Source organism: Thioalkalivibrio sp. ALE22 (genome assembly GCF_000381445.1).
GTDB lineage: Bacteria > Pseudomonadota > Gammaproteobacteria > Ectothiorhodospirales > Ectothiorhodospiraceae > Thioalkalivibrio.
In genome coordinates this window covers 1-54,714 of sequence record NZ_KB906502.1, presented here as the reverse complement: position 1 = coordinate 54,714, position 54,714 = coordinate 1, and the positions used below count along the sequence as shown (strand labels likewise).

Genomic DNA, 54,714 nt, shown 5'->3' with positions numbered 1-54,714 from the left:
CCGCACCCGGCCTCGCTCGAGTGGCTGGCCTGGCATGCGGCGCGCCATGGCGATGCCGAGGCCGACCGCATGCTGGGGCGCACCCTGGACGCGATGGCCGCGGGTGGCATCTTTGATCAGGCGGGGGGTGGCTTTTGTCGCTACTCGGTGGATGCCCGCTGGATGATTCCGCACTTCGAGAAGATGCTCTACGACAACGGCCCGCTGCTGGGGCTCTATGCCGAGCGCGCGGCCGGCGGCGATCTTCGCGCGCTGCGGGTGGTGGAACAGACGGTCGCCTGGCTGAAACGCGAGATGCGGGACGGCTCCGGGGCCTTCTACTCGAGCCTGGACGCGGACTCCGAGGGCGAGGAGGGACGCTTCTACGTCTGGGATCCGGACACCGTGGAGGCGTTGTTGCCGGAGGACGAATGGGCCGTTGCCAGCCGGGTCTGGGGGCTCAATGGCCCGGCCAATTTCGAGGGGCGCTGGCATCTGCACGAGGTCGTGCCGCCGGCGACCGGCGCGGAGGCGCTGGGGATCGACGAGGCGGAGGTGAACCGGCGGCTGGATCAGGCCCGGGAACGTCTGCTGACGGCCCGCGCGGATCGGGTGCGACCGCACCGGGACGAGAAGATCCTCGGCGCCTGGAATGCCCTGATGATTTCCGGACTGGCGCGGGCCGCGCGCGCCCTGGGGCGTCCGGAATGGCTGCACCTGGCACGTGACGCGATGACCGCCGTGCGCGAGCGCCTGTGGCGCGACGGCCGGCTGTACGCCAGCGTGCGCGAGGGGGCCACCGGTGCGATGCCGCGCGCCTATCTCGACGATCACGCCCTGTTGCTGGAGGCCACGCTGGCGTTGCTGGAGACTGAATGGGACAGCGAGCTGCTGGGCTGGGCCGTGACTCTGGCCGATACCCTGCTGGCGGAATTCGAGGACCGCGAGCACGGCGGTTTCTTCTTTACCGCCGGCGATCACGAGGCGCTGATCCAGCGCCCGAAAGTGTATTCCGACGATGCCATGGCCAATGGCAACGGTGTCGCGGCGCAGGCCTTGCAGAAGCTCGGGTTCATGCTGGCCGAGCCACGGTATATCGAGGCGGCCGAGCGCACCCTCGCCAACGCCGGACCGATGATCGAGCAGGCCCCGGTGGGACACATGAGCCTGCTGATGGCGCTGGACATCCACTACCAGCCGCCGGCCCTGGTCGTGCTGCGCGGGACGGCCGCTGACCTGCCCGACTGGCAGCAGCGCCTGCGGGCGCAGGATGCCCCGGTCTGGGCCTTCGCGATCCCGTCACAGGCCGGAAACCTGCCGGACGCGCTGGCGGAGAAGGCGGCCCCGGAGACGGGCGTGCGCGCCTATCTCTGTCGCGGCCTGCAGTGCGAAGCGCCCGTGACCGATCCCGCTGCGCTGGAAGGCGCGCTCGACGAGGGTTGAATCACCCGGTCTCGCACCCAAGGTAGAATTAGTTCGGTGGTAGGAGCCTGCTTGCAGGCGAATGCCCCTGCCCGCATCCGACTCTGGCAGGGGCATTCGCCTGCAAGCAGGCTCCTACAAAAATATCCAGATCATTGCAAAAGGGAATGTTCGAATGAGCGAGAAGAAACTGATGGATTTCGTCGCCGAGGCGCGGCAAAACGTGAAGGAGATTGCCCCGGCGGATCTCGCCGAGAAGATGGAGAACGGTGAGGACTGGCTGGTGGTCGATGTGCGCGAACCCTACGAGTTCGAAAAGATGCACGCGCCGAATTCCATCCTCGTCCCGCGCGGCCTGCTGGAGGGCGCGGCCGACCCCAACACCCCGCACCGCATCGACGCCCTGGTGGAGGCCCGCGAGAAACCGGTGGCCGTGATGTGCGCGACCGGCGGCCGCGCCGCGATGTCCGTGCAGCGGCTGCAGGAGATGGGCTTCACCAACGTGGTGAATATCGCCGGTGGCATCAAGGGCTGGGAAGGCGAGGACCTGCCGGTCGAATCCGGCGCCTACACCGGCAAGCTGCCGTAGCACGGCCTCGCGGGGCGGGGGCTGGTGCCTCCGCCCCCAATGCCACCCTCTGCGGGTGGGCATCCGACGGCGGATTCACCCGACCGTCATCGTTTCTACACGGGATGGTCAAGCGCGCGGCGTAGTCTCCGGGGCAGTTCAACCGGAGGTCGCCACCATGACCGCACCGCCTCGCTCCCTGTCCGTGTCCTCCACGGATGCCGAAACTGCCTATCGCGTCCATCTGGCTTCCAGCCCCGCGGATCTGGAAGCCGCCCAGCGCCTGCGCCACGAGGTCTTCGCCGGCGAGATGGGGGCAGCGCTGCCGGACACCGCCTCGGGGCTGGATCGTGACCCGCTGGACGCCTTCTGTCATCACCTGCTGGTGCGTGACCGACGTTCGGGCGGTGTGGTGGCCTGCACGCGCATCCTGACCGAAGAGAGTGCGAGCACGGCCGGCGGTTTCTATTCGCTGTCCGAATTCGAACTGGGCCCGCTGATGAATCTGCCCGGGCGCACTCTGGAGGTCGGTCGTACCTGCGTGCGCGCGGACCATCGCCAGGGCGGCGCCATCAACGCACTGTGGACCGGGCTGGCGCGTTTCATGAATGCCCATCGCTACGACTACCTGATGGGCTGCGCCAGCCTGCCCCTGACCGAGCAGACACCGGCCCAGCTGGCCTGGCTGCGCATGTTCCATCGGGCCCCGTCGCGCCTGCGGGTCACCCCGCGCCGACCGCTTCCCAACGCCCTGACCATCTGCCACGGCACGCCCAGCCGCAGCGGTATGCCGCCGCTATTGAAGGCCTACCTGCGCCTGGGCGCGCGGGTCTGCGGCGAGGCCTGTTTCGATCCCGATTTCAATGTGGCCGACGTGCTCGTCTTGCTGGATGTGCGCGCCATGCCGGACCGTTACCATCGGCACTTCCTGGGCGCCGCGGCGCCTGCAAGCCGAGGAACGGAACATGACCGGAACACTGCGGGCACTGGCTAGGCTGATGCGTATCGTGCTGCACATGCTGGCGGGGGTCTGGCTGACCTGGCGGATGGCCCGCCGCGAGGCCGACTTCGAGGAGCGCAGTCGCATCCGCCGGGCCTGGTACGACCGTGCCCTGTGGATCGCGGGGGTGCGTTTCCGGATCCATGGCGAGCCGCCCCGGCGGCCGTCGCTGGTGGTCTCCAACCATGTCTCCTGGCTGGATATCCCGTTGATCGGGGCAGCGCTGGACCCGTGCTTCCTGTCCAAGGCGGAGATCGCGCGCTGGCCGGTCATCGGCTGGCTGGCCCGGCAGCATGACACCCGCTTCATCGAGCGCGGTGCGCACCAGGCCTCCGCCCATGTCGAGGCCATGCGGGCTGGCCTGGACGAGGGCCGCCACTTCGTGGTGTTTCCGGAGGGGACGACCAGCCGGGGCGAGTTCGTGCGCCGTTTCCACCCGCGCCTGTTCGCGGCCGTCACCGGCACTCGGCATCCGGTGCAGCCGGTGGCGCTGGCCTACGAGCGGACGCCCGATGGCGCGGTTCCGGTGTCGTATTCCGGCGGGGATCGCCTGATCCCCAACGTATGGCGCTTGCTGTGCCGCCGCGAGACGCGTGTGGACCTGCATTTTCTGGCGCCGCTGGAAGTCGCGGATCAGGACCGGCGCAGCCTGGCGGACGGTGCCCGTGAGGCCATCGTCCGCGTGCTGGACCTGCCACTGGAACCGCCAGCTGGTCGCGAAAGCGATCGCTCGCCTGCATAGCGCCGGCCGCGGCACGGGGATTCATCATGTGGTCGCAACCGCACATCGAGTCCCCGGGCCCCTGCCGCACACGCCTGCATCTGGCGCTGGTCACCGAGACCTGGCCGCCGGAGGTTAACGGCGTGGCGCATACCCTCGCGCGGCTGGTCGAGGGGATGCGCGAGCGTGGCCACCGGGTGCAGGTCGCCCGCCCGCGCCAGCCGGGCGAGGTGGCGCGCCCCTGCGGGGCGGGCGACGAATCAGTGGCGTGTGACCACCCGCTCGCGGGCCTGCCGCTGCCTGGCTACAGCGGCCTGCGCATGGGTCTCCCGGCGCGCCGCCGGCTGCAGGCCCTGTGGTCGGAGGACCGCCCGGATGCCGTGTATATCGCCACCGAGGGTCCGCTGGGGCATGCGGCCCTGCGCGCGGCGCGGCGCCTCGGGATTCCGGTCGCCTCGGGTTTCCATACCCATTTCGACGGCTATGCCCGCTACTACGGTGTCGGCTGGCTGACCCCGCTGGTGCGCGCTGTCCTGCGCCGTTTCCACAACCGCTGTGACGTGACCCTGGCCCCGACCGGGACACTGGCGCACACGCTGGCGGCGCAGGGATTCCAGCGCGTGCGGGTGATGGCGCGGGGCGTGGATACCCGGCGTTTCACCCCGGCGCGGCGGTCATCGCGCCTGCGCCAGCAATGGGGTGCGGCGACCGCCACACCGGTCGTGCTGTACGTCGGGCGGCTGGCACCGGAGAAGAATCTGGCCCTGGTGGTGGATGCCTTTCGCGCCATCCAGGCGGCGCGCCCCGACGCGCGCCTGGTGGTGGTCGGCGATGGCCCCTCGCGAACGGAGCTGGAGCGGGCCAATCCGGACGCGATCTTCACCGGCCAGCAGGTGGGCCAGGCCCTGGCACAGCACTACGCCAGCGCCGATCTGTTCCTGTTTCCGTCGACTTCCGAGACCTTCGGCAATGTGGTGATCGAGGCCATGGCGAGCGGGCTCCCGGTGCTGGCCTTCGATTCGGCCGCGGCTCACGAGCATGTGACCAGCGGCGTGAGTGGCGCCCGGGTGCCGCTGACGGGAACGGCGTCCGAGGATGCCGCCGCCTTCGTCGGCGCGGCGGGCGCTCTCGCGCAGGATCCGGAGGCCTGGCGCGAGATGGGCCGTCAGGCGCGAGCGCATGCCCGCGGGCTCGACTGGGTCGAGGTGGTGGCCGAGTTCGAGTCCCAGTGTCTGGGAATCCTCAAGGAGGGTCGCGATGCGCGTCCTGCAATGGATGGATGAGCTGGAGCTGGCGGTCTGCCGGCAGTTCAACCACTACAATCGGCGCCGCGTCGTCAGCGGGTTCTTTGGCGGGGTGAGCCGGCTGGGCGACGGGGTGGCCTGGTATGCGCTGATGCTGGTGCTGCCGTTGCTGCACGGGCCGCAGGCGGCTTGGGTCAGCCTGCAGATGGCGGTGGTGGGGCTGGCGTCGCTGCCGGTGTACAAGTGGCTGAAGCGACGCACCAGCCGGCGGCGGCCCTGCCACCGTGATCGCCCGTTCACGCGGACGGTGGACCCGCTGGACGAATTCAGCTTCCCCTCCGGCCATACCATGCACGCGGTGGGATTCACCGTGGTCCTGGTGGCGTGGTTCCCGGTCTGGGCCTGGCTGGTGGTGCCGTTCGCGGCGCTGGTGGCCGCCTCGCGGCTGGTACTGGCGCTGCACTATCCCAGCGACGTCGCCATGGGCGCGCTGATCGGGGCGTCCATGGCCGGCGCGGTGCTGTGGCTCGCCGGGTTGTTCTAGGTGTGGAGTCTCACAAGGTTGTCCTCAGGTAGACCGAGGACGCTGATGGGTGGCTGCTTGTTCAGGCTACCGTGTGGGCGGTGCCAGTTGTAGTCGTGGATCCATCGGGGCAGATGGCGTTTGCGCTCCTCTGACGTGGCGTAGGTGAAGGCGTAGGCCCACTCGCGCAGGGCGGTCTGGATAAAGCGCTCGGCCTTGCCATTGGTTCGCGGCGTGTAGGGCCGGGTGCGGCGATGGCGGATGCCCAGTCGGCGGCAGGCCTGGCTGAACGCCCGGGCGTGGTAGCAGGGTCCGTTGTCGGTCAGGACCCGTCGGATGGTGATCCCCAGGGTGGCGTAGTAGCGCACGGCCGCCTCCAGGTGCGCGATCGCATCCTGGGCCCGCTCGGCGGGATGGATCTCGCTGTAGGCGATGCGCGAGCGGTCGTCGATGGCCACATGCACGTACTCGTAGCCCGCTCCGATGGAGTCCTTGGCGCGGACGCCGGTCACGCGGTGGCCCGGGTGACGGAAGCGCGCCAGCTTCTTGATGTCGAGGTGGAGCAGATCGCCGGGGTGTTCGTGTTCGTAGCGCCGGGGTGGCTCGGCCGGCTCCAGTGCGCTCAGGCGGTTCAGGCCCTCGCGCCGCAGGATGCGGCTGACGCTGGCCCTCGAGATCCTTGTGAAGGTCGCGATGCGATCCATGGTCCAGCGCTGGCGCCGCAAGGCGACCACCTGCCGTTGGATCCGTCGGGGGGTTCGCCGCGGCTGGCTCCGCGGCCGGGACGAACGGTCCACAAGTCCGGAACGGCCGGCCTCCTGGAACCGCTGGACCCAGCGCTGCACGGTCTTCGGATCCACGTCAAAGGCGCGGGCCGCTGCACGAAGGCTCAGGCCGTGATCCACGACCAGGCGAGCCATCCGCTCTCGACCGCGGGGACCCATTAAGGCATTTTGATGAAGGTTCACGGGGCGTCCTCCTTGGGAATGGCTCAGTCCGCAAACTCAGCATCCTTCGGAGTCGTCCCGTGGACAACCTATTGAGAGATCACATCTAGGGAAACACCTCGCGTCATCCCGGCCGTAGCGCAGCGAAGAGCCGGGATCCCCGCTTCGCGGAAGCCCCATCGCCCTGATCTGCCCCGGCGTTGGAGATCCCGGACAACCGCTGCGCGGTTTCCGGGATGACGCCTTAGCGGGCGGGATCAGCCGCGGGAGGCGAGCGCCTCTTCGTTGTAGGCGGCGTCGATGGTGACGATGGTTTTCTCCACCAGGCGGAAGCCCTCCACGGGTGCGTCATCGCCCATGTACTTCAGGCGGGTCGGGCCAATGGCCTTGACCGCCTCGGCGCGTTCCAGGGTGGTGTCCGGGCTGTCGGCGCCGGCCCCGTCCATCAGCGCGACCAGGACCTCGGCCGCGATGGGGTTGCGGTGTTCGCCGCTGCGCGCCTTTTCCAGCGACGCGGCAGGGTCGCCGTCCAGGAACACGCCGTCCATGTGTTCATCCAGGTACTGCAGCAGTTCGCTTAGCGTCATGATGCGCCTCCCGTTGGGTCTCGAGTGGCCGCCAGCGCGCATGGGCGCGGCGGCGACCGGTGATCGGTGGGTTCAGCCCTGCTGCGCGTAGGCGGCCCGGGCGGCGGGCATCGCGCGGCCGGGGGTGACGGCCCCCATGTCGGCCAGCACGGCCTCCAGCGCGGACAGGCACAGCAGGACGTTCTTCTCGTTCGCGCCGTAGCCCATCAGGCCGATACGCCAGACCTTGCCGGCATACGGTCCCAGCCCGGCGCCGATCTCCAGGCCGTAGCGGTTCAGCAGTTCGCCGCGCACCGCGGCCTCGTCCACGCCCTCGGGCACGTGCACCGCATTGAGCTGCGGCAGGCGATGCTTGGCATCCACCAGGAAGCTCAGGCCCATGGCCTCAAGGCCGGCGCGCAGGGCGTCGTGGTGGCGGCAGTGACGCGACCAGCTGTTCTCCAGGCCTTCCTCGGCAAGGATTACCAGCGATTCGTGCAGGGCGTACAGGGCGTTGATCGGGGCGGTGTGGTGGTAGGCGCGCTTGCCGCCGCCGCCCCAGTACCCCATGACCAGGTTCAGGTCGAGGAACCAGCTCTGGACCTTGTGGCTGCGCGCCTGGATGCGCTCTACCGCGCGTTCGCTGAAACTGACCGGCGACAGGCCCGGGGTGCAGGACAGGCATTTCTGCGAGCCGGAGTAGATTGCATCCACGCCCCAGTCATCCACGTACAGCGGGCTGCCGGCGAGGCCGGTGACCGAGTCGACGATGCTCAGACAGTCGTGTTCGCGCGCCAGCCGGCAGAGGGTCTCGACGTCCGAGCGCGCGCCGGTGGAGGTCTCGGCGTGCACGAAGGCCAGGATCTTCGCATCCGGGTTGCCCTTCAGCGCGTCCTCGACCTTCTGCGGGGAGACCGGGGCGCCCCAGTCGTCCTCGACCACCACGGCAGTGGCGCCACAGCGCTCGACGTTTTCCTTCATGCGCGTGCCGAACACGCCGTTGATGCAGACGATCACCTTGTCGCCCGGCTCGACCAGGTTCACGAAGCAGGTCTCCATGCCGGCGGAGCCGGGGGCGGAGACCGGCAGGGTCAGCGCGTTACTGGTCTGAAAGGCGTACTGCAGCAGGCCTTTCATCTCCTCCATCATGCCGACGAAAACCGGGTCCAGGTGGCCGATGATCGGGCGGCTCATCGCGCTCAGAACACGCGGGTTCACATCGGAGGGGCCGGGGCCCATCAGGGTGCGCTGCGGGGGGAGAAAGGATTTTGCCTGCATGGATGCGTCTACCGGATTGGAAAAGGGGGAATCTAGATCGCCGCCGGGGCGCGGGCAAGCGCCCCTACGCACCGGCGGGAGTTGCCGGACAGTGACGCTCGAGCAGCGTGAGCCAGTGCTCGACCGGGGTGTCCGTGCCACTTTGCAGATGGGTCTGGCAGCCGATGTTGGCGGTGACGATGCGCGCGGGGCCCGCGGCCTCGAGGTTGTCCAGCTTGCGCTGGCGAAGCCGACCTGCCATCTCCGGCTGCAGGATCGAGTAGGTGCCGGCAGAGCCGCAGCACAGGTGCGGCTCGATGACCGGAACCAGATTGAAACCGGCGGCCTGCAGGAGCGGTTCCACGCGCCCGGGCAGGGCCTGGCCGTGTTGCAGGGTACAGGGGGCGTGCCAGGCCACTGGTGGGTGATCGGCCGGTGCGCGGATCCCGAGCTCGCGGATGCTTTCGGCGTCGAACAGTTCCACCGGGTCGCGAACCCGTGCCGCCAGCCGGGCCGCGCGCTCGGCGTACGTCGGGTCGTCGGCCAGGATGTGCCCGTAGTCGCGTAGCAGCACGCCGCAGCCACTGGCGGTGCTGACGACCGCGTCGACGCCGCGCTCCAGGACCGGTTCCCAGGCGTCGAGGTTGGCGCGGACCCGGGCGCGGGTCCGTTCCTCGAAGGCCAGGTGGTGTTCCACCGCTCCACAGCAGCGGGCCGCCCCGGTCTCCACTACCTCGACGCCGCGGCGGGCCAGCAGGTGGCGCAGGGCCGCGTTGATGCGGGCGTCGATGGCGTCATGCACGCAGCCGCCCAGCAGCAGCACGCGCCCATGCTGGAAGCCGGGTCCCGCAGCACCGTTGGCGGGCCGGGGTACGGTCCCGGTGGCCTGGCGCGGCGGCACGCGCCGCTTCAGTCGCGCGGGCAGGGCCGGGCGGGCGAGACGCCCCAGCCCGAGGGCCAGACGGAACGGCCAGCGCGCCGGCAGGGCGCGCGCCAGCAGGCCGCGCAGCAGCCGCTCGCGCCAGGGGCGGTCGAGGTCGCGCTCGACGACCTCGCGGCCCACCGCCACCAGGTGGTTGTAGTCCACGCCGGAGGGGCAGGTGGTCATGCAGTTGAGGCAGGTCAGGCAGCGGTCCAGATGGGTGCGCGTCGTGGCATTGGCCTCGCCGCTCTCCAGGACCTCCTTGATCTGGTAGATCCGGCCGCGCGGGCCGTCCAGCTCGTCGCCCTGTTCCTGATAGGTCGGGCAGGTCGCGTTGCAGAAGCCGCAGTGCACGCAGGCGCGCAGCGCGTCCTCGGCGATGCGCGCCGCCGGGTCGTTCTCGAAGCGGGGGTGCAGGCGGGTTTCCATGGTCTCAGCTCGCCCGGGCGGGGCGTGGATGGGGGGCAATCAGTGGGGCGAAAAATACCCCGTCCGGGTCCATCGCCGCGCGGACTTCCCCTTCCAGGCGCGCGTGCGGCGCGGGGCGCGGATGCAGCCAGGAGCCGCCGGCGGGATTGCCCAGCCACAGCCGGGCATGCCCGCCCGCGTCTGCGACCGTCGTGCGGACCGTTTCCGGGGCCGCGCTGGAGCGCAGCCAGCGCTCGCCGCCGCCCCAGTTCATCAGCCACTCACCCGGCAGGTCGAGGGGCTGGGTCGCCGGCGGCAGGCTCAGACGCCACAGGCGTTCGTCGCCGGTCACCGAACCGGTCAGGAACGGCAGGTGACGATCGCGCAGCCGGGTCCAGAAGGGCGGACCCTCCAGATCGGCATCCGCGCCCAGGCGCTCGGCGGCCTCCTGCACGGCCTCCTGCCCACCGCCCAGGCGGATCCGGGTGATCCCGTCGGCCCAGGCCAGGCCGGAGAAGGGCAGGGCGGTGCGTCCCCAGTCCCGAGCCTGCTGGATGAATTCGGCCGCGGAGGCCTCGCGGCGCAGCCAGGCCTGGTAGGCGGGGGCGGGGAGCAGCTTGAAACTGGCTTCCAGCAGCAGGCCCAGACTGCCCATGCTGCCCGCCATCAGGCGCGAGACGTCGAAGCCGGCGACGTTCTTCATGACCTCGCCACCGAAGCGCAGGATCTCGCCGCGGCCGTTCACGATGCGCGTACCCAGCAGCGCGTCACGCAGACTGGCGGTCCAGGGGCGGCGCGCGCCGGACAGCCCCAGGGCGACCATGCCGCCCACGGTGCTGGACGGGGTGGGCATGGCCGGCTCGAAGGGCAGCATCATGCCGACCTCTTCCAGCGCGGCCTGCAATTCCATCACCGGTGTGCCGGCACGCACCGTCACCACCAGCTCGCTGGGGGCCAGATTGACGATGCCGTGGTGGCGGCCTGCCTCCAGCAGCTGCACACCCGCCGGATATCCTTCGGGGAACGCGAGGGCACGCTGACTGCCACTGCCGGTGATGGCCAGGCGGTGGCCGGCTGCACTGGCCGAACGGATGCGCTCGGCCAGTAGCAAGGACTGGTCGGTTCCGGGTTCCATCAGATGCGGGCGCGGCCCACTAGCCCGTCTCCAGTGTCAGGCGTACCCGTTCCAGGCGATGCCGCACATCTTGAGCAAGGTCCTCGACACCGGGCTTGTTGACCAGACCCATCACCGCGACCGGGTCCATGAAGCCGACCGTGCAGGTCCCGTTCTCGTTGTCCTGTACCAGGACGTTGCAGGGCAGCAGCAGCCCGATGTTCGGATCCGCCTCGATCGCCTGGCGGGCCAGGTTCGGGTTGCAGGCGCCGAGGATGCGGTAGGCCCGATGATCCAGGTCCAGTTTCTTCTTGAAGGCCGCGGCCACGTCGATCTCGCTGAGAATGCCGAAGCCTTCCTCGCCCAGGGCGGCCGTGGTGCGCTCGATCACCTGATCGATCGCGCCCGGCACGATCACGTTGAAGCCGTATTGAGGTTGTTCCATCGCGGGTCCTCCGTTCGTGGTGAGGTCGGGTTACGCCGACAGCGCCGGGGCGTCGGCGGATGGCCCGCCTCCCGGTGGGGGCGTGCGCCGGCGCTGATTCCAGGCGACCAGGAGTCCGAGGGCCAGCGCGGGGAGGTAGAACCAGTACGGACTCGGACGGTCGGTCGGCACCAGCACGCCGGTGATGGCCCAGCCACCCTCCAAGCCTACCCGGCCGGCCGGGCTGCCGAAAGCAACCGTTTGAATCTGCGCCTTCTGCGCGTCGGGATCGAAGCGCACGTCCAGGCCGGCATCGGCCAGGCGTTCGCGCGGGGCCAGATCCGGGCTGCCCAGTGGGAACATCACCGTGCGGGTGATCTCGCGGCCCTCCAGGTCGATGCCGGTGGCCTCCACGCGCAGCGAGTCACGATCGGGGATTGTCTCGACGACCTCCAGCAGGGTCTCCGGCGGCTGGTGCTCAAAGGGCGGTGCGATGCGGTCCATCAGTACCGTGGGCACCAGCAGCACAAAGGCCACCACCAGCAGGGCGCCGGATTCCCAGTAGCGGCTGCGGGTCAGGAACCAGCCCTGGGTGGCTGCGGTAAAGGCCAGGATCCCGGCCAGCGAGCCAAGGAATACCAGCGTCAGCTGGAACACGTTGTCCACACCGATCAGCAGCAACTGGCTGTTGAAGATGAAGAAGAACGGCAGTGCGATGGTGCGCAGGCTGTAGATAAAGGCCTGGATCCCGGTACGGATCGGGTCGGCCTTCGCGATCGCCGCGCCGGCGAACGAGGCCAGGCCCACCGGCGGCGTCACGTCGGCCATGATGCCGAAATAGAACACGAACAGGTGGGCCGCGATCAGCGGGATCAGGATGTCGTGCTGGGCCCCCAGATCGACGATGATCGGGGCCATCAGGGTCGCCACGATGATGTAGTTCGCGGTGGTCGGCAGGCCCAGGCCGAGCACCAGGCTGATCATTGCGGTCAGCACCAGTACCAGCAGCAGGTTGCCGCCGGACAGGGTGTCGACCAGGTCGGTCAGCACCAGCCCGACGCCGGTCATCGCCACGGTGCCCACGATAATCCCGGCCGCGGCGGTGGCCAGGCCGATGCCGATCATGTTGCGCGCGCCGGTCTCGAAGCCCTGGAACAGCTCCCATACCCCGACCCAGGTTGCCTGCAGCAGCCGGCCCTGACGCCGGAACAGCGCGACCAGCGGGCGCTGGGTCAGGACGATGAAGATCATGAAGGCCACCGCCCAGAACGCCGCCAGCCCCGGCGACAGGCGCTCCACTACCAGGGCCCAGACCAGCACCACCAGCGGCAGCACATAGTGCAGACCGCCCAGTACCGTGGGTAGCACGCGCGGCAGGGGTTGCTCGGTGTCCAGGGGTTCCGGCTCGGGTTCGCGGGCGACGATCCACAGCAGGATCAGGTAGGCGGCGAACAGCAGGCCGGCGATGATCCAGGCGGCGGCGTCGCCGGCCACCTCCTTGATCCAGCCAAGCCCCCAGTACACCGCGGCGGCCAGGATGATCAGGCTGGAGACGGTGATTCCGAAGCTGATCAGGCGCCCGCGCCAGGTGGTCACGGTGGCGCGCTGGAGCCCCTCCATGCCGTTCTTGCAGGCCTCCAGATGCACGATATAGATCAGCGCGATATAGGCGATCAGCGCCGGCAGAATCGCGTGTTTGAGCACCTCCACGTAGGGGATGCCGACGTACTCGACCATCAGGAAGGCGGCGGCCCCCATCACCGGCGGCATCAACTGGCCGTTGACCGAGCTGGCCACCTCCACCGCGCCGGCCTTGTGCGGCGCGAAACCGACCCGGCGCATCAGCGGCACGGTGAAGGTGCCGGTGGTGACCACATTGGCGATGGACGAACCGGAGACCACCCCGGTCATCCCCGAGGCCATCACCGCGGCCTTGGCCGGCCCCCCGCGCAGGTGTCCGAGCAGGGAGAAGGCCACGCGGATGAAGTAGTCGCCGGCGCCGGCGCGTTCCAGCAGCGCGCCGAACAGCACGAACAGGAACACGAAGCTGGTGGAGACCCCCAGCGCGATCCCGAACACCCCCTCGTTGGACAGCCACTGCTGCGCCATCGCGCGCGGGTAGCTGGCGCCGCGATGGGCGATCAGGTCGGGCATCAGCGGCCCGGCGAAGGTGTAGAACAGGAAGATCGCCGCGATGATGGTCAGCGCCGGGCCGAGCACGCGGCGGGTCGCCTCCAGCAGCAGGATCAGACCGATCCCGGCCATGACCAGGTCCAGCTCGGTGGGGGCGCCAGGGCGCGCCGCCAGCGCCTCGTGGAACAGGTAGAGGTAGAGCGCACTGAAGGCCGCGACCGCGGCGAATACCCAGTCGCCCAGGGGCACACGATGCACGGGGTCGTTCCCGCGCAGCAGGGGCCAGGCCACTACTACCAAAGCAATGCCCAGGGCCAGATAGACCTCGCCGAGGCGTTCAAGGCCCAGCAGCTGCCATAGCCCTAGTGCGATCAGGGCCAGGCCGCCGAGGGCATAGAGGATGCCGATCGCGTGCTGCCAGCCCTTGCCGCGGGCGGTGGGACGTACCGCGGGGAAGAGCAGGTAGCCGAGGAAGATCGCGAAGGCCAGATGGATGGAGCGGGCCTCGGTCTCGGAGACCACGAAGACATCCACCCAGTCGGCCATCGGCGCGGCGATCCAGATCTGGAACAGCGACCACGCGACGGCCGTGATCCAGATGAGACTGCGGGTCGCGCGGCCGGGGTGGCGGCCGCCGGTCTCCAGCTCGGCGACCTGACGGTCTTCCGGGCTGGCGGCATCCTGGGCTCGGGTATCAGTCATCGATCAGTCCTGCCTCGCGAAAGTAGCGTCGGGCGCCGGGGTGCATGGGCGCGGACAGGCCCTCGTCCACCATGCCCTCGCGTTCGAGCCCGCTGAAGGCTGGGTGCAGGCCGCGGAAGGTCTCGAAGTTCTCGAACACGGCGCGGGTCAGTTCAAAGGCGGCGGTATTCGACGTGCGGTCCGAGGTGACCAGGGTGGCACCCACGCCGTAGGTGCGGATGTCCTGGTCCTGCCCTGGGTAGGTATCGGCGGGGATCACGGCGGTGAGGTAGTAGGGGGTCGAGCGGATCAGCTCCTCGATGGCCGGGCCCTCGATGGAGACCAGGCGCGCATCGCAGGTGGCGATGGGCTCCTGGATCGCCGCCGAGGGGTGGCCGACGGAGAACACGAAGGCGTCGATGCGATTGTCGCACAGGGCCTGGGCCTGCTCGCGCGAGGGCAGCTCGCTGACCCGGCGGAAGGTATCGTGATCCCAGCCGAGCTTCTCCATCAGCTCTTCCATCAGGGTGCGCTGGCCGGATCCGGGGTTGCCGATGTTCACGCGCTTGTCCGGCAGATCATCCAGTCCGGCAATCTCCGCGTCGGGACGCACCACCAGGGTCAGGGGCTCCGGGTGCAGGCTGAACATGGCCCGCAGGTGCGTGGCCGGCCCGAAGGCCTCGAAGCGGCCGCTGCCGTGGTAGGCGTGGTATTGCAGATCCGACTGGGCCACGCCGAAATCCATGTCGCCGGAGCGCACCATGTTCAGATTGAACACCGAGCCCCCGGTGCTTTCCGCGGTGCAGCGCATCCCGTGTTCGTCGCGGCGGGTGTTGAACAGGCGGCACAGGTGCTGGCCGGCCGGGTAGTAGACCCCGGTGACACCGCCGGTACCGATGTTGATGAAGCGCTGCTCGGCCGCCGCCAGGGGCGCGAGCAGCAACAAAGCCAGGCTCAGGCCCAGGCTCAGGCCCAGGGCCGGCAGCCCGCGGGTCAGGCGACGTGTCGGGATGCGGTGCACGGCGGATCCTCGCATGTGTTCTCCCGGGAACAGGCGGTATCGCGAGTGTAGGGAATCGGGCCGTAATGTACACGCCCGCCGGTCCGGGTAACGCGGCAAGGTTTTTCTGGCTCTGCGGTCAAGCGGCGCGTAGGGTGAGGCCTCCATCCGACGCAGGCATTGCCCCATGTGGCTTGAAACCCGCTGTGACTTCGAATTCGAGATCCCCGTCCCGACACCGTTCGTGCTGATGCTGCGCCCGCGCAGCGGCCCGCTGCAGTGGATCGCGCGCGAGGAGTATCGCCTGGTGCCGAACGCCCCGGTGACCGAGTTCGTGGATGTCTACGGCAATCTCTGCCAGCGTCTGGTCGCGCCGCCGGGGCCGTTCTCGATCCACACAGCGGCCGAGGTGCAGACGGCCGATGCCCTGGATCGCGCCCCCGGCGCCCCGTTTGTCGAGGTACAGGCCCTGCCGGACGCGACCCTTGGCTACCTGCTGCCCAGCCGCTTCTGCGAATCGGACCGTTTCAATCGCATGGCGACCGAGATCACCGCCGGGCAGTGGCTGGGCTACGACCAGGTGGCCGCCATTGAGCAATGGCTGCGTGACCGCATCGAGTATCTTCCCGGCACCAGCGACATCCCGATCTCGGCGGTGGAGGTGAACCAGCGCGGGAGTGGGGTGTGCCGCGACCTGGCGCATCTGGGCATCGCCCTTTGCCGCAGTCTCAGTATCCCGGCGCGCATGGTGGTCGGGTATCTGCACGGCCTGCAGCCGATGGACATGCACGCCTGGTTCGAGGCCTTCGTCGGCGGTCGCTGGTACAGCTTCGATGCGACCCAGCCCGAGTTGCGGGGCGGCTATGTGGTGGTGGGCTATGGCCGCGACGCGGCGGATGTGGCGATCTACAACCAGTTCGGGCTCCCGGTCTACCCGGTCCGCCACGACGTGGATGTCCATCGCATCGAAGCACCCGCCTGACGCGCGCCGGGCGCGGTATTCCACGGTCACGGGAAGGGGCTTGAGCCGGCCCCGTCCGCGCCGAAGGGACCGGCATCAAAGTACTTGATCGGGCTCGCGAAACCCGCAATTTCGGAGCGTTCGCGAGGCGTCGTGGTGGGCGCCCCGGGAGCCGCCCGGTCTGAAAAGAGGGGCCGGATGACGTATGATAAGCGGCCTTTTTGACGGCAGTGCCGCCTTCCGGCGGGCGCGCCGCAATCCGCCGAATCCGAAGCCTTGAACGGGAGAACCGAATGTTTTCGATCGACATGAGTATCCACGGTTACGACGACGAACTCTGGGGCGCCATCAGCAAGGAAGCGCAGCGCCAGGAAGAGCACATCGAGCTGATCGCCTCCGAGAACTACACCAGCCCGCGCGTGATGGAGGCCCAGGGCTCCGTGCTGACCAACAAGTACGCCGAGGGCTACCCGGGCAAGCGCTACTACGGTGGCTGCGAGTACGTGGATATCGTCGAACAGCTCGCGATCGACCGTCTCAAGGAGCTCTACGGCGCCGACTACGCAAACGTGCAGCCGCATTCCGGCTCGCAGGCCAACGCGGCCGTGTACATGGCCCTGCTGCAGCCGCATGACACCGTGCTGGGCATGAGCCTGGACGCCGGTGGCCACCTGACCCACGGCGCCAAGCCGAACTTCTCCGGCAAGATCTACAACGCGGTGCAGTACGGCATCACCGACGAGGGCCTGATCGACTACGACGAGGTCCAGCGTCTGGCCACCGAGCACCAGCCGAAGATGATCGTCGCCGGCTTCTCCGCCTACTCGCGCGTGGTCGACTGGAAGCGTTTCCGCGAGATCGCCGATTCCGTGGGCGCCTACCTGATGGTGGACATGGCCCACGTCTCCGGCCTGATCGCCGCGGGCGAATACCCGAACCCGATCGACCACGCCCACGTGGTCACCTCCACCACGCACAAGTCCCTGCGCGGGCCGCGTGGCGGCTTCATCATCACCAAGGGTCAGCCGGAGCTGAACAAGAAGTTCCAGTCGCTGATCTTCCCGGGTACCCAGGGTGGCCCGCTGATGCACGTGATCGCCGGCAAGGCGGTGGCGTTCAAGGAGGCCCTGGAACCGGAATTCAAGACCTACCAGAAGCAGGTGATCGCCAACGCCCGCGCGATGGCCGAGGTCCTGGTCGAACGCGGCTACGACATCGTCTCCGGAGGCACCGACAACCACCTGTTCCTGCTGAGCCTGGTGTCCAAGGGCATGACCGGAAAGGCCGCGGATGCCGCGCTGGGTCGCGCCAACATCACGGTCAACAAGAACGCGGTGCCGAATGACCCGCAGTCGCCGTTCGTGACCTCCGGCATCCGCATCGGCACCGCCGCGCTGACCACGCGTGGCTTTACCGAGGCCGAGTCGCGCGAGCTGGCCGGCTGGATCGCCGACGTGCTGGACGACCACGAGAACGAGCAGGTGATCGACGCGACCCGCGACAAGGTCGTCGAGATCTGCCGCCGCTTCCCGGTCTACGGCGCGCCCGAATAATCTCGGCGAGTCACGGGTCGCGGGCGCGGGATGCGCTGTCCGTCCTGTCATGATCAGGATACCCGCGTGGTCGATTCGCGGGTGGCCGGCCCGGAGCAGGAACAGATCCGGCGCCGGCGCCAGTGCCGCGCCTGCGGGGCGCGCTTTACCACCTTCGAACGGGCGGAGTTCAGCCTGCCGCGGGTGGTCAAGCGCTCCGGCGAACGCGTCGCCTTCGACGAGGAGAAGCTGCGCAGCGGTCTGCGTCGGGCCCTGCACAAGCGCCCGGTGAAGACCGACGATGTCGAGCGGGTCATCGACGACATCAAGCGCCAGCTGTCCGCGCTCACCGCCCCCGAAGTGAAATCCGACCGGATCGGCGAAATGGTCCTGGCCGCCTTGCACGGCCTCGACCATGTGGCCTATATCCGGTTTGCCTCCATTTATCTCAGCTTCGCCAGCGTGCAGTCCTTCCGCGAGGCCATCGAACGGCTGGAGGAAGACCTCAGCCCGGAGATGCGCCGCTCGCAGCTGCGCCTGATCGACGAGGAGGCGCCCGGTCCTGCCCCGGAATCGGCGGCGGGCGGCCCGCAGGTGCCACCGGGGAGTGGTGACTCGTCCAGGGGGGAGTGATGGAAGCACCCACGACCGAGCAGGCGATCACGGACCGCCGTTACATGGCGCGGGCCCTGGAGCTGGCCGACTACGGCCGCTTCACCGCGGACCCGAACCCGCGGGTCGGGTGCGTGATCGTGCGCGACGGACGCGAAGTCGGCGCGGGACTGCACTGGAAGGCCGGCGAGGCCCATGCCGAGGTGAACGCACTGCGGGCGGCCGGCGAGGCCGCGCGTGGCGCAACCGCCTACGTCACCCTGGAACCCTGCAGCCATCACGGCCGGACTCCGCCCTGCACCGATGCCCTGATCGGCGCCGGGGTAGCCCGGGTCGTGATCGCCATGCAGGACCCCAACCCGCAGGTCTGTGGCGGCGGGATCGAGGCCCTGCGGGCAGCAGGTATCCCGGTCGACAGCGGCGTGCTGGAGGCCGAGGCGCGTGCCCTGAATCCCGGATTCGTGCGGCGCATGGAGCAGGGACGCCCCTGGGTGCGCGTCAAGCTTGCCGCGAGCCTCGACGGGCGTACCGCCATGGCCTCCGGCGAGTCGCAATGGATCACCGGCGAGGCGGCGCGCCGCGACGTCCAGCAGTGGCGGGCCCGCGCGGGCGCGATCCTGACCGGCAGCGGCACCGTGGTCGCCGACGACCCGCGCCTGAACGTGCGCATGAAGCCGTTCGACCTGGCCGCCCATGCCGGATTTCCGGACGACCCCCGCTATTACGACCTGCCGGGACGTCAGCCCCTGCGGGTGATCCTGGACGCCCGCCTGCGGACGCCGCCGGGCGCGCAGATCCTGCGCGAGGGACCGGTCTGGATCCTCACGGGGCCCGATGCCGCGGACTCGCCGGCCGCGGACACCCTGCGCGGCCGAGGGGCGGAGGTCCGGCCCGTGCCGTTGGCGGAGGAATCCGCCGAGGGCGGGCTGGATCTGGGCGCGGTGCTGGCGGAGCTGGGCCGCGCCGAGGTCAACGAGCTCCACGTGGAATCCGGACCGGGTCTGGCCGGCGCGCTTGCGCGCGGTGGCTGGGTCGACGAATGGCTGATCTACCAGGCCCCCCTGCTAATGGGCTCCAATGCTCGCCCTCTGGTCGAGTGGCCGCTGGCCCGCATGTCCGAGCGCGCCGAACTCGAGATCGTCGATTCCCGCTGGGTCGGCGAAACCCTGCGCCTGCGCGCCCACCCGCGTTCGTGAAGGCCGATTTCACCACGAAGCACACGAAGGCACGAAGAAGGTCAAAGGCGATTCACAGGAAGATGGGAAGATCGGAAGGGTTTTTCGGTAAAGAAGAATAGGGGGTGGTCATGGCCTGCCCATGCGAGGCCGATGTGTACCCCGTTTCAAACCCAATCATCCTTCCAGTCTTCTTATCTTCCTGTAGATCGTCCTTGACCTGTCCCTTCTTCGTGCCTTCGTGTGCTTCGTGGTGAACAAGGGTTTTCCGTCTAGGAACCGGGCAAACGTCCGGGGCGTGGTGCGAACTCATTAGGGTTTCCCTATGATGGGCGGCGAGCAGCCCGGCGCGGTTCGTGCGGGCACCCCGGAACGAGCGGACGTCCATGTTTACCGGAATCATCGAGACCCTAGGCAGCCTGGAGCGCCAGACCCCCAGCGGTGGCGACGTGCGGCTGCACGTGAACGCGACCGGGATGGACCTGTCGGACACCCGGCTGGGGGACTCGATCGCGGTGAACGGGGTCTGCCTGACGGTGACCGACCTGGCGGGCAGCGGCTTTGCCGCCGATGTCTCGCGCGAGTCGCTGGAGGTGACCACGCTGGGCCATCTCGAACCGGGGGACCGGGTGAATCTCGAACGGGCGCTGGCCCTGGGCGACCGCCTGGGCGGGCACATGGTGTCCGGGCACGTCGACGGCGTCGGCGAGGTGGTGGCGATGGAGCCCGATGCGCGCTCGACCCGCGTGCGCTTTCGCGCGCCACCGGCACTGGCCCGCTACATCGCGGCCAAGGGCTCGATCACCATTGATGGCACCAGCCTGACCGTGAACCGCGTGGACGGCGCCGAGTTCGAGGTCAACATCATCCCGCATACCTGGTCCCTGACCCGCTTCGCCGTCTATACGGTGGGCACCCCGGTCAACCTCGAGGTCGACCTGATCGCCCGCTATCTGGAGCGTCTGATGCTGGGCGAGCGGGCGGCCGAGCCCGGCGCGCAGGCGGGCGACCTGTCGGAGGCCTGGCTGGCTGAACAGGGCTTTCCCAATCAATCCGGGCCGCGCGACTGAACGCACGGCCCCCGACCGAAGGCACGCATGGAATTTTCCAGTACCGAAACCATCCTCGAGGAACTGCAGGCCGGACGCATGGTGGTCATCGTCGACGACGAGGACCGCGAGAACGAGGGCGACCTCTTGATGCTGGCCTCGCACGCGCGGCCCGAGGACATCAACTTTATGGCCAAGTACGGCCGCGGCCTGATCTGCCTGACGCTGACCCGCGAGCGCTGCAAGCAGCTGGCGCTGCCGCTAATGGTGACCGACACTAATGACGTGCACGGCACCAACTTCACGCTGTCGATCGAGGCCGCCGAGGGCGTGACCACCGGCATCTCGGCCTATGATCGCGCACACACCATCCGGACCGCGGTCGCGCCCAACGCGAAGCCCGAGGATATCGTCCAGCCGGGGCACGTGTTCCCGCTGATGGCACAGCCCGGCGGGGTCATCGTGCGCGCCGGCCATACCGAGGCCGGGTGCGATCTGGCGCGCCTGGCCGGGGCCGAACCGGCGGCGGTGATTGTCGAGATCCTGAACGAGGACGGCAGCATGGCGCGGCGTTCGGATCTCGAACGCTTCTGCGCCGAGCACGATCTCAAAATGGGCACCATCGAGGACCTGATCCGCTATCGCATCGAGAACGAGAAGACCGTGCGTCGGGTTTCGGAGCGTCCGTTCCCGACCGAGCATGGCGAATTCCGCCTGCTGGCGTTCGAGGACGAGGTGGATCACGAGCTGCATTTCGCGCTGGTGCGCGGGGAGCCGAAGCCGGACCAGGAGACCCTGGTGCGTGTCCACCTGGAAAGCACGCTGTACGACACGCTGGGTTACGCCGGTCCGGATCGTGGCTGGCCGCTGGACGATGCCCTGCGCCGGATCGACGCGGCCGGCGAGGGTGTGGTGGTGGTGCTGCGCAAGCACGAGAGCCCGGAGGCCCTGGCCCAGCGTCTGGAGCATATCGGCCAGCCGGCGCCGGAAGAGCGCAGTGGGCGGGAGAACTCCGCCGAGTGGCGCATGTATGGCATCGGGGCCCAGATCCTGGCCGACTGTGGCGTTGGCCGCATGAAGCTGATGTCCGCACCCAAGCGTTTCCACGGCCTCGGCGGCTTCGGCCTTGAGGTGGTGGACTACGTCCACGAGTAGCCCCCGGCCGCCTGCCTCGTGGTGGCTGGCCATGGTTCGTCGCTCGGTGTTTACGGTGCCTTCGGTCCGCAACCTGCCAGGCGCTGATTCGCCAGCGCGCCGCGAGGTCCTTTCTTGCTTGCCCAAGAAAGGACCCAAAGAAGGGCACCCGGATTTCGCCCGGGAACCTCGCTCCGGACGTGCTGGGCCGGCGGCGCTGAACTCGCTGCGCCTGCGGCTCCGCTCAGACATCCAGCGCCCCGAATTTATGGAAAACGGGCCGGCCCATCACGCCCTCCGCGAGGGGCTCCATACGGGAGGCGAAGGTCAAAACCAGCGGTCTTCACACACTGCGGCTTAGCACGGGCATTGCCACCCGAAAGCCCCCGGCGCCCCGGCGCCCGCTGGCGGGCGCGGCACGCAACGGCCAAAGGCCGAGCGAGCCCAGGATGTCCGAAGGCCCAGCCAACATCCACTAGCTATATCGCTGGACTAGCCGTTGTTTGGACCTGCCTCCCCGTTGTCGTCGCGCCGAGCGGAGAGGGTTTTCGCGGGAGACAAGGCGCTGGATGTCTGAGCGGAGCCGCAGGCGCAGCGAGTTCAGCGCCGCCCGCGAAAACCCTCGAAGCGAGGGAAGCCCCGGCCCGCGCAGCGGGCCGGGGTCGCGGCAGTCGGGCGTGTTTCTTGGGTACTTCTTTGCACGAGCAAAGAAGTACCTCGGGGCGCGCTGGCGAGTCAGCGCCTGGCAGGTTGCGGACCGAAGGCACCGTAAACACCGGATGCCGAACCAGGACCTGCCACCACGAGGCAGGTGGCCAGACGAAAGCACGGTAAACACCGAACGATGAACGAAGGGTAGACATGACCGGGCAGGACCCCGGGCCGAGGCCACTGAAAATACTGGCGCCAAATGCAGGGCCAGTCAGCGGTATGGCAGGCGGCCCGTCGCCCGATTCGTGCGGGCGCGCTCTACCGCGCGGGTTCGCGGTGCTACACTAGGCGGCCTTTGCAACTCGGCCCCGCGGGTCGGCCCCGAACGGCCGCCTCGTCTCCGTCTCAATCGGAATGAAACCATGCACGACATCAAGACCCTGGAAGGCGTATTCACCGACGCCGCCGACCATCGCTATGGCCTGCTGCTGGCGCGTTTCAACAGCCTGATCGTCGAGCGCCTGCTGGAAGGCGCAGTGGATACCCTGAAGCGCCATGGCGTGCAGGAAAAGAATCTGACCATCGCCCGTGTGCCGGGGGCCTACGAGCTGCCGCTGGCGGCGCAGGCGATGGCGCGTTCCGGGCAGTATGATGGGGTCATTGCCCTGGGCTGCGTGATCCGTGGCTCCACCCCGCATTTCGACTACGTCGCCGGCGAGGCGGCCAAGGGCCTGGCCCAGGTGCAGATGGCCGAGGACCTGCCGATCAGCTTCGGTGTTCTGACGACGGACTCCATCGAGCAGGCGATTGAACGCGCCGGCACCAAGGCCGGCAACAAGGGCGCGGATGCCGCGATGGGCGCGATCGAGATGGTCAGCCTGATGCGGCAGCTGCGCGGCGGCGCCTGAGCGAGCACGAAACCGACGTGACCGAACCTGGCAATCCCTCCCAACCCGACCGTCCGGCCGCCAAGGGCGCGGGCGGCGCCCGCGCCAAGCGCCCGCGCAGCACGCCCGAGCAGCGGGCGCGCCATGCGCGCTCGTTCGCGCGGCGCCGCGCCATGCAGGCGCTCTACTCCTGGCAGATGACCGGCGCCCACCCCAAGGACATCCTGGCCGAGTTCCGTGACGACGAGGAACACGCCAAGGCGGATGCCGAGTATTTCCGCGAACTGCTGATCGGCGTGACCCGCGACCGCGAGGCCCTGGATGCCCGCATGGAGCCGTACCTTGGCCGCCCGCTGGACCAGCTCGACCCGGTGGAGCATGCCTTGCTGTGGCTGGGTCAGTGGGAGCTGGCCGAGCGTATCGAGGTGCCCTACCGCGTGGTGATCAACGAGGCCGTGGACCTGGCCAAGCGCTACGGTGCGGAGCAGTCGCATCGTTACATCAACGGTGTGCTGGACCGGCTCTCCGCCGAGCTGCGCGGTCCCGAGCGCGCCACGCCGCGCTGATCTCGCGAGGCTCCGCAGCACGGCCATGGCCGGCACCGACTCCGAGTTCGACCTGATCCAGCGCTATTTCGGTGCGCCGTCGGCGGACGTGAACGCCGAGGGCGTTCGGCTTGGCATCGGGGACGATGCCGCCCTGTTGGCTGTGGCGAGCGGCCACGAGCTGGCCGTCACTGTCGACACCCTGGTTGAGGGTACCCATTTTTTCCCCGATCACCCGCCGGCGAGCGTCGGGCACAAGGCCCTGGCTTCCAACCTCAGTGACCTGGCCGCGATGGGGGCCGAGCCGCTGGGCGCGCTGCTGTCGCTGACCCTGCCACGGGTCGATCATGACTGGCTGGCGGGTTTCAGCGAGGGCTTCCTGGCGCTGGCCGAAGAGGTTGGTATCCCGCTGGTAGGCGGGGATACCAACCGGGGCCCTCTGGCAATCAGCGTGACCGTGCTGGGTACCGCGCCCGCGGGCCAGGCCCTGCGCCGGGCCGGGGCCCGGCCCGGCGACCGACTGGTGGTATCCGGTGCGTTGGGCGGGGCGGCCTTCGGGCTTGCCCACGAGACCGCCCGGCGGGCGCGGGGCGCCGCGGGCGCGGCTCTGCCCGCCGATGCCCGGGAGCCGGCCTGCGACCGGCTGTTCTGGCCCCGGGCGCGGCTGGCCCTGGGGCGCGGCCTGCGGAACCGTGCCCGGGCGGCTATCGATATTTCCGACGGCCTGCTGGCGGATCTCGGGCACCTGTGTGCCGCGTCGGGCTGTGGCGCGCGGGTCGACTGGCCCGCCGTCCCCCGCGATCCGTTGCTGGCACAGATCCCGGACGATCAGGCCCGCGAGTATGCGCTCGGCGGAGGCGAGGACTACGAACTGCTGTTCGCACTGCCGGCCGGGGAATCGCTGGATCTGCTGGCCTTCAGCGTGGATGTGCCGCTGACCGTGATCGGGGAATGCACGGAGGGTGACGCGGTGGTCGTCGAGGACGCGGACGGGCGGCGACTGGACGTGACGCGGGCGGGGCACGATCATTTCGCGGACACCGAAGAACACTAGGGACAGGGTAGCCATGACGGAGCAGAAGAACCGCAAACCGCAGATGCCATCGGCGAAGACCGTATTCGGCGATCCGATCCACCTGCTGGCCTTCGGCTTCGGCAGCGGCCTGTCGCGCTGGGCCCCGGGCACCACCGGCTCGCTGGGCGCGCTGGTGCTGTACTTCGCGATCATGAATTTCCCGGAATGGGCCTACATCGCCGTGACCGTGATCGTGGTCATGGCCGGCTTCCACATCTGTGGCGAGAGTGCCCGCAAGCTCGGTGTGCACGATCACCCGGGCATCGTCTGGGACGAATGGGCGGGCATGCTGATTACCCTGGCCTTTGCCCCCGCGGGGCTGATGTGGGTGGTGGTCGGCTTTCTGCTGTTCCGGATTTTCGACATCCTCAAGCCCTGGCCGGCGAACTATTTCGACCACAAGTGGCAGGACGGCCACGGGATCATGATGGACGATGTGGTCGCCGGCCTGTACGCAGGCTTCGCCCTGGTGATCCTGGGCGGGTTGTTCCAGCAACTGGTGGTCGAGGCGTAGGACAGCGCTGGGGTGGGCCCGGGTGTGAACGGGTCGGCAGAGTCGCGCGATGACGGGAACTCGTGCGGATACGGCAACGCCTCAGGGTCAGATATCCACCAAAGGAGTGTGTGGCATGAAGATCTCCATGCGTCATTGGCTTCAAGTCTTGTTCGTGAGTGCCCTCCTGGCGTCTGGCGGCGCCCAGGCGCAGCCGGCGGGCGGGCCGCCTTCGGGCGCCCCGGGCGCCAGTGGCGACACGCCGGCCGCTGGCGACCTGCCACCCGGACACGGCGGTACTCCGCCCGGGCAGCGCCGCGGCGACCCGCGCCCCGATCGGGGGCCCGACCTTCCGCGGGCGCCGGATCCGTCCTCGCCGCCGTCCCCGGACGACGCGCCGCTGCCGGACCCGTCCGATCTCCCCGAGCCGCCCACCCCGCCGAGCCCGGATCTCCCGGGGCTCTGACCGAGCGCGGCGGATCCGCCCTGCGCACGTGTTCCCGGGGTGGGGCGGTCTCCGTTTGACCGTGTAGTGGTCAATTCATTTCGGACGTCCCGATCGGTGCTCCCGTCCTTCGCTCAGTGGGAGGTCGTTGGGGTACACACAGGCCGGCTGGATGGGAATGGCCCCCAAGTGCACCGACTGGTCGGTTACTTCGCCTGGCGGCCGAGCGTGCGCAGCTGCTGCAGCCAGCGCTCGCGCGCAGCCGCGTTGCCGCCGTTCTGGCCGATCAGGGTGTGGCGGACGGGGCCGAAGCCACAGAAGCGCAGGATGTTCCGCTCCAGGCTCTTCAGGCTGTGGGCGCCGAACCACCAGCGGTAGGCGAGGGCCGGCATGCCCATGGTGACCACGATGCGTACGGAACGGCCCTTCAGCCGCGTGTGGCGCAGACGGTTCATGTCGCCATCGGCGACAAAGGCTGGCCTGAGGGTCTGTTCCAGGAAGGCCTTCACCCCGGCCGGCATGTCGCCCAGCCACAGCGGGTAGATCAGCACGATGTGGTGGGCGGCCTCGATCAGGGCCTGGGCCTCGAGGATCGCGGGCGGGACGCTTGCGTCGAGGAACTCGGCCTGGCTCCTGAGCAGCGGGACATCACGATGGGTGATGGTGTAGGTGTCCACCGCGAAGCCGCCCTGTTCGGCCCCCTCGCGGTAGGCGTCGGCGAGCGCGTGGTCGAGATGGCCGCCGGCCGGGTCCGGGTGCCCCTGGAGGATCAGGATTCGCGTCATGCGTTGGCCCTCGTGATGGCTGAGCCCGTTTCCCAAGCGTAGCCCAGCCGGCGGACGCGGTGGTTCCGGTACGGGCCGTGGTGTGAGGGGGCGGTTGGTTGGCCGCCAAAAACGCCTCCGGAAACCGGTTCCCTGGCACGAGGGTCTTGCCTACCATAACGGGGTGCGCTGCGGTGGCTTGTAGCGTCGGGACGCGGAGGCGAAATGGCATTCGATCCGGTTGTGCTGTTCTTCCTGCTGGGGGCGATCGCGGGTCTGGCGAAGTCGGACCTCAAGATCCCGATGGCGATCTACGAGGCGCTGTCGATCTACCTGCTGCTGGCCATCGGCCTGATGGGCGGGGTCAAGCTGGCGGAAAGCGAGTTGCTTCCGTTGCTGCTGCCGGGCCTGGCGGTGCTCGCCGTGGGTTCGCTGATCCCGCTGATCGCGTTTTCGGTGCTGTACCTTCTCGGGCGGATGCCGCGGGCGGATTCGGCTTCCATTGCGGCCCACTACGGTTCGGTGTCGGTCGTGACCTTCTCGGTCGCGGTCGCGTTTCTGGCGTCCCGGGGTCTGGACTACGAGGGGCACATGGTGGTGTTCCTCGTACTCCTGGAGATGCCGGCGCTGGTCATCGGGATCCTGCTGGCGCGCATGGGCAGCCGGGGCCCCACTCGCTGGGGCAAGACCCTGCACGAGGTCATCTTTGGCAAGAGCATCTTCCTGCTGGCCGGTGGACTGGTGATCGGGTTCGTTGCCGGCCCGGATCACATCGAGCCGCTGGAGCCGATGTTCTTTGATCTGTTCAAGGGGGTGCTGGCGTTGTTCCTGCTGGAGATGGGGCTGGTGGCCTCCAGCCGCATCGCGGATGTCCGCCAGTACGGGCTGTTCCTCATCGTCTTTGCGATCGTCATGCCGATCGTCTCCGCGATCCTCGGGATCCTGCTCGGATGGGGCCTGGGCATGAGCCTGGGGGGCACGCTGCTGCTGGCCACCTTGTATGCCAGTGCGTCGTACATCGCGGCGCCGGCCGCGATGCGCATTGCCGTGCCCAAGGCCAACCCCGCGTTGTCGATCGGGGCCTCGCTGGGTGTGACGTTCCCGTTCAATATCTTCCTGGGTGTTCCGCTGTATTTCTGGATGGCCCAGACCCTTTATTCGCTCGGAGGCTAGCTCGATGCAAGGCGATGACATGTACCTGCTGACGGTGGTGGCCGAGGCGATCCTGGAGGAGATGCTGATCGACGAGGTACGCGCCATGGGGGCGGCCGGCTACACGGTGACCGACGCACGCGGCTGGGGCCGGCACGGCAAGCGCCGGGGCAACTGGCGGGCCGGCGGCAACATCAAGCTGGAGGTCGTGGCCTCGTCGGAGCTGTGCGAGCGGATCGCGGCCCGGTTCAAGGAACAGTACGAGTCGGACTATGGGTTGCTGATGTTTACCGTGCCCGTCGACTTGAAGAATTGATCCGGCCGGACAGTCAGGCAGCCTCCACGAAGTGAAGTGCTTCACGAAATTCCGGGGAACTCGCCCGTGCGCCTTGGGGGCCGCGGGGCCCGGCTGCTATCACCGGGGGCCTGAACCAATGGCTTCACGGCCGCAAGGAGTTTCCCATGACCCGGTTTCGCAGTACCGCATTGATCATTGCCCTTGGCTCGCTCTTCGCCGTGGGAACGGCCCATGCCCAGGCGCAGCAAGGCGGCCAGCAGGGGGGCATGGGCCAGGGTACACCCCCCGCCGAGCGGGGTGCCCCTCCGGCGGGCGGGCAGGACACCCCGGGGCACGGCGGCATGCCGCGCGGCCAGGGCCAGGAGCACGGTCAGGGTATGCCGCGCGGCCAGGGCCAGGAGCGTGGTCAGGGCATGCCCCCAGGGCAGCCACAGCAGGCACCCGGCCAGCCGCCGGGCCAGGGACAGCAGGCCCCGGGCCAGATGGAGCGCGGTGGTCAGCCGGCCCCCGGTCAGGGCGGCGCGCCGACCGCGCCTCAGGGGCAGGGCCAGCCGCCCGGTGGCCAGGGGCAGCCGCAAGGACAGGGGCAGCCCCAGGACGCGCCGCCGCTGGGCCAGCAGCGTCAGCCCCGCGGCGCGGATGCGCCTCCGCTGGGGGACCAGACCCCGACGCGGCCGGACACCGGTAACCGCCCGGCCGAACCCGCCGATCCGGCAGAGCCGGCGGACCCGGCGGACCCGGCAGAAATGGGCAATCTCCCGCCGGTGGACTGATCGCGGTGGCCCGGGACATCGCGCTTCGTCCGGGAGGGCCCGAAGCGGGCCCTCCTTACGTCCGGGCGAGGATGCGGTAGGGCCCGGGATGCCCGTCGCGGCCGGACTCGACCAGGGCAATCGTGTCCGTCGCCCAGTGCAGCGGCGTTTCGATCCGCTCCCGGGCGGGCGGCGCCGCGTGGCGGCGCAGCGAAACGTGCGGCCGGAACGGGCGGGGCGGGCCGGTGTCGATGCCGCACTCCCGGCAGAGGGCATGGGCCCGATCCGCGAGGTCCAGGAGGGCCGCCGGCGGATCGTCGGGGCCGACCCAGGTGATGCGCGGCCGCGCGAAGTGCCCCAGTCGGTCCAGGGTCAGTTCCAGTGGGTCGCTGGCGAGGCTCCCGAGGTGACCGGCCAGGCAATCGGCCTGCCCGGCGGGAACTGTGCCGGCGAAGGCCAGCGTCAGATGCAGATGTTCGGGCGGGATCGGACGGCCGGGACCATCCAGGGTGCGTCCCAGCCGATCCAGTCGTTCGCGTGTGGCCGTGTCGGGCCACAGGGCGAGGAAGACTCGTCGGAACTCGGGGGCCTCGGCCACAGCGGCGGGTTCAGGTGCGTGGTCGCGGCAGATTTTCGCGCTGACGGCGTTCCCACAGGGTCTTGCGGCTGATGCCCAGCGCCCGCGCGAGTTCCGTTTCGGTCATGCGGTCCTGGTTCTCCTGCACGAACTGGCGGAAGTACTCGTTCAGGCTCGAGCCCCGGGGTTTGCGGCGCGTCGGGAAGGCCGGGTTGGGGTGTTCCCCGGCCGCGCCGGTGTCCGGGGCCTCCAGGCCCATGTGCTCCGGCGCGATGTGTCCATCGGGGCAGAGGACCCATCCGCGCTCCAGGGCATTGGCCAGTTCGCGCACGTTGCCCGGCCAGTCCTGGGCCTCCAGGGCATCCCGCGCCGCTTGCGTCAGGCGGGGGACCGTTCCCGATCCGGCCAGCCCCTCGAGGAAATGCTGCGCCAGCGGCAGGATGTCCTCGCGCCGCTCGCGCAGGGGCGGGATCGCCAGCTCCAGTACCCGCAGGCGGTAGTAGAGATCGGCCCGAAAGGCCTGATCCTCGATCATGCCCTCCAGATCGCGATGGGTCGCGGCCAGCAGGCGCACGTCGACCTTCTGATTCTCGTTGGCGCCCACCGGACGGATCTCGCCGTCCTGCAGTACGCGCAGCAGGCGCGCCTGGGCCGCCGGCGCGAGTTCGCCGATCTCGTCCAGGAACAGGGTGCCGCCATGGGCGCTCTGGATCAGGCCGGTGCGGGCCTTGACCGCCCCGGTGTAGGCGCCCTGGGCGTGCCCGAACAGCTCGGCCTCCACCAGGCCCTCCGGGATGGTGGCGCAGTTGACGGCCACGAAGGGCCCCCCGGCGCGCGGGCTCAGTTCATGCAGGGCGCGTGCGGCGAGCTCCTTGCCGGTGCCGGATTCCCCCCGCAGCAGCACGGTGGAGTGCGTGGCCGCCACGCGCCGGATCTGGTCGCGCAGCCGCTGCATCGCGGGGCTGTCGCCGATCAGGCCCAGGCCCGGGTGACTGAGGGTTTCGGTCCCGGCGTCGGGCGGCTCGGGCGGGAGGCGGTCGCGCGCCTCGCGTTCGCGCAGGGCGGCGCGCAGGGTCAGCAACAGTGCGTCGTGGTCGAAGGGCTTGGCGATGTAGTCGGCCGCGCCCTCTTTCATCGCGTTCACCGCCGAGGGGACCGATGCGTAGCTGGTCATGATGACCGTGGGCGAGCGGGTGAACTCGGGCAGCAGCTCGATGCCCTCGCCGTCCGGCAGGCGCAGATCCACCAGCTGGAGGTCGTAGGGGTCGGCCGCGGCCAGGGCGCGCGCCTCGGCCAGGTTCTCGGCCACGCCGACCTCGAAGCCGTGATGCTCCAGGAACCGGCGCACGGCGCGGCGGATCGGGGCTTCGTCGTCTACGAGCAGGATGCGGGTCATCGGTCTTGGTGCGGCAGCATGAGCAGGAATCGGGCCCCACCCTCGGGGCGGTTGGCGGCCATCAGGGTACCACCGTGGTCGCGCACGATGCTGTAGGCCACCGGCAGGCCCAGGCCGGTGCCCTGACCGGCCGGCTTGGTGGTGAAGAAGGGCTCGAACAGGCGTTCCAGGCTGGATTCGTCGATCCCGGGGCCGGCATCGTCGATGGTGATCTGGATGTGGCGGCCATGGACGCGCGCGGCGATCACGACCGTGGAGCCCTCGGGCGAGGCCTGCTCGGCGTTGGTCAGCAGGTTGATGAAGACCTGCAGCAGCGTGGCATGCGACCCGCGGACATGCAGCCCCTCCAGGCCGGTGGTGGAGAACTGCAGGTCCTTGCGCCCGGCCAGGCGCGTCAGGCGAATGGCCTCGGCCAGGAGTTCGTCCAGCGCGATGGTCTCGAAGTGCCCCGCGGACGGCCCCTCGTCGGCGTGGGCGAAGGTGATCAGGGACTGCACGATCGCATTGATGCGCCGGGTCTGCGCGAGGATGTCGTCGGCGATGCCGCGGATCTCGTCGGGATCATCCTCCAGCGGCAGGGTCTGGGCCAGCGAGGCGATCCCGGTCAGCGGATTGCCGATCTCGTGGGCGACCCCGGCGGCAAAGCGGCCGATGGAGGCCAGGCGGTCGCCGTGGGCGATCTCGGACTCGAGCTGGGCGCGCTCGGTCACGTCCTCGATCAGGACCACGCGCCCCTCCACCTGGCCATGGGCATCCTGCAGCTCGGAACGGTGCAGGTTCAGGCGGCGATTGCCGGCGGGCAGATCCACGTTCAGCTTGTACCACTGCCGGTCCGGGCTCTCGAGGAAGGCCGTCAACAGGCCGCTCCAGGGGCTGTCGAGCCGGCCGATGTTCTGGCCCACGGCGTCCTCGGTGGCCACACCGGTGAGTTGCGCCAGCGCCTGGTTCCAGCCGGTAATCTCGCCGCTATTGGTCAGGCTGGCCACCCCCAGCGGCAGCTCGTGCAGGATCTGGCGATGAAAGCGGCGCAGGGCATCCAGTTCGGCGGCCAGACCGGACAGTGGCAGGGAACGGGTCTCCAGCTGCTCCTCGATGCGCCGCAGGCTTTCGCTGAGTGTCTGGCGGCCGGCGGCATCCAGGCGCAGGTGCTGGTCGACGATCATGCGCGCGAGGACCGGCCCGAGCAGACCGGACAGGTTGCGCTCGATACGTTCGCGCAGGTGGCGCAGGTCGCTGCGCGAGCGCGTGTGCCGCGGCAGGCCGAGGTCGTCAAGCGCGCGCTGGACCTCGTGATGCGCGGCACCCGGCCCCAGGGTGGCCGCCAGGGCGGTTTCCATCTCGGTCACGTCGCCAGCCAGGGGCAGGCCGGCCCCGGCCCCGGTGGACTCGTTGGGGCAGCAGGCTCGGCCGGCCTCGATCTCCTCGCGGTTGGGGCGGGTCAGCAGCGACCCGATCACGAACAGCAGGGCGTTGATGCCCAGGCTCAGCATCAGGGCGAAGGTCCACGGGTCCAGCATCCCGGCCAGCAGCCACTGTTGCGGGTCCGGCAGTCCGGTGGCGATGCCGGCATCCGACAATAGCGGCATCACCAGGGTGAAGGCCCAGCCGGCGATGCCCGCGGCCAGTCCGAGCAGGAAGCCGACCCGGGTCGCCTGCTTCCACAGCATCAGACCGATCAGGCCCGGCAGCAGCTGGGCCACCGCGGCGAACGAGATCAGCCCCAGCTGCGCCAGCCCCTCGACCACCTGCAACAGGCCGTAAAAGGCATAGCCCAGTCCGATGATGAACACGATCCAGATGCGCCGCCCCCAGAGCAGGCGGGTATAGATGTTGGCGCTGCGTTCCTCTTCGTGCAGCCGGGTCAGCGGCGAGAGGTAGTTGGTCCCCATGTGGGCCAGCGCAAGGGTGGTCACGATCATCATGGCGCTGGCGGCGGACAGCCCGCCGATAAAGACCAGCAGCGCCAGGCTGGGCGACTCCAGCAGTCCGGCGATCCCGATGGCGTAGTAGTTCGGCGAGATGCCGAGGCCGGCCGCCTCGCCGGCCCAGTAGAGGATCGGCATCGGCAGGTTCAGCAGCAGCAGGAACGCCGGGAAGGCCCAGGCGGCGGTGGTCAGGGCCTGGGGGTTGATGTTCTCGGTAAACAGCATGTGGAACTGGCGCGGCAGCAGGAAGGCCGCGGCAAAGGCGAGAATCATCATCGCGAACCAGCCACCCTCGCGCACCGGGGCGTACAGCGCATCGACCGCCTCGGGATGCGCGGCCAGCCAGTCGTCGAGGCCGGCGAAACCGCCGAACACCGCGTACAGGGCCACCGCCGCGATGCCGAGGATGGCGATCAGCTTGACGATGGATTCGAAGGCGATGGCCAGCACCAGGCCGGCGTGCTTCTCGCGCGGGGCGATGTGGCGGGCCCCGAACAGGATCGCGAACAGTGCGATGGTGGCGCTGAAGGTCAGGGCGAGCAGGTGGGGCGGGGTTTCCGCGGTCAGGACCGCGGCGGACTCGGCCACCGCCTTGATCTGCAGGGCGATGTACGGAAGCACGCCGGCCAGCATGAACAGGGCCACCACCGGTCCGGTCAGGCGACTGCGGTAGCGAAAGGCGAACAGGTCGGCCAGTGAGGTCAGTTGCTGTTCGCGGGTCACGCGCAGGATCGGGCGCAGCAGCCAGGGCGTGGCGGCGAAGGCCAGGGTCACGCCCAGGTAGATTGTCAGGTACAGATAGCCCTGGTCGGCCAGGAAGCCGAGGTTGCCGTAGAACGTCCAGGAGGTCGCGTAGACCCCCAGCGACAGGCTGAAGACCCAGCTGTTCGCCGCCAGCCGGCCGACCCGGGGGACGCGGTCGGCCAGGAAGGCGATGCCGAACAGCAGGGCCAGGTAGGCCACGCCCACCGCATAGAGCAGGCCGAGGCTAAGGGTCACGACGACCGCCCCGGCTCAGGGCCGCGATGGCCAGGATGAAGACTGCCCAGGCGGCGAACGGCCACCACCAGGCGGGGCTCAGGTGGGCGACCCAGATCACCAGCGGGCTCAGGAACAGCAGGGCCCCGAGGAGGGCGATCAGGATGGCGCGCGGGGCGTCCATGGTCAGATGTTCCCCCGTGCCGGGCCGCTGCGGGGCACGGGTTCCTGCGGGGCCTTCCGGATTGGCGCGCGGCGGGATAGCATGCGGCGAGTCTACACCGCGGCGGTGGCTCCGGGCAGCGCGGCGTGCAGCGGCAGATATGCCGCGAGCGGCCGGCGCCGTAGCGGTTCCAGGGCCTCCGCCAGCTGGGCACCGGGCGCGTCCGGGGCCTGTCGGTCGGAAGGCGCGAGTCCGATCTGCCCCAGGGTGTCGGCGAGGTGGCGCCGCGCCGCATCCGCTCGAATCCCTGTGGCACCCGTGGCCTTGGCGAGTTTGTCGCCGCCGGGCGCGACCAGCACCGGATGGTGGGCATAGGCTGGCGGGGGGTGTCCCAGTGCCCGGTAAAGCTGCATCTGGCGCGGTGTAGAGCCCAGAAGGTCGATCCCGCGGACCACATGCGTGACGCCCAGGTCGAGGTCATCGACCACGGTGGCGAGCTGGTAGGCCACGATGCCGTCCGCGCGGCGGATGATGAAGTCACTGCCCAGGGCCTCCAGGTCGAAGGCGACCGCACCGAGAAAACGGTCCTCGATGGTCCAGTGGCGCCGGCTGGCGCGGGCGCGAAGGGCGCGGGGCTCGCGACCGGGCGGCAGGCCGTGGCGGCAGGTGCCCGGATAGACGGGGCCTTCCCAGCCAGGGTGGCCGTGGGTAGCCAGGTCCTTGCGGGTGCACCCGCAGGGGAAGGCCCGGTCGGTGTCCATCAGGGTATCCAGGGCCCGCTGGTAGGTGGGGCCGCGCTGGCCTTGCCAGACAATCGGTCCGTCCCAGCCGAGGTCGAAGGCCTCGAGGGTGCGCAGAATGGCATCGGCCGCCCCCGGGCGAACCCGGGGGGCGTCGATGTCGTCGATACGCAGGTGCCACTCGCCATTGGCACTCCGGGCGTCCAGCCAGGAGATGACGGCGGCCAGCAGGGAGCCCGCGTGCAGCGGGCCGGAAGGGGTCGGGGCAAACCGGCCGACGTAGCCGTCGACCGGGGACTGCGGTTCGGGCGTGGGGGTCACGGCCCGGCCGGGATCAGGCGCGCTGCTTTTCCTTGATCTCGTCGAGCTGCTTGCAGTCGATGCACATGGTGGCCGTCGGGCGGGCCTCCAGGCGACGAATGCCGATCTCCACGCCGCAGGTCTCGCAGTAGCCGTAGTCGTGGGTCTCGATCTTGCGCAGGGCCTCGTCGATCTTCTTCGACAGCTTGCGCTCGCGGTCGCGGGCCCGCAGTTCCAGACCGAATTCTTCTTCCTGGGTGGCGCGGTCGGCCGGATCGGCGAAGTTGGCCGCGTCCTGGCGCATGTGCCCCACGGTGCGATCGACTTCCTCCGCCAGTTCCTGGCGCCATGCCCGCAGCAGGCTGCGGAAATGGTCCAGCTGATCCGGATTCATGTACTCTTCGTCCGGCTTCGGCTCGTAGGGCGCAATGCCCCCGGCGACCATGTGCTGGGTGGAGGGCTTGTCGGTCTTTTCGTCTGCAGCCATGCGGGCTTTCTCCGGCTGGAAAAATGAGGCGCACTTAGTACCAGAGTCGGACGGGGCGGGCAAGTCCCGTGCCATGACGGTTTGCGCCCGGTCGCCTCCGGACCTGCAGGGGCTGCGAGCGGCGGGGCACTGTTTTCAGCGAGATACGAGAAGGGACCGAGAATCACGATGGCGGAATTGCAGGCACTGATCTTTGACGTCGACGGCACGCTGGCGGACACCGAGCGGGACGGTCATCGGGTGGCGTTCAACAAGGCGTTCGCGGACGCGGGCCTGGACTGGGACTGGAGTGTGGCGCGCTACGGCGAACTGCTGCGGGTCACCGGCGGCAAGGAACGCATTCGCCAGTACCTGTCGGAAGATCATCCCGAGGCTCTCGAAGAGCCGGGGATCGATGCCCGCATCCGCGAGTTGCATGCGGCCAAGACGCGTCACTACGTGGCCATGCTGGAGTCCGGCGCGATCCCGTTGCGCCCGGGCGTTCGCCGCCTGCTGGACGAGGCGGAGGCCGAGGGACTGCGCCTGGCCATCGCGACCACCACCACCCCCGAGAACGTGACCGCGCTGCTGGAGGCCACGCTGGGAAACGCGGGGCCGTACCGCTTCGAGGTGATCTCCGCCGGGGACGTGGTGCCGGCCAAGAAACCCGCGCCGGATATCTTCACCCATGCGCTGGAGGCGATGAACCTGCCCGCCAGCGCCTGCCTCGCCCTGGAGGATTCCGACAACGGGGTCCGGTCCGCGTGCGGCGCCGGGCTGGAGGTGGTGGTCACCACCAACGACTACACCCGGGAACAGGACTTCGAGGGCGCGCTGGCGGTGCTGGACGGGTTCGGCGAGCCGGACGCACCGGCGAGGGTTCTGGCCGGTCCCGCGTTGCCGGGCCCGGCGGTGGATGTGGCCACGTTGCGGTCCTGGCACGCCAGCGCCCAGTCGTAGCGGGACGGGGCAGGTCAGTCGAGCTCGCGCGGAGGGATGCGCGGGTCCTCGACCTCGTTCTCGTCCAGCATCTGCGTATCCAGCATGAAGCCGATCGCGGCGTCGCTGATGCCGTTGATCACGAACTGCACGGCCAGCACTGCGAGGATCAGGCCGAAGACCTTGGTGAGGATGTCCTTCCCGGTGTCGCCCAGGTACTGGACGATGTAGCGCGAATAGATCATCGCGTAGTAGCAGGCCACCATGCAGGCCAGTACGCCGAGGAACACGAGCCCCGTGTGATAGACCGTCGGGGCCTCGCTGGTCAGGATCATCACCGTGGCGATCGCACCCGGACCGCTCATGAACGGGATCGCCAGCGGGATCACCGAGATATCCTCGGTCACGTGCCCCTTGTCGGCCTTCACCTCTTCGGCGGTCTCCTTTTCGGTCGCTCCCTTCTGCCGAATCATGCCGATCGCGATGCCGAACAGGATGATGCCGCCGGCGATGCGAAACGCGGCCAGGGTGATTCCGAACAACTGGAAGATCACCCCGCCCAGCAGGGCGAAGGCGAACAGCAGGGAGGTGGCTACCTTCACCGAACGCAGCGCGATCGCGCGCCGTTTCTCCTCAGAGGCGCGTGGCAGCATCGCCGTGAAGATGAACGCTGTGGTCAGCGGGTTCACGATCACGAACACCGCCAGGAAGGTGACGACGAGGTATTCCAGCAGTACGAGCATGACTGGATCTTAGGCCGGAAGCCGGAAGGTTGCGAGATAAGCTTGCGCAGGCGGCCTGATCACACCGATCGCCACGGCACTGCGCGCCTCGCGATGACGGTGCCCTTTTGGTGTCATTGCGAGGAGCCAAGCGACGAAGCAATCGCCTGACGCTTGCGGGGCGCCCGAAATTCGGTTCCGGTGGTTCCGGACGGAAGTTGCCGCGCCCCCGGCGGAATCTCGCGATGACGGTGCCCCCTTCGCGTCATTGCGAGGAGCAGCGCGACGAAGCAATCTCCATGGGAAGCCCCGACGCCGGACCGTCGCGTGCATGGGCAGGGACAGGGCCCGGTCGTTATACTCTGCGCGCATGAAGAAACGTCTGCACCCGGAATCCTTCCCGACCCTCGAGCACTTTGTCGGCAATACGCCGCTGGTGCGCCTGCAGCGCATGGCGGCGGACCTGCCGTCCACCGTGCTGGTGAAGCTCGAGGGCAACAATCCCGCCGGTTCGGTCAAGGACCGGCCCGCGCTGAACATGATCCAGGCGGCCGAGCACCGTGGCGACATCCAGCCTGGCGACACCCTGATCGAGGCCACCAGCGGCAACACCGGCATCGCGCTGGCGATGGTCGCGGCGATTAAGGGCTACCGGATGATCCTGGTGATGCCGGACAACATGTCGGCCGAGCGCCGCGCCTCGATGAAGGCCTTTGGCGCCGAGCTGGTGCTGGTCTCGCGCGAGGAGAGCATGGAGGGCGCGCGTGATCTGGCCGACCGGATGGAGGCCGAGGGCAAGGGCCGGGTGCTGAACCAGTTCGGCAACCCGGACAACCCGGATGCCCACTACCTCGGCACCGGGCCGGAGATCTGGCGCGATACCGAGGGCACGGTGACCCATTTCGTCTCCGCGATGGGGACGACCGGCACCATTATGGGCGTGTCGCGCTATCTCAAGGAACGCGACCCGGAGGTGCAGATCGTCGGCGTGCAGCCGACTGAAGGCTCCTCCATCCCCGGCATTCGACGCTGGCCGGAGGCCTACCTGCCGACCATCTTCGAGGCCTCGCGGGTGGACCAGACCGTGGATGTGACCCAGGAGGAGGCCGAGGACACCATGCGCCGGCTGGCCGCCGAGGAGGGCATCTTCGCCGGGGTCTCCTCCGGCGGTTCCGTGGCCGCGGCCCTGAAGCTGGCGGCCGCGACCGAGGGCGGCACCTTCGTTGCGATCATCTGTGACCGCGGCGACCGCTACATCTCCACCGGCGTGTTCCCCGCATGAGCGCCCCGATCCTGATCTTCGATCTCGAGACCGTCCCCGACATCGACGGCGCACGGCGCCTGCACGACTTCGAGGGGCTCGACGATCACGAGGTGGCCGAGGCGCTGTTCGCGCTGCGCCGCGCGCAGGCCGGCACGGAGTTCCTGAAGCACCCGCTGCACCGCATCGTCTCCATCGGCGTGCTCTACCAGGGCGGCGATGCGCTGAAGCTCTCCGCCTTCGGGCGCGAGGGCGAGGACGGCCAGGCGCCGACCGAGGCCGAGCTGCTGCGCCAGTTCTTCGACGTGATCGACAAGCGCACGCCGCAGCTGGTCAGCTGGAACGGCGGCGGCTTCGACCTGCCGGTGCTGCACTACCGCGCGCTGGTCAACGGTGTGCAGGCCCCGCGCTACTGGGAGCAGGGCGACGACGACCGCGAGTTTCGCTACAACAACTACCTGTCGCGCTTCCACTGGCGCCATGTGGACCTGATGGACGTGCTGGCCGGCTTCCAGGGCCGCGCGGTCACCAGCCTCGACATGATGGCGAGCCTGCTCGGCTTCCCGGGCAAGCTGGGCATGGACGGCTCCAAGGTCTGGCCGGCCTGGCGCGACGGGCGCCAGGCCGAGATCCACGACTACGTCGAACACGACGTGCTCAATACCTATCTGGTCTGGCTGCGCTTCGAGTACATGCGCGGCAATCTGACCGACGCGGCCCTGGCCAGCCGGCAGCAGCAGCTGGCCGAGTACCTGGAGGCCAGCGGCGCGGCCCACCACCGGGAATTTCTCGACGCCTGGCGGCCGGCCGGACGCACGGACTGATGGCACGCATCGACAAGACCCCGTTCGAGGCCGTGATCGAGGAGGTCACGCTGGACGGCCAGGGGGTAATCCGCCGCGATGGCAAGGCCTGCTTCATCCACGGTGCCCTGAAGGGCGAGCGGGTGATGGCCCAGCAGACCGGGCGCAAGCGCCGTTTCGATTCCGCCGAGGTGGTCGAGGTGCTGGAGCCGGCCCCGGGCCGGGTCGAACCGCCCTGCGAGTTCTTCGGCCTGTGCGGCGGCTGCAAGCTGCAGCATGCGTCGATCGAGACCCAGCGCGCGATCAAGGAACAGGCCCTGTTCGATGCCCTGGAGCGCATCGGCCACGTGACCCCCGAGGCCCGTTTCGAGCCGCTGACCGACACCACCCTCGGCTACCGCCGCACCGCGCGGCTGGGGGCGAAGTACGTGCCGAAGAAGGGCGGGGTGCTGGTTGGCTTTCGCGAGCGTGGCAGCCCGTATCTGGCCGAGATGGACCACTGCGAGGTGCTGCACCCGGCCGTGGGGCAGCGCATCCGGGCCCTGCGCGAGCTGATCGGCGGCCTCGAGGCGCGCGACCGCCTGCCGCAGATCGAGGTGGCGGTGGATGACGACGAGCGCGTGGCGCTGATCTTCCGCAACCTCGATCCGCTGTCCGAGGCGGACAGCGCGCGCCTGTCGGCCTGGGCGGAGGCCGAGGGCATTCAGGTGTATCTGCAGCCCGGCGGCCCGGAGACGGTGGAACCGCTGGCCGGGCCGATCGAGCCATTGATCTATCGCCACCCGGACTACGCCGTGTCGGTCCCGTTCATGCCCACGGACTTCATTCAGGTGCATGCCGGGATCAACCGCAAGATGGTCCCGCAGGCGCTGGCCGCGCTGGACCTGAAGCCGGGCCAGCGGGTGCTGGATCTGTTCTGCGGGCTGGGCAACTTCACCCTGCCGCTGGCGCGCACGGTGCCCGAGGGCGAGGTGGTCGGTGTCGAGGTGGACGACGCGATGCTGGAACGGGCGCGCGCCAATGCCCGCGACCAGGGCATCGCCAACACCCGCTACGAACGCGCCGATCTGGACGACGTGGAGGCCCTGAAGAACGCCGCATGGCTGGCCGAACGCTTTGAGCGCGTACTGCTGGACCCGCCGCGTACTGGCGCGGCCGCGGTGATCGAGGCGCTGGCACCGCAGCGCATTGAGCGCATGGTCTATGTTTCCTGCAACCCGGCCACGCTCGCCCGTGACGCCGAGCGCCTGGTGCATCATCATGGCTATCGCCTGGAGCGGGCCGGGATCATGGACATGTTCCCGCATACCGCCCATGTGGAATCCATGGCCGTGTTCCGGCGCGACTGACGCGCCAGCCCGACGAGCCAAGAGGGAGAGACCGAATGCTGGAGATCGTACAGGCGGGCGGGTGGCTGATGCTGCCGATCCTGCTGTGTTCCGTACTGGCCGTCGCCATCGTGCTGGAGCGGCTGTGGACGCTGCGGCGGTCGCGCGTGGTCCCGCCCCGCCTGCTGACCTCGGTGTGGGAGCAGATGCGCACCCAGGGGCTCAAGCTCGACGACATCCAGCGCCTGCGTGCAGGGTCACCGCTGGGCGCGATCCTGGCTGCCGGCCTGGCCACCCATGACCGCGCGCGCCAGATCACGCAGGAGAGCATCGAGGAGGCCGGCCGGCGCGTTGCGCATGAGCTCGAGCGCTACATGAATACGCTGGGCACCATCGCGATGATCACCCCGCTGCTGGGCCTGCTTGGCACCGTGGTCGGGATGATCGAGGTCTTCACCGTGATCACCGAGATCGGCGTGGGCAGTCCGCGTGATCTGGCCGGGGGCATCTCCCAGGCCCTGATCACCACCGCGACCGGCATCGGCGTGGCGATCCCGGCACTGGCCTTCCACCGCTACTTCCGCGGGCATATCGACGAGCTGGTGCTGGAGATGGAGCAGGAGGCCACCAAGCTGGTCGAGGTGATCCACGGCGAGCGCGCGGCCGGCGCGGCCGAGGGCGGGGCGCAGGCGTGAACTTCCGCGCGCCACGCCGCCAGGAGGAGCCGGGTGTCAACCTGACGCCGTTGATCGACGTCGTCTTCCTGTTGCTGATCTTCTTCATGGTCTCCACGACCTTTGACCAGCATGCGGACATCGAGCTGACCCTGCCCTCGGCCGACCGCGAGGCCGAAGCGGTGGAGCGCGCCTGGATCGACATCGTGGTGGATGCCAACGGCAACTACTTCATCAACGGCCAGGAGCTGATCAATCGCCGCGCCGAGACCCTGGAGCGTGTGCTGTCCGAGGCGCGCGAGGGTCGCGAAGATGACCCGGTGCTGATCCGCGCGGACGCCAACGCCAGCCATCAGTCGGTCGTGCGCGCCCTGGACGTGGTGGGCCGCCTGGGCATTACATCCGTGTCGATCGCCACGCTGGGCGAGGCTGCCGATGACGACTGACGAGCAGCACGCGCAGCACTTCGATTCCGGCTGGAGGGTCTATCGCCGCCTGCTGAGCTATGCCTTCGTCTACTGGCCGCTGCTGGCGATCGCCACGGTCGCGATGCTGGGCATGGCGGCGACCGAGGCGGGCTTCGCCGCGCTGATGAAGCCGCTGATGGACGAGTCCTTCGCCGAGGGCGAGGGCCATCCCCTGGTGGCGTGGATTCCGCTGGCCCTGATCGGCCTGTTTCTGGTCCGCGGTGTGGCCGAGTTCGGGTCGGTCTATGCGATGCGCTATGTCGGGCGGCAGGTGGTCAAGCGCCTGCGCGAGGAGCTGTTCGAGCGGCTGCTGCACATGCCGGTGCAGCGCTTTCAGGAGCAGAGCAGCGGCGAGCTGATCTCGCGCGTGACCTACAACGTGGAGCAGGTGGCGACGGCCGCGACCGACGGCTTCAGTACCCTGGTGCGCGACACCCTGACGATCATCGCGCTGCTGGCCTGGATGTTCTGGCTGACGCCGACCCTGACCCTGACCATCCTGATCATCGCCCCGGTGCTGGCCGTGCTGGTGCGCGTCGTCACCAAGCACTTTCGCCGCATCTCGCACCGCCTGCAGTACAACATGGGCGACGTGACCCACGTGACCCAGGAGGTGATCGAGGGCCACCGGGTGGTGCGCATCTTTGGCGGCGAGACCTACGAGCGCGGGCGCTTCGAGGACATCAACGAGCGCAACCGCCGGCTGCATATGCGCATGGAGGGCATCAAGGCCGCCTATACCCCGACCATCCAGTTCCTGGTCGCGGCAGTGCTGGCCTTCGTGATCTGGGTCGCGACCTCGGATTTCGGCGACGACACGGTCACGGCCGGCACGTTCGTCTCCTTCCTGACCGCGATGCTGCTGCTGTTGAGCCCGATCCGCCGGCTGTCGATGATCAACGCGACCCTGCAGCGGGGTATCGCGGCGGGGCAGAACATCTTCGCGGTGCTGGACGAGACGCCGGAGCGCGACACCGGCCACGTGCCCCTGGATCGGTCCGAGGGGCAGCTGGCATTCGAGGACGTGGCGTTTCGCTACAGTCCCGAGGGCCCGGACGTGCTGAAGGCCATCTCGTTCGCGGTGAAGCCGGGCGAGAACGTGGCCCTGGTCGGCCGCTCGGGCAGCGGCAAGACCACGCTGGTCAACCTGCTGCCACGCTTCTATCACCCGACCGAGGGGCGCATCCTGCTGGACGGCCATGACCTCGAGACCATCCGCCTGCGCGACCTGCGCCGGCAGATTGCCTATGTCGGCCAGAATGTAACCCTGTTCGCGGACACCGTTGCCGCCAATATCGCCTACGGCCGGCCCGAGGCGACCGAGGCGGAGATCCGCGAGGCGGCGCGCGCCGCGCATGCACTGGAATTCATCGATCGCCTGCCGGACGGCATGCAGACCCTGGTGGGGGAAAACGGCACCCGTCTCTCCGGTGGCCAGCGCCAGCGTCTGGCGATTGCCCGCGCGCTGCTGCGGGATGCCCCGATCCTGATCCTGGACGAGGCGACCTCGGCGCTGGACAACGAATCCGAGCGCCAGGTGCAGGCCGCGCTGGATGCGCTGGTGAGCACGCGCACCACGCTGGTCATCGCCCACCGCCTTTCCACGGTCGAGGGCGCCGACCGCATCCTGGTGATGGACAACGGCCGCATCGTGGAGAGCGGGCGCCACGAGGAGCTGATTGCTCGAGGCGGGGTCTACACCCACCTGCACCGCCTGCAGTTCCGCGAGGAGGCGGGGGATGGGGGCTGATGCCGGGGGCTACGGGGATCGTCCGCTCCCGGTCTGGCGCGCGACCTGGCGGGATTATCGCCGGGGCGATGGCAGCCGGGCACGGGCCCGGCGGGGTTTCCTCACCCCGCCCGCGGATCGCGGGCGCCTGATCTGGATCAAGGCCGGCGGAAGCCCCGAGGACGTGCGCCTGGGGATCGAGCTGCTGGGGGCGGTGCGCGACAAGCGCCAGGACGTGCGCATCGTCCTGACTTTCGAGCAGGACTACCCGGAACTCTTCGAGCGCCACATGCAGCCATTTCGCAAGGTCGGGGTGGGCTACGGCCCCTGTGACCGGCCGCGGGTGGTGCGCCGGGTGCTGCGGCGCTTTCAGCCCCACGGCATCCTGCTGGCCGGTGGCCGGGCGCCGGTCAATCTGTTGCAGGAGACCGAGGCGCCGGTGATGGCGGTGAACACCGCGCCGGCTGCCGGGGGCATGTCCCCGGTGGCCTGGCACTGGCCCGTCGATCCTGTCGCCGCCGAAGGCTGGCCGGCCGCCGCCCGCGCGCACGCGTTGGACCCGGCCGACCCCCAGGCCCGGTTCGTCGAGGCGCAGGCCGATGTGGTGCTGCGCTCGCTGGTCGGGGGCGGGGTGGAACGCCTGTGGTGGTGGCATGGCACGCCGGCGCAGTGGCTGGCCTGGCGGGCGGCCTGGGAGGCCTCCGGCTGGGGTCAGACCGACATCCTGCTGGCCAGCCTGCGTGGGGAGACGGACGCCGCCTCGTTGCCAGGTGCCGATCAGGTGGTCTCGGACTGGGACCGGTCGGCGCTCCCGCCGGGGACTATCCTGCACCTGGATGATCGGCGCTGGTTCGCGGCCGCGGCCAGTGCCGCCCATGCGGTGCATCTGGCCGCGCCGGATCGCCAGGCCCTGTGGCAGGGCCTGGCCGGCGGCGCGGCCGTGAGCCTGGGCGAGGCGCCGGCCGCGGAGGTGCCCTGTCCGGTGCTGGGCGAGCCGGACGCGGTGCTGGCGGCCTGGCAGGCCCTGCGGGACGACCCGGCCGCGCGGCGCCAGCAGGGTGACGCGGCCCGCCGACGCTTCTGGGAGGAGCGACGCCAGGTGGATGCAAATTTCGACGCCGTATTGCAGCAGGTCTGGGACTGGTAGCCATGGGCTCGCTGCAGGCATGGCTTGGTGCCCGGCTGTGGGATCAGTGGAGCCAGCGCGGGCCGTTCGCGGCGGCGATGTTTCCGCTGTCGCTGGTGTATGCCGGGCTGGCCGAGTGGAACCGTCAGCGCCAGGAACAATTGCGGCGCGACATCACCATCCCGGCCAAGGCGGTGATCGTGGTGGGGAATCTCACGCTGGGTGGCAGTGGCAAGACGCCGATGACCGTCTGGCTGGCCAAGCGTCTGCGTGCCGCCGGGTATCGGCCGGGTATTGTCAGCCGTGGCTACGGCGGGCGCGGGGACGTCGCCGGGATTGCGGTGACCCCCGATTCCGATCCGGTGGTGGTGGGGGATGAACCCCTGCTGATCGCGCGCCGCACCGGGGTGCCGGTGCAGGTGGACCGCGACCGGGTTCGCGGCGCGCGGGCCCTGACCGAGCAGGGGGTGGACGTGGTCATCGCCGATGACGGCATGCAGCATCACCGCCTGCCGCGCGACATCACCATCCTGATGGTCGACGGCAAGCGCCGCTTCGGTAACGGGCTGTGCCTGCCGGCGGGGCCGCTGCGCGAGCCCAGGCGGGCGCGCGAGCGGGCGGATTTCGTGATCGTGACCGGGGGCGAAGCCGGCCCCGGCGAGATTCCGATGGAACTGGTCCCGGCCAGCCGGCTGCTGCGGGTGGATGGGGCCGACGAGTCGCGCAAGCCCCACCGGTTTGCCCGGCGCGATGCCCACGCGATCGCCGGTATTGCCGATCCGGAGCGCTTCTTCCGTACCCTGGAGGCGGCGAAGATCGGTATCATTCGACATCCGTTTCCCGACCATCATCGCTTCCTGCCGCACCAGATCCGCTTCGATGACGAGTTGCCGGTTCTGATGACCGAGAAGGATGCCGTAAAATGCCGGTCGTTTGCGCAGGACAATCACTGGTACTGGCCGATCGCGGCCCGGTTGCCAACCACTTTCGAGCCGGCGCTGCTCGCGCGTCTGGAGACCGTCAGTCGGCTCAAACATCTGGGGTAATGCATGGACAAGCGTCTGCTCGATATTCTGGTCTGCCCGGTCACCAAGGGTCCGCTGAAATATGACCGCGAGAACCAGGAGCTGATCTCGGTCTCCGCCGGGCTCGCCTATCCGATCCGCGACGACATCCCGGTGATGCTGGAGGACGAGGCCCGCGTGCTCTCCGAGGACGAGAAGGGACGCTGGCGCGAGGCCTGAGTCGCCGCATGACGGGCTTCGTCGTGGTGATCCCGGCCCGCATGGCCTCCAGCCGGCTGCCGGACAAGCCGCTCGCGGCGGTCGCCGGGCGCCCGCTGATCGCGCATGTGATCAGCCGGGCGCAGGAGAGTGCAGCGGGCCGCGTGATCGTGGCCGGGGATGACGAGCGCATCCTCGCGGTCGCGCGCCAGTGCGGGGCCGAAGCCTTCCTGACCGATCCCGCGCTGCCCTCGGGCACCGACCGCATCGCCGCGGTCGCGGCCGCCGAGGGCTGGGGGGACGAGTCCATCGTGGTCAACCTGCAGGGCGATGAACCGCTGACCCCGGGACCATTGCTGGATGACCTGGCGGCCCTGCTGGCGCAGACCCCGCAGGCGGACATGGCCACCCTCGGCGTGCCCATCCGCTGCGCACAGGACCTGGCGGACCCCAACCAGGTCAAGCTGGTGACCGACCGCAGCGGCCGGGCGCTGTACTTCTCCCGTGCCCCGATCCCCTGGGATCGCGAGGCCCACCGCGCCGGGCAGGTACCGGCAGTAGAGCAGGCCACCCGTCATCTGGGGCTGTACGCCTACCGTGCCGGGTTCCTGCGGCGTATGAGCGCCGAACCGCCGGCCCCGCTGGAACAACTGGAGCAGCTGGAGCAGCTGCGCGCCCTCGACATGGGCGCGTGGATCCAGGTCGGCCGCCGCACCGAGGCCCATCCCCCCGGCGTCGACACCCCGGAAGACCTGGACCGCGTCGACGCCTTCCTGTCCGGGCGTGCCCGCGCCTGATCCCCGCCCGCGGACTCAGTTCGAGCGCAGGCCCGCCTGCAGACTGCGCGCCAGGGCCTGGCCGTCGCGGGTCGCGGCGTCCGGGGAGGGGCTGAAGGGTTGCAGCGTGGCGATCACCCGGTGCTCGAGGGTGGTGTCGCTGTTGGTCGGTTCCGGGTCGATGTAGCCGTGCTCGCCGAGCCATGCCTCCAGGCGCTCGCGCGTCGCGCTCTGGAAGCGCTTGACCGCGCCCTGTTCCAGTTCCCGGACCAGGGCCTCGGCGTCTCCGTCCACCTGCGTGGCCAGTTCACTGACCGCTTCGATAAAGGTATCGCTGATCACGCCGGAGCCCTCCAGCGCGGCACGGTCCACGGGGCGCCCGCGGCCCTGGCGCCAGGCGCGCAGCCAGGCGCGCGCGCCCGCGACCCGGGCCGCAAGCTGCTCGCGCTGCGCCGGGTCCCCCAGGAGTTCGGCATCGGGTCCGCGCAGGACGGTCTCCAGTGTGCCGACGCTGTCTACCCCCAGGGTGAGCAGGCGGTGCAGGGCGTCAAGGTTGTCGCGCAGCAGATGGAACGGGTGGATCCGCGCCGCATCCTGCCACGGGTCGATCGGCGGCACGCCGAGCATGGTGGCGTAGTCCTCGGGACGGACGTCGCCCGGGCTCGGGATCGCCCGGCGCTCGGGCAGGGCCAGATCGTCGGCATCGGTGATGGCGTGCTGGGCGCCGCGCACGGCCGGCAGGTCGATGCTCCGCACCGTGGCGTCCCGGGCGGACCAGTAGCGCGCATCCTCGGGCTGGGCCGTAAGATAAAAGACCTGCCGATCATCCTCCTGTGCCAGTAGCTGGAGGCTTTCGGCGACCGCGCGGAAGCGCTCGGGGTCGGCGGTGCCCAGGGCCTCGTCCAGGAACAGCGGCAGGGGCGTGCGCCCGCGCTCGGCCTCCAGCGCGAAGGCGATGCGCACGGCCAGCACGAGCTGCATGCGGGTGCCGCTGGAGAGTTCCGACAGGCCGCGGGTGTCGCCCGTGGCGGTCTCGCGCGCGGCGAATGGTGTGGCCGTCTCGCCGGGGCTGAACAGCAGCTCGTACTGATGCCGCGTAAAACGCTGAAACCAGTCACGCGCCCGGCGCAGGGCAGCGGGCTGCGCGGTCTCTTCGTGCTCGGTGGTGACTTGGTCCAGCAGAAACTGGCCCGCGGTGGCGAACAGGGCCTCGTCCAGACGCGTGTCCAGGGCGTCGCGGGCCTGGGCCCACCGGGCGCGCGCGGTCTCCAGTGCGCGATCCCGTCCGGCGCGGTCGATCTCGGTCTCGATGCGGGTGATTTCGCGGGTGAGCTCGTCGCGCTGCTGCGCCTGGTGTTCGCATTCGGCCAGCGCTTCGCGCAGCGCCGCCTCGGCGTCCTGATCGACCAGCGCCAGCAGGTCCGGTTGTGCCTCAAGGTGACGGCTGCGATCGCCTTCGCGGGCGCGGACGTCGCGCAGCTCATCCTGCAGGCGCTGCCATTCCGGCCGCAGCCGCAGGTGTTCGCGCAGTCCCGCTTCGTCATCCTCTTCCAGCCCGGCCCGGGCGTACAGTTCGGTGACGCGTGCGCGCGTGGTGTCGGCCTCGACTTCCAGGCGCTCGAGCTCGCGCTGCGCCTCGTGCTGTTCGCGGCGTGCCTCGTCCCGATCCTGCAGGCGGCGGGCCAGCCGTTCCAGACGCTGCGCCAGGGCGTCGGCCGTGGGCTGCGCGTCCTCCGGGGCGGCCGCGTACGCGTCCAGGAACCGCACCAGGGCCGTGCGCAGTTCGTCCATACGGGCCGTCAGTTGCTCCTGCTCGCCCCGGGCCGTGGCCTCGTCGCGACGGGCGCGGTCCAGTTCCGCGCTCAGGTGGATCCAGCGCTGCAACGAGGCATCCAGACACTCGGGGTCGAAGCCGACCGCCGCGGCCGTCTGGCGCAGTTGTTCCCGAGCAGCTGCCAGCGCGTCGTGCTTCTCCTCCAGTTCACGCTTCAGCCGGGTGCGGCGTTCGGCCGCGTGGCGGTCGGCCTCGGCTGCGCGCAGTTCCCGTTCCACGGCCTCCAGGCGTTCACGCACCGCCTCCGGCGTCCAGGCCGAGGGTGGCTCGATGCCGGTATCGCGGTAACGCGCCTCGGCCGCCTGGCGCGGGACGGCGTCGTGGTTCGGTCGTGCCAGTATCCAGCCCGACCAGGCCACGGGGAGCGCCAGGACGAGGAAGCCCCAGTGGACCCACAGGGCCGCACTCCCGATGGCCGCCGCAGCTGCGGCCAGGGCCGTGATCCGCGCCGCTCGGTGCAGGACGGAGTTCGCCGGCGGGCGCGGGGCGCCGAGCCAGTGCAGCAGTTCGTCCCGTGCGCGGCGCAGCGCCTCCGGGTCGGGCCGGTCGGGGTCGGCCGCGGGCAGGCCGGCCAGTTCGTCCTCGCGGCGGCGGATCGCGGCCTGCAGCTGGCGCTGGGTTTCGAGGGCCTGTTCCGTCGTGTGGACCGCGGTCGGGTCCAGCGTCGGGACGGCAGCCGGGTCGGCGCCCAGAGCGTCAGCTGCCGAGGCGACGGCCGAACGGGCGGACTGCAGCTCGCGTGCGGCCTGGTCGGCGCGGCTCTCCAGTCCCTGCAGTTCGCGTACGCGGGCGCGCGGGTCGTCGAACGCGGCGGCTTCCAGGGGGCTTTCGGACAGTCCACTGGTATCCAGCTGGTCGCGGGCCGCATCGAGCCGGGCCTGGGCCTGCTGGCGCTCGTGGTCGAGGCGGCGCAGCGTCTTGCGCAGCTGTTCCAGGCTGTCCAGTTCGTCGCCGCGCAGCCGGGCCAGGCCCTCCGGGAAGGCCGCCAGCCGGGTCTCCAGGGACTGGCGTTCGCGGCGGGCCTCCAGCAGCTCCAGGGCGCGTTCGTACTGGGCGGCCGCGTCGCTGGCCCGCTGTGCGTCCTGGCGCTGCGCCTCCAGTTCGGCGAGACGTTGTTCGTCCTCCTGCAGGGCGCGCTGTTCGCGCGTGCGCTGGCGCAGCTCCTGCTCGGCGGTGGCCAGGGCCTGTGCTTCGTTGCGGGCATGAGTGGTCTTCAGGGCCAGGGCGGGGTCCGCGCGCAGGGCGGGGAGGTCGTAGCCGCCGGCCAGTTCGCGCGCCAGCCAGTCGCCGATCGCCCGTTCGGTCGCGTGGTCCGCGGCCAGCAGGTCCTCGATGTGCAGGGTGTAGCAGTCGATGAAACGATGATCCGGCAGCGGCGGCGGATCGCCGCGCTGCCCGTCGCGCAGCCAGTACAGGTCGGTGCCGACGCGCTGCGCCTCGAGGCTGCCCTGTGCGTCGTTGAAACGGGCCGCGACCTGCACGCCCCTGTTGCGCTGTTCCTGTGGATAGAGGGCGGCGCGCAGGCCGCGCAGCAGGCTGGACTTGCCCGAGGCGTTGGGGCCGACCACGACGTTCACGCCCGGTCCCAGGGCCTCCAGCCGGAAGCCCGGATGGATGCCGGGGAGGCGCTGGATGTCCAGGGATTCCAGCTTCACTGGTCGCCCTCGCGCTGCAGCAGCAGGCGGTCCAGTGCGTGCAGGGCCGCGGCCTCCAGGGTCGCCGCGAGCGCGGTGTCATCCGGGGCCTCGCGCCCCAGCGCGCGGTAGTGCGGGGCGCGGGTTATCTCGGCGAGGGGCTCGCGCGCGGCGTCCAGCAGGGCGCGGCGCGCTTCGCTGTCCGCCCCCTGCAGCAGCAGAAGCTTGCGCGCGAGCAGGGCGGCCGGGTCATTCCCCGCGGCCAGCGCCTCGAGGTCCACGGCCGGCTGGGCCTCCAGGCGCCAGTCGTGGACGAAGTACAGGCGATCCCCCAGGGTCTGCACCGTGGCACGCGGATCGTCCGCATTCAGGACGCGCTCCAGTGCCGCGCGCTGGTCGCTGCGGCCGGTGAATCGCAGCCGGCAGCCGACCGCCCGTGGCCGCTGCGGCCATTGCTCGATTTCGGTGTGCAGGCGTTCCAGGGCCTCGGTTACGCGGTGATGGATGTCCGCGGCGACGTCCAGGCCGTCGACCGGGATCTCCAGGGTGTCCCAGTACAGCGGTGCCAGCGGGACCTGCTGGATGGAGAGCGTGCCGTTCGCGGCCAGTTCCAGCTGCCAGGGGCCGTGGCGCCCGGGCTCGCCCGGGTCCATGCCGGTCAGGGAGCCGAGGTAGCCCATCGGGCGTGGCGCGGCGAGGGCGTCGGGGCGGTGAATATGGCCGAGCAGCCAGGCCTCCGCCGGGGCCGCCTCCAGCGCGCTGCTGCGCACCGGTGCATGCGGGCTGCGCATCTGGTCACGATCGCAGTGCAGCAGACCGAGGGTGGGGCAGTCGACGGGCTCGGGAAAGCCGGACTCCAGCGGGCTTTCGCTGACGCGGGCCTGCGGGAATGACCAGCCCGCGATACGCGCGCGGCCGCCCTCGCGGCTTTGAAGTTCGCGGGTCTCCCACTGACCACCGGCGCCCAGCAGCTCGAACGCCGGCAGGGCCTTTGCGAGGCGCGGGAGGACCTGGACATCATGGTTGCCGGCGACCCCGAGGACGCGGATGCCGGCAGCGGTCAGGCGCTGAACGCCTTCGCGCAGGTCGCGGTAGGCCTCGAAGAAGTCGTCCTCCTGTTCCACCACGTCGCCGGCCAGCAGGACGGCGTCGACCGGCTGTTCCAAGGCGTAGTCGACGCTGCGCCGCCAGGCCGCCGCGGGGCCGAGCGCCGCAATGCCGACCGCGTCATCGACCGCGGGCGGGATGCGCGAGGGCTGGCGGCCCAGGTGGATATCGCCCACGCACAGGAGCTTCATGGGCGCAGGGAGGCAGTCGGGATCATGGCGGCAGTTTGGAAGAATCGCGGGGCAAAGCCAATCCCGGATCGCAGGATTGGCTCCTTCATCGGTTCTGCCCCGTGGGAGCCTGCTTGCAGGCGAAGCCCCTGCCAGAGTCGGGCGCGGGCAGGGGCTTCGCCTGCAAGCAGGCTCCCACGGGTGTGGTGGTGTCCCCCCTGTAGGAGGCCGACCCCCTGGCCGATTCGGTGTTCATCAGCGCCCTATCGGCCAGGGGGCTGGCCTCCTACGGAAGGCGGTGCAGGGTCAGGTGGGGATGCCGAGTTGGCGGGGCAGCTGGCCGAGACGCCCGAGGGTCAGGCAGGGGCGCGGCTGGCCGTGCTCCCAGGGCAGGGACGCCGGGTTGAACCAGGCGGCGCGAAAGCCGGCCTGCAGGGCACCGAGGACATCCGCGGTGCTGTCGTCGCCAACGTGCAGGATGGCGTCGGGTTCGACTCCGGCCTGCTCGCGGGCCTGGTGGAAGATGCGCGGGTCGGGCTTCGCCGCACCCGCTTCGCCTGCGGCGATGGCGAAGTCGAAGTGCCGCCCGAGGGGGGTGCGGAATACGTCGGCATTGCCGTTGCTGATTGCGCCCAGACGGAAGTGGCGGGCCAGGGTAGTCAGCACGCCCGCGGCCTCGGGGTAGGGCGTGACCTCGTTGCGCGCCTCCCAGAACACCTGGAAGCCTTCACCCGACAGACGCTCCGGGCAGCAGCCACAGGTCTCGGCCAGTTCGCGCAGCCAGCGCTTGCGCAGGCGGGTCAGGTCGTGGCGCTCGTGGTCGGGGGCCGCGCGCATGAAGGCCGTGCGGGACTGGATCAGGGCGTCTGGATCAAAGCGTTCGCAGACCGCGGGGGCCTGTTCCCGCAGCCAGGCGTAGAAGCGCGCCTCGGCGTGGTGGATGACCGGCATCACCGGCCACAGGGTGTCGTCGAGGTCGAACGTCAGGCAGCGGATGCGGGTCGGGTCGAGTGGATGTGACCGGGACGGTCCGCTGATGGGGGAACGGTTCATCCACGCAAGGGTAGCGCGGGCACCGCACGCAGCGGTTATATGGCCGATGTCGTTGGGGATACTCCGGGCGTGGCGGACTGATAGGGTGTTTCCTTCGGACAGCAAAGCCGACTCGAGGAGGTGGTTCGGGATGCGACAGCAAGGGGATGCGGCCGTCTGGCCGCGCTACAGCCTCGCGCAGCGGGTGTTGCACTGGCTGGTGGCCGTGCTGGTGCTGGGGGCGCTGGGGCTGGGCGGGACCATTGGCTGGTTCGGCTTCGAGGGTCTGCAGGCGCGCTTTGGCGAGGCGGCGACCAACACGCTCTATACCTGGCACAAGAGTTTCGGGGTGCTGATTCTGGTCTTGATGCTGGTGCGGATCGGACTGCGCCTGCGGCGCGGCAAGCCGGGGTATGCGGTCGCGCTGGCTCGCTGGCAGCGGATGGGTTCCGAGGCCGTGCACGGGCTGTTGTACGTCCTGCTGATCCTGATGCCGGTGATCGGCTGGTGGGCGACCGCGGCCGGTGGCTACCCGGTGCAACTGGGACCGCTGATCCTGCCGGGCCTGTTCCCGGAGAACGAGGCGTTGTCGGAGACGCTGTTCGCCTGGCATCAGGCCCTGGGTCGGGTGACCCTGATCCTGGTGGCGGGACATGTGGTTGCCGCGCTCTACCACTGGCGCATTCGCCGCGACGGGGTGATGCAGCGCATGACCTTCGGGCGAGGCCGATCCTGATCCCGGCATACCGATGACGCGGTGGCTGCTGACGCTGGTGGCGCTGAACGCGGTCCTTCTGGGGCTGGAGATTCCGCGTCATGCGGGGCTCGCGCCGTACGGGCTGGCCTGGGAGGCCTTCGTGCTGGTCGGCCTGTTCGCACTGTTGCCGGCGGGCCGGCTTGCGCGGGGGCTGGCCTGGCTCGTTGCTTCGGTGCTCCTGATCCTGGTGGTGCTGGCGTTGTTCGATGCCCTGACCCGCGCGAGCCTGTCCCGACCGTTGAACGTGGTGCAGGACTGGGTGCTGCTGGACGCCGTCTACCGCCTGGTGACCGGCAACTTGGGCGCGCTGGCGACCGGGCTGCTGGGGGTTTTCCTGGTGACCCTGCTGGTGGCGGTCATCTGGGGAGCCGGGCGGGGGCTCGGTGCCCTCGCGGCGCCTGCGGGGGGCGGTCGTCGTGTTCCGCTGGCCATCGCCATCGGGGCGTTTGGCGTCGGTCTGGGGGGCGTGCTGGCCGCCGAGCGCGGAGCAGCACCCCCGGGAACGGCTGCGCCGGGTATGGCGATGATCCAGCAGCAGGTCGCGGCGGGGCGGTCGGCCCTTGCCGAGAACCAGCGCTTTCGTGCCCGTCTGGAGGCGACCCGCGAAGAGGCCGTTGCGGCTGCCCTTCCGGGGCTCGCGGGGGTCGACGTGATCCTCGGGCTGGTGGAGTCCTATGGCGTCTCTGCCGTTTTCGACGCGCGCTACGCGCCGGTCATCGTGCCCGCGCTCGACCGGCTGGAAGAGGATCTGGAGGCCGCGGACCTGCACGTGGTGAGCGGCGTACTGGAGGCGCCGATCGCCGGCGGCCAGTCCTGGCTGGCCCATGCCTCCCTGCTCTCTGGTCTGCAGGTGCGCTACGCCGGGCATTACGAGGCGCTGCAGGACGCGCCGCGGGACACCCTGGTGCAGGACTTCGTGGCGACTGGCCATCGCACGGCGATGCTGTCCCCGGCCATCCAGCTCGACTGGCCCGAGGGACGCTGGTTCGGCTGGGACCGGATCGTGGACAAGCATGGCTTTGACTACGCCGGCCCGCCGTTCTTCTGGGTGACCATGCCGGACCAGTACACCTGGTCGTTTTTCGAGCAGCAGGTTCGGTCGCCTTCCGATGCACCGGTGTTCGCGATGCTCGCGCTGGTCAGTTCGCATGCGCCGTGGACCCCCATCCTGCCGGTCCTGGAGGACTGGGAGGGCATCGGGGATGGTGAACGGTTCCACGAGTGGGCGGGGAAGGGGCCGGAGCCGGAGGTGCTCTGGCGCGACTTCGGCCGGGTGCGCGATTTCTACGCAGAGTCGGTGCGCTATTCGCTGGAGGTGACCGGGGACTATGCGGCACGCTATGCGGACGAGGACACGCTGTTTTTCCTGCTGGGGGATCATCAGCCGGCGGCGTTGATCACCGGGCAGGACGCCAGTTGGGCGGTGCCGGTGCATGTGATCTCGGGCGATCCAGAGTTGCTGGAGCCGTTCCGCGCGCGCGGCTTTGTGTCGGGGATGCAGCCGCCGTCCGAGTCTGCCGAAGAAGGGTTTGATGCCCTGCGAGGCTGGCTGCGCGACGCGTTCGGTGCGTCATCCAAAGTGGACGGGTGACGCGGCTTGTCCGCCGTTGGCCGAGCGCCTCGGTTGCCCGGCCCCATCAAGACCCTGTTTCGGCATCGGGTGTATCCGGAGACTTTGTTCAGCCGCATGCCTTTCTGTGGCTGGTCCTGGTTCGTCCTCCGGTGTTTACGGTGCCTCCGGTCCGCCGCCTGCCCGGCGCTGACTCGCCAGCGCGCCCCGAGGCACTTTCTTGCTTGCCCAAGAAAGTGAACCGCCCCGGGTTTCCCGGAGACCCGTTGGTTTGGGTCACGCTGCACGAACGGACCCCTGAACTTGTTGATGGTACTGCGCTTCGATCGTTGCCGGCGGTCGATACCCGTTGGATTCCAACAGGCGTCGCCGGTTGAACCAGTCGACCCACTGGAGCGTAGCCCACTCGACGTCGCGTCGATCGTTAAGACGTCCCCAGTAGGCCCGGACCTCGGTCTTGTACAGCCCGTTGAGGGTCTCCGCCAGGGCGTTGTCGTAGGAGTCACCGACCCGGCCCACCGAGGGCTGGAGCCCGGCTTCTCCGAGGCGGTCGGTGTAACGCACCGATACGTACTGCACGCCG

At 69.5% G+C, this 54,714-nt stretch carries 54 protein-coding genes and 1 pseudogene (1 of these 55 only partly in view); 33 read left to right on the top strand and 22 right to left on the bottom strand.

Going from position 1 to position 54,714, the window contains the following annotated elements:
* The 6 genes from F793_RS0105070 to F793_RS0105045 form a co-directional block, all read left to right on the top strand.
* Positions 1-1,422, top strand: partial view of a thioredoxin domain-containing protein gene (locus F793_RS0105070; protein WP_018882707.1) — the 3' portion only. 612 nt of this gene lie to the left of the window's left edge; only the last 1,422 of its 2,034 coding nucleotides appear in the window; the start codon falls outside the window, past its left edge; the stop codon is at positions 1,420-1,422.
* A gap of 154 nt (positions 1,423-1,576) precedes the next feature.
* Complete coding sequence (locus F793_RS0105065) at positions 1,577-1,990, top strand: rhodanese-like domain-containing protein (RefSeq protein ID WP_018882708.1); 414 nt, start codon at positions 1,577-1,579, stop codon at positions 1,988-1,990.
* Positions 1,991-2,147: 157 nt separating this feature from the next.
* Complete coding sequence (locus F793_RS0105060; RefSeq protein WP_018867844.1) at positions 2,148-2,963, top strand: GNAT family N-acetyltransferase; 816 nt, start codon at positions 2,148-2,150, stop codon at positions 2,961-2,963.
* A 4-nt stretch (positions 2,964-2,967) separates the two neighbouring features.
* Positions 2,968-3,711, top strand: coding sequence for a 1-acyl-sn-glycerol-3-phosphate acyltransferase (locus F793_RS0105055; RefSeq protein WP_018867843.1), 744 nt, complete (start codon positions 2,968-2,970; stop codon positions 3,709-3,711).
* A 26-nt stretch (positions 3,712-3,737) separates the two neighbouring features.
* Entirely contained in the window at positions 3,738-4,973 is a 1,236-nt protein-coding gene (locus tag F793_RS0105050; RefSeq protein ID WP_018882709.1) for a glycosyltransferase family 1 protein, read from the top strand.
* Positions 4,948-5,478, top strand: coding sequence for a phosphatase PAP2 family protein (locus F793_RS0105045; RefSeq protein ID WP_018867841.1), 531 nt, complete (start codon positions 4,948-4,950; stop codon positions 5,476-5,478). Before F793_RS0105050 ends, F793_RS0105045 begins: the two co-directional genes overlap by 26 nt.
* Here F793_RS0105045 and F793_RS13345 read toward each other — a convergent pair.
* The 8 genes from F793_RS13345 to F793_RS0105005 form a co-directional block, all read right to left on the bottom strand.
* The gene (locus F793_RS13345; protein ID WP_081618406.1) at positions 5,475-6,425 is read right to left on the bottom strand and encodes an IS481 family transposase; all 951 of its coding nucleotides are present in this window, start codon (positions 6,423-6,425) and stop codon (positions 5,475-5,477) included. The two genes, F793_RS0105045 and F793_RS13345, sit on opposite strands and share 4 nt — an antisense overlap.
* A gap of 236 nt (positions 6,426-6,661) precedes the next feature.
* Positions 6,662-6,991 carry a hypothetical protein gene (locus tag F793_RS0105035; RefSeq protein WP_018867840.1) on the bottom strand — a complete coding sequence of 110 codons (330 nt, stop codon included), beginning with the start codon at positions 6,989-6,991 and terminating at the stop codon, positions 6,662-6,664.
* A 72-nt stretch (positions 6,992-7,063) separates the two neighbouring features.
* Complete coding sequence (locus F793_RS0105030; protein WP_026280908.1) at positions 7,064-8,248, bottom strand: alanine--glyoxylate aminotransferase family protein; 1,185 nt, start codon at positions 8,246-8,248, stop codon at positions 7,064-7,066.
* Between the two features lie 64 nt (positions 8,249-8,312).
* Complete coding sequence (gene glcF, locus F793_RS0105025; RefSeq protein ID WP_018877880.1) at positions 8,313-9,578, bottom strand: glycolate oxidase subunit GlcF; 1,266 nt, start codon at positions 9,576-9,578, stop codon at positions 8,313-8,315.
* Positions 9,579-9,582: 4 nt separating this feature from the next.
* A complete protein-coding gene (glcE, locus tag F793_RS0105020) occupies positions 9,583-10,692 on the bottom strand; it encodes a glycolate oxidase subunit GlcE (protein WP_018878850.1) in 1,110 nt (369 codons plus the stop codon).
* 19 nt (positions 10,693-10,711) lie between these two features.
* Positions 10,712-11,116, bottom strand: a complete 405-nt coding sequence (locus F793_RS0105015; RefSeq protein WP_018867836.1) for a DUF302 domain-containing protein — start codon at positions 11,114-11,116, stop codon at positions 10,712-10,714.
* Between the two features lie 30 nt (positions 11,117-11,146).
* Complete coding sequence (locus tag F793_RS0105010; protein WP_018882712.1) at positions 11,147-13,930, bottom strand: TRAP transporter permease; 2,784 nt, start codon at positions 13,928-13,930, stop codon at positions 11,147-11,149.
* The gene (locus F793_RS0105005) at positions 13,923-14,945 is read right to left on the bottom strand and encodes a TAXI family TRAP transporter solute-binding subunit (protein ID WP_018882713.1); all 1,023 of its coding nucleotides are present in this window, start codon (positions 14,943-14,945) and stop codon (positions 13,923-13,925) included. Before F793_RS0105005 ends, F793_RS0105010 begins: the two co-directional genes overlap by 8 nt.
* A 151-nt stretch (positions 14,946-15,096) precedes the next feature.
* On the opposite strand from F793_RS0105005, the gene F793_RS0104995 reads away from it, so the two are divergent.
* The 4 genes from F793_RS0104995 (at position 15,097) to ribD (ending at position 19,210) form a co-directional block, all read left to right on the top strand.
* Positions 15,097-15,891, top strand: a complete 795-nt coding sequence (locus F793_RS0104995) for a transglutaminase family protein (RefSeq protein WP_018867833.1) — start codon at positions 15,097-15,099, stop codon at positions 15,889-15,891.
* A 272-nt stretch (positions 15,892-16,163) separates the two neighbouring features.
* Positions 16,164-17,423 carry a serine hydroxymethyltransferase gene (glyA, locus tag F793_RS0104990; RefSeq protein ID WP_018867832.1) on the top strand — a complete coding sequence of 420 codons (1,260 nt, stop codon included), beginning with the start codon at positions 16,164-16,166 and terminating at the stop codon, positions 17,421-17,423.
* Between the two features lie 30 nt (positions 17,424-17,453).
* The gene (nrdR, locus tag F793_RS0104985; RefSeq protein ID WP_026279321.1) at positions 17,454-18,035 is read left to right on the top strand and encodes a transcriptional regulator NrdR; all 582 of its coding nucleotides are present in this window, start codon (positions 17,454-17,456) and stop codon (positions 18,033-18,035) included.
* Positions 18,035-19,210, top strand: a complete 1,176-nt coding sequence (gene ribD, locus F793_RS0104980; protein WP_018867830.1) for a bifunctional diaminohydroxyphosphoribosylaminopyrimidine deaminase/5-amino-6-(5-phosphoribosylamino)uracil reductase RibD — start codon at positions 18,035-18,037, stop codon at positions 19,208-19,210. The genes nrdR and ribD overlap by 1 nt, the downstream gene beginning before the upstream one ends.
* 52 nt (positions 19,211-19,262) lie before the next feature.
* Here the strand turns inward: ribD and F793_RS13980 are convergent, their stop codons facing one another.
* Positions 19,263-19,502: a hypothetical protein gene (locus F793_RS13980; protein ID WP_155985266.1), complete on the bottom strand. Its 240-nt coding sequence runs from the start codon at positions 19,500-19,502 to the stop codon at positions 19,263-19,265.
* Positions 19,503-19,575: 73 nt separating this feature from the next.
* Here F793_RS13980 and F793_RS0104975 point away from each other — a divergent pair, with 73 nt between their 5' ends.
* Together F793_RS0104975 and ribBA are read left to right on the top strand one after the other, a co-directional pair.
* Positions 19,576-20,259: a riboflavin synthase gene (locus tag F793_RS0104975; protein ID WP_018867829.1), complete on the top strand. Its 684-nt coding sequence runs from the start codon at positions 19,576-19,578 to the stop codon at positions 20,257-20,259.
* A gap of 27 nt (positions 20,260-20,286) precedes the next feature.
* Positions 20,287-21,393, top strand: a complete 1,107-nt coding sequence (gene ribBA / locus F793_RS0104970; protein WP_018867828.1) for a bifunctional 3,4-dihydroxy-2-butanone-4-phosphate synthase/GTP cyclohydrolase II — start codon at positions 20,287-20,289, stop codon at positions 21,391-21,393.
* A gap of 223 nt (positions 21,394-21,616) precedes the next feature.
* On the opposite strand, the pseudogene F793_RS14140 reads toward ribBA, so the two are convergent.
* A pseudogene (locus tag F793_RS14140) lies at positions 21,617-21,844 on the bottom strand (hypothetical protein).
* 601 nt (positions 21,845-22,445) lie between these two features.
* Between F793_RS14140 and ribE the strand changes: the two are divergent.
* The 5 genes from ribE (at position 22,446) to F793_RS13605 (ending at position 25,489) form a co-directional block, all read left to right on the top strand.
* Positions 22,446-22,931 carry a 6,7-dimethyl-8-ribityllumazine synthase gene (ribE, locus tag F793_RS0104965; RefSeq protein WP_018875807.1) on the top strand — a complete coding sequence of 162 codons (486 nt, stop codon included), beginning with the start codon at positions 22,446-22,448 and terminating at the stop codon, positions 22,929-22,931.
* Between the two features lie 17 nt (positions 22,932-22,948).
* On the top strand, positions 22,949-23,476 hold the full coding sequence (gene nusB, locus F793_RS0104960; RefSeq protein WP_018881511.1) for a transcription antitermination factor NusB: 528 nt from the start codon (positions 22,949-22,951) through the stop codon (positions 23,474-23,476).
* A gap of 25 nt (positions 23,477-23,501) precedes the next feature.
* Positions 23,502-24,509, top strand: a complete 1,008-nt coding sequence (gene thiL, locus F793_RS0104955; RefSeq protein WP_018882714.1) for a thiamine-phosphate kinase — start codon at positions 23,502-23,504, stop codon at positions 24,507-24,509.
* A 13-nt stretch (positions 24,510-24,522) separates the two neighbouring features.
* The gene (locus F793_RS0104950; RefSeq protein ID WP_018881509.1) at positions 24,523-25,044 is read left to right on the top strand and encodes a phosphatidylglycerophosphatase A; all 522 of its coding nucleotides are present in this window, start codon (positions 24,523-24,525) and stop codon (positions 25,042-25,044) included.
* Between the two features lie 115 nt (positions 25,045-25,159).
* Positions 25,160-25,489 carry a hypothetical protein gene (locus F793_RS13605; RefSeq protein ID WP_081618705.1) on the top strand — a complete coding sequence of 110 codons (330 nt, stop codon included), beginning with the start codon at positions 25,160-25,162 and terminating at the stop codon, positions 25,487-25,489.
* Positions 25,490-25,674: 185 nt separating this feature from the next.
* Here F793_RS13605 and F793_RS0104945 read toward each other — a convergent pair whose 3' ends face one another.
* Entirely contained in the window at positions 25,675-26,253 is a 579-nt protein-coding gene (locus F793_RS0104945) for an NAD(P)H-dependent oxidoreductase (RefSeq protein ID WP_018882715.1), read from the bottom strand.
* A 204-nt stretch (positions 26,254-26,457) separates the two neighbouring features.
* Here F793_RS0104945 and F793_RS0104940 point away from each other — a divergent pair, with 204 nt between their 5' ends.
* The 3 genes from F793_RS0104940 (at position 26,458) to F793_RS0104930 (ending at position 28,455) form a co-directional block, all read left to right on the top strand.
* A complete protein-coding gene (locus tag F793_RS0104940; RefSeq protein WP_018882716.1) occupies positions 26,458-27,405 on the top strand; it encodes a sodium-dependent bicarbonate transport family permease in 948 nt (315 codons plus the stop codon).
* Positions 27,406-27,409: 4 nt separating this feature from the next.
* Entirely contained in the window at positions 27,410-27,700 is a 291-nt protein-coding gene (locus F793_RS0104935; RefSeq protein WP_026280909.1) for a nitrogen regulatory protein P-II, read from the top strand.
* Positions 27,701-27,846: 146 nt separating this feature from the next.
* On the top strand, positions 27,847-28,455 hold the full coding sequence (locus F793_RS0104930; RefSeq protein WP_026280806.1) for a hypothetical protein: 609 nt from the start codon (positions 27,847-27,849) through the stop codon (positions 28,453-28,455).
* Between the two features lie 55 nt (positions 28,456-28,510).
* On the opposite strand, the gene thpR is transcribed toward F793_RS0104930, so the two are convergent.
* From thpR to dksA, 6 genes are all read right to left on the bottom strand, one after another.
* Positions 28,511-29,032 (bottom strand): RNA 2',3'-cyclic phosphodiesterase, encoded by a 522-nt coding sequence (gene thpR / locus F793_RS0104925; protein WP_018881506.1) that lies wholly within the window; start codon positions 29,030-29,032, stop codon positions 28,511-28,513.
* A 10-nt stretch (positions 29,033-29,042) separates the two neighbouring features.
* Positions 29,043-30,407, bottom strand: a complete 1,365-nt coding sequence (locus F793_RS0104920; RefSeq protein WP_018875799.1) for a sigma-54 dependent transcriptional regulator — start codon at positions 30,405-30,407, stop codon at positions 29,043-29,045.
* Positions 30,404-33,331 carry a sensor histidine kinase gene (locus F793_RS0104915; protein WP_018882718.1) on the bottom strand — a complete coding sequence of 976 codons (2,928 nt, stop codon included), beginning with the start codon at positions 33,329-33,331 and terminating at the stop codon, positions 30,404-30,406. Before F793_RS0104915 ends, F793_RS0104920 begins: the two co-directional genes overlap by 4 nt.
* A complete protein-coding gene (locus F793_RS14070; RefSeq protein WP_018866931.1) occupies positions 33,321-33,494 on the bottom strand; it encodes a hypothetical protein in 174 nt (57 codons plus the stop codon). Before F793_RS14070 ends, F793_RS0104915 begins: the two co-directional genes overlap by 11 nt.
* 92 nt (positions 33,495-33,586) lie before the next feature.
* Entirely contained in the window at positions 33,587-34,534 is a 948-nt protein-coding gene (gene gluQRS, locus F793_RS0104905) for a tRNA glutamyl-Q(34) synthetase GluQRS (RefSeq protein ID WP_018882719.1), read from the bottom strand.
* Between the two features lie 13 nt (positions 34,535-34,547).
* Positions 34,548-35,000, bottom strand: a complete 453-nt coding sequence (gene dksA, locus F793_RS0104900; RefSeq protein ID WP_018866929.1) for an RNA polymerase-binding protein DksA — start codon at positions 34,998-35,000, stop codon at positions 34,548-34,550.
* A gap of 168 nt (positions 35,001-35,168) precedes the next feature.
* Between dksA and F793_RS0104895 the strand changes: the two genes are divergently transcribed.
* Positions 35,169-35,939: an HAD family hydrolase gene (locus F793_RS0104895; RefSeq protein WP_018882720.1), complete on the top strand. Its 771-nt coding sequence runs from the start codon at positions 35,169-35,171 to the stop codon at positions 35,937-35,939.
* Positions 35,940-35,953: 14 nt separating this feature from the next.
* On the opposite strand, the gene F793_RS0104890 is transcribed toward F793_RS0104895, so the two are convergent.
* Positions 35,954-36,661 carry a MarC family protein gene (locus F793_RS0104890; RefSeq protein ID WP_018882721.1) on the bottom strand — a complete coding sequence of 236 codons (708 nt, stop codon included), beginning with the start codon at positions 36,659-36,661 and terminating at the stop codon, positions 35,954-35,956.
* A gap of 349 nt (positions 36,662-37,010) precedes the next feature.
* On the opposite strand from F793_RS0104890, the gene cysM reads away from it, so the two are divergent.
* The 10 genes from cysM to kdsB are packed head-to-tail and all read left to right on the top strand — an operon-like array spanning position 37,011 to position 46,048.
* Positions 37,011-37,922 (top strand): cysteine synthase CysM, encoded by a 912-nt coding sequence (cysM, locus tag F793_RS0104885; RefSeq protein ID WP_018882722.1) that lies wholly within the window; start codon positions 37,011-37,013, stop codon positions 37,920-37,922.
* On the top strand, positions 37,919-38,725 hold the full coding sequence (locus F793_RS0104880; protein WP_018882723.1) for a 3'-5' exonuclease: 807 nt from the start codon (positions 37,919-37,921) through the stop codon (positions 38,723-38,725). The genes cysM and F793_RS0104880 overlap by 4 nt, the downstream gene beginning before the upstream one ends.
* The gene (gene rlmD, locus F793_RS0104875) at positions 38,725-40,053 is read left to right on the top strand and encodes a 23S rRNA (uracil(1939)-C(5))-methyltransferase RlmD (RefSeq protein WP_018882724.1); all 1,329 of its coding nucleotides are present in this window, start codon (positions 38,725-38,727) and stop codon (positions 40,051-40,053) included. Before F793_RS0104880 ends, rlmD begins: the two co-directional genes overlap by 1 nt.
* A gap of 35 nt (positions 40,054-40,088) precedes the next feature.
* Entirely contained in the window at positions 40,089-40,727 is a 639-nt protein-coding gene (locus F793_RS0104870) for a MotA/TolQ/ExbB proton channel family protein (RefSeq protein ID WP_018878571.1), read from the top strand.
* Entirely contained in the window at positions 40,724-41,152 is a 429-nt protein-coding gene (locus F793_RS0104865) for a biopolymer transporter ExbD (RefSeq protein ID WP_018875790.1), read from the top strand. The genes F793_RS0104870 and F793_RS0104865 overlap by 4 nt, the downstream gene beginning before the upstream one ends.
* The gene (gene msbA / locus F793_RS0104860; protein ID WP_018882725.1) at positions 41,142-42,923 is read left to right on the top strand and encodes a lipid A export permease/ATP-binding protein MsbA; all 1,782 of its coding nucleotides are present in this window, start codon (positions 41,142-41,144) and stop codon (positions 42,921-42,923) included. Before F793_RS0104865 ends, msbA begins: the two co-directional genes overlap by 11 nt.
* The gene (locus tag F793_RS0104855; protein WP_018881497.1) at positions 42,913-44,049 is read left to right on the top strand and encodes a glycosyltransferase N-terminal domain-containing protein; all 1,137 of its coding nucleotides are present in this window, start codon (positions 42,913-42,915) and stop codon (positions 44,047-44,049) included. Before msbA ends, F793_RS0104855 begins: the two co-directional genes overlap by 11 nt.
* Before the next feature lie 2 nt (positions 44,050-44,051).
* Positions 44,052-45,074 carry a tetraacyldisaccharide 4'-kinase gene (gene lpxK / locus F793_RS0104850; protein WP_018866919.1) on the top strand — a complete coding sequence of 341 codons (1,023 nt, stop codon included), beginning with the start codon at positions 44,052-44,054 and terminating at the stop codon, positions 45,072-45,074.
* Between the two features lie 3 nt (positions 45,075-45,077).
* A complete protein-coding gene (locus F793_RS0104845; RefSeq protein WP_018878568.1) occupies positions 45,078-45,272 on the top strand; it encodes a Trm112 family protein in 195 nt (64 codons plus the stop codon).
* Positions 45,273-45,280: 8 nt separating this feature from the next.
* Positions 45,281-46,048: a 3-deoxy-manno-octulosonate cytidylyltransferase gene (gene kdsB, locus F793_RS0104840; protein ID WP_018878567.1), complete on the top strand. Its 768-nt coding sequence runs from the start codon at positions 45,281-45,283 to the stop codon at positions 46,046-46,048.
* Positions 46,049-46,063: 15 nt separating this feature from the next.
* On the opposite strand, the gene F793_RS0104835 is transcribed toward kdsB, so the two are convergent.
* From F793_RS0104835 to F793_RS0104825, 3 genes are all read right to left on the bottom strand, one after another.
* Entirely contained in the window at positions 46,064-49,516 is a 3,453-nt protein-coding gene (locus tag F793_RS0104835) for an AAA family ATPase (protein ID WP_026280910.1), read from the bottom strand.
* Complete coding sequence (locus F793_RS0104830) at positions 49,513-50,793, bottom strand: metallophosphoesterase (protein WP_018882726.1); 1,281 nt, start codon at positions 50,791-50,793, stop codon at positions 49,513-49,515. Before F793_RS0104830 ends, F793_RS0104835 begins: the two co-directional genes overlap by 4 nt.
* Before the next feature lie 285 nt (positions 50,794-51,078).
* The gene (locus F793_RS0104825) at positions 51,079-51,825 is read right to left on the bottom strand and encodes an HAD family hydrolase (protein WP_018866914.1); all 747 of its coding nucleotides are present in this window, start codon (positions 51,823-51,825) and stop codon (positions 51,079-51,081) included.
* A gap of 130 nt (positions 51,826-51,955) precedes the next feature.
* Here F793_RS0104825 and F793_RS0104820 point away from each other — a divergent pair, with 130 nt between their 5' ends.
* Both F793_RS0104820 and F793_RS0104815 read left to right on the top strand, forming a co-directional pair.
* A complete protein-coding gene (locus F793_RS0104820; RefSeq protein WP_018875781.1) occupies positions 51,956-52,540 on the top strand; it encodes a cytochrome b in 585 nt (194 codons plus the stop codon).
* 13 nt (positions 52,541-52,553) lie between these two features.
* Positions 52,554-54,152: a hypothetical protein gene (locus F793_RS0104815; protein WP_018882727.1), complete on the top strand. Its 1,599-nt coding sequence runs from the start codon at positions 52,554-52,556 to the stop codon at positions 54,150-54,152.
* Between the two features lie 255 nt (positions 54,153-54,407).
* On the opposite strand, the gene F793_RS0104810 is transcribed toward F793_RS0104815, so the two are convergent.
* Positions 54,408-54,714, bottom strand: a 307-nt coding sequence (locus F793_RS0104810) for an integrase core domain-containing protein (protein ID WP_019592784.1), incomplete at its 5' end; no start/stop codon positions are given.

What these genes read in the sequence shown, in the direction of transcription:
- F793_RS0105065 (WP_018882708.1), top strand. Translation starts at nt 1,577, where the DNA reads ATGAGCGAGAAGAAACTGATGGATTTCGTCGCCGAGGCGCGGCAAAAC.
- F793_RS0105060 (WP_018867844.1), top strand. Translation starts at nt 2,148, where the DNA reads ATGACCGCACCGCCTCGCTCCCTGTCCGTGTCCTCCACGGATGCCGAA.
- F793_RS0105055 (WP_018867843.1), top strand. Translation starts at nt 2,968, where the DNA reads ATGCGTATCGTGCTGCACATGCTGGCGGGGGTCTGGCTGACCTGGCGG.
- F793_RS0105050 (WP_018882709.1), top strand. Translation starts at nt 3,738, where the DNA reads ATGTGGTCGCAACCGCACATCGAGTCCCCGGGCCCCTGCCGCACACGC.
- F793_RS0105045 (WP_018867841.1), top strand. Translation starts at nt 4,948, where the DNA reads ATGCGCGTCCTGCAATGGATGGATGAGCTGGAGCTGGCGGTCTGCCGG.
- F793_RS0105035 (WP_018867840.1), bottom strand. Translation starts at nt 6,991, where the DNA reads ATGACGCTAAGCGAACTGCTGCAGTACCTGGATGAACACATGGACGGC.
- F793_RS0105030 (WP_026280908.1), bottom strand. Translation starts at nt 8,248, where the DNA reads ATGCAGGCAAAATCCTTTCTCCCCCCGCAGCGCACCCTGATGGGCCCC.
- glcF (WP_018877880.1), bottom strand. Translation starts at nt 9,578, where the DNA reads ATGGAAACCCGCCTGCACCCCCGCTTCGAGAACGACCCGGCGGCGCGC.
- glcE (WP_018878850.1), bottom strand. Translation starts at nt 10,692, where the DNA reads ATGGAACCCGGAACCGACCAGTCCTTGCTACTGGCCGAGCGCATCCGT.
- F793_RS0105015 (WP_018867836.1), bottom strand. Translation starts at nt 11,116, where the DNA reads ATGGAACAACCTCAATACGGCTTCAACGTGATCGTGCCGGGCGCGATC.
- F793_RS0105010 (WP_018882712.1), bottom strand. Translation starts at nt 13,930, where the DNA reads ATGACTGATACCCGAGCCCAGGATGCCGCCAGCCCGGAAGACCGTCAG.
- F793_RS0105005 (WP_018882713.1), bottom strand. Translation starts at nt 14,945, where the DNA reads ATGCGAGGATCCGCCGTGCACCGCATCCCGACACGTCGCCTGACCCGC.
- F793_RS0104995 (WP_018867833.1), top strand. Translation starts at nt 15,097, where the DNA reads ATGTGGCTTGAAACCCGCTGTGACTTCGAATTCGAGATCCCCGTCCCG.
- glyA (WP_018867832.1), top strand. Translation starts at nt 16,164, where the DNA reads ATGTTTTCGATCGACATGAGTATCCACGGTTACGACGACGAACTCTGG.
- nrdR (WP_026279321.1), top strand. Translation starts at nt 17,454, where the DNA reads ATGCGCTGTCCGTCCTGTCATGATCAGGATACCCGCGTGGTCGATTCG.
- ribD (WP_018867830.1), top strand. Translation starts at nt 18,035, where the DNA reads ATGGAAGCACCCACGACCGAGCAGGCGATCACGGACCGCCGTTACATG.
- F793_RS13980 (WP_155985266.1), bottom strand. Translation starts at nt 19,502, where the DNA reads ATGAGTTCGCACCACGCCCCGGACGTTTGCCCGGTTCCTAGACGGAAA.
- F793_RS0104975 (WP_018867829.1), top strand. Translation starts at nt 19,576, where the DNA reads ATGTTTACCGGAATCATCGAGACCCTAGGCAGCCTGGAGCGCCAGACC.
- ribBA (WP_018867828.1), top strand. Translation starts at nt 20,287, where the DNA reads ATGGAATTTTCCAGTACCGAAACCATCCTCGAGGAACTGCAGGCCGGA.
- ribE (WP_018875807.1), top strand. Translation starts at nt 22,446, where the DNA reads ATGCACGACATCAAGACCCTGGAAGGCGTATTCACCGACGCCGCCGAC.
- thiL (WP_018882714.1), top strand. Translation starts at nt 23,502, where the DNA reads ATGGCCGGCACCGACTCCGAGTTCGACCTGATCCAGCGCTATTTCGGT.
- F793_RS0104950 (WP_018881509.1), top strand. Translation starts at nt 24,523, where the DNA reads ATGACGGAGCAGAAGAACCGCAAACCGCAGATGCCATCGGCGAAGACC.
- F793_RS13605 (WP_081618705.1), top strand. Translation starts at nt 25,160, where the DNA reads ATGAAGATCTCCATGCGTCATTGGCTTCAAGTCTTGTTCGTGAGTGCC.
- F793_RS0104945 (WP_018882715.1), bottom strand. Translation starts at nt 26,253, where the DNA reads ATGACGCGAATCCTGATCCTCCAGGGGCACCCGGACCCGGCCGGCGGC.
- F793_RS0104940 (WP_018882716.1), top strand. Translation starts at nt 26,458, where the DNA reads ATGGCATTCGATCCGGTTGTGCTGTTCTTCCTGCTGGGGGCGATCGCG.
- F793_RS0104935 (WP_026280909.1), top strand. Translation starts at nt 27,410, where the DNA reads ATGCAAGGCGATGACATGTACCTGCTGACGGTGGTGGCCGAGGCGATC.
- F793_RS0104930 (WP_026280806.1), top strand. Translation starts at nt 27,847, where the DNA reads ATGACCCGGTTTCGCAGTACCGCATTGATCATTGCCCTTGGCTCGCTC.
- F793_RS0104920 (WP_018875799.1), bottom strand. Translation starts at nt 30,407, where the DNA reads ATGACCCGCATCCTGCTCGTAGACGACGAAGCCCCGATCCGCCGCGCC.
- F793_RS14070 (WP_018866931.1), bottom strand. Translation starts at nt 33,494, where the DNA reads ATGGACGCCCCGCGCGCCATCCTGATCGCCCTCCTCGGGGCCCTGCTG.
- dksA (WP_018866929.1), bottom strand. Translation starts at nt 35,000, where the DNA reads ATGGCTGCAGACGAAAAGACCGACAAGCCCTCCACCCAGCACATGGTC.
- F793_RS0104895 (WP_018882720.1), top strand. Translation starts at nt 35,169, where the DNA reads ATGGCGGAATTGCAGGCACTGATCTTTGACGTCGACGGCACGCTGGCG.
- F793_RS0104890 (WP_018882721.1), bottom strand. Translation starts at nt 36,661, where the DNA reads ATGCTCGTACTGCTGGAATACCTCGTCGTCACCTTCCTGGCGGTGTTC.
- cysM (WP_018882722.1), top strand. Translation starts at nt 37,011, where the DNA reads ATGAAGAAACGTCTGCACCCGGAATCCTTCCCGACCCTCGAGCACTTT.
- F793_RS0104880 (WP_018882723.1), top strand. Translation starts at nt 37,919, where the DNA reads ATGAGCGCCCCGATCCTGATCTTCGATCTCGAGACCGTCCCCGACATC.
- rlmD (WP_018882724.1), top strand. Translation starts at nt 38,725, where the DNA reads ATGGCACGCATCGACAAGACCCCGTTCGAGGCCGTGATCGAGGAGGTC.
- F793_RS0104870 (WP_018878571.1), top strand. Translation starts at nt 40,089, where the DNA reads ATGCTGGAGATCGTACAGGCGGGCGGGTGGCTGATGCTGCCGATCCTG.
- msbA (WP_018882725.1), top strand. Translation starts at nt 41,142, where the DNA reads ATGACGACTGACGAGCAGCACGCGCAGCACTTCGATTCCGGCTGGAGG.
- F793_RS0104855 (WP_018881497.1), top strand. Translation starts at nt 42,913, where the DNA reads ATGGGGGCTGATGCCGGGGGCTACGGGGATCGTCCGCTCCCGGTCTGG.
- lpxK (WP_018866919.1), top strand. Translation starts at nt 44,052, where the DNA reads ATGGGCTCGCTGCAGGCATGGCTTGGTGCCCGGCTGTGGGATCAGTGG.
- F793_RS0104845 (WP_018878568.1), top strand. Translation starts at nt 45,078, where the DNA reads ATGGACAAGCGTCTGCTCGATATTCTGGTCTGCCCGGTCACCAAGGGT.
- kdsB (WP_018878567.1), top strand. Translation starts at nt 45,281, where the DNA reads ATGACGGGCTTCGTCGTGGTGATCCCGGCCCGCATGGCCTCCAGCCGG.
- F793_RS0104830 (WP_018882726.1), bottom strand. Translation starts at nt 50,793, where the DNA reads ATGAAGCTCCTGTGCGTGGGCGATATCCACCTGGGCCGCCAGCCCTCG.
- F793_RS0104825 (WP_018866914.1), bottom strand. Translation starts at nt 51,825, where the DNA reads ATGAACCGTTCCCCCATCAGCGGACCGTCCCGGTCACATCCACTCGAC.
- F793_RS0104820 (WP_018875781.1), top strand. Translation starts at nt 51,956, where the DNA reads ATGCGACAGCAAGGGGATGCGGCCGTCTGGCCGCGCTACAGCCTCGCG.
- F793_RS0104815 (WP_018882727.1), top strand. Translation starts at nt 52,554, where the DNA reads ATGACGCGGTGGCTGCTGACGCTGGTGGCGCTGAACGCGGTCCTTCTG.